The sequence below is a fragment of the Lentzea sokolovensis genome (assembly GCF_033949975.1).
Lineage (GTDB): Bacteria > Actinomycetota > Actinomycetes > Mycobacteriales > Pseudonocardiaceae > Lentzea > Lentzea sokolovensis.
Genome location: NZ_JAXAVU010000017.1, coordinates 511,865 through 557,377 on the forward strand (window position 1 = coordinate 511,865; position 45,513 = coordinate 557,377).

Genomic DNA, 45,513 nt, shown 5'->3' on the forward strand with positions numbered 1-45,513 from the left:
GTCGTGCTGCCGGTACTCCGCCGCCAACTCCCGGGCCCGCACCCGGAACGATCCGCCGTGCAGCACCTCGCGCACCGCGGCCCTGATCGCCTTCTCCGACGGCGCCGAGGTGCGCAGGTTCAGGCCGGCGCCGGACCGTTCGACGCGGGCGGCCACCTCGGGCTTGTCCTCGGTCGTGCCCGCCACGACCAGCGGGACGCCCTGGGCGAGCGCGAGTTGCACACCGCCGAACCCGCCGTTGGTGACCATCGCGGCGATTTCGGGCAGCAGCCGGTCGTAGGGCAGGAACGGCGCGGTGAAGGCGTTGGCGGGCAACGGGCCCACGTCGTGCGCGCCGGTGCTGGCGACGACGGTGACCGGCTCGTCGGCCAACGCGTGGATCGTGGGCAGCACGAGCTGCGCCAGGTCCATGTCCGCGACCGTGCCCTGGGTGACGTGCACGATCGGGCGGCCGGCGGTCATCATGCGTTCCCACCAGTCCGGCAGGTCGACGGACGGCGCCGGGTCGACCAGCGCGCCGACGAACTTCACCTGTGGCGGCATGTACGTACGCGGGTGCTCCAGGCCGGCGATGCCGTTCTGCAGGTGCAGGTGCGACGACACGGTCGCGAGCCCGCGCTCGCCCGCGGGCAGGCCGAGGCCGGCGAGGATCCGGTCGCGGTGCCGGAACACGGGCTTGAACGCCACGTTGTCCAGCAACCCTCGCACGGCCGCGTACCGCATCCGGGCGAACGCACCGGTCCGATACCGCAGGCCAGGTCCGAACGGCGGCACGTCCGGCGCGGGCAGCATCATCGGCATCACGCCGACGCTGACGGCGCGAGGCCCGCCGAGCTGTTCGACCAAGGTCGCGCCGAGGTACGCGGCGTCGTGCACGACGAGGTCGGCCGGTCGTTCGGCCAGCACCCGCCGCAGGTCGCTGACCTGCGCGGGGATCGGGTCGAGGAACACCGCGGTCATGTCGTAGCGCAGCTTCGCGATGCCCTTGAGCCTGGCGCGCTCGGGGAACAGCTCGTCGACGTTGCGGCCCTGGTGGTCGGTCGACGGGTCCATCGCGACGAACTCGGCGCCGGTCGCGGCGATCCGGGCCGCGAACACCTCACCGGTGCACCACCGCACGTGATGGCCGCGCTCGGTCAGCGCACGGGCGATGGGCAGCAACGGCGCGACGTGGCCGGGTACGGGCATGGTCGCGAACAAGAGGTTCAGGCGGGGCACGGGAGCAGTCGACCAGATCGCGCTTAACGCGCCCTAATTCGTCATCTCAATCCGGCCAGCACGAAGTCCGCGATCTCCCCCGCCAACTGGCCTGGCGTCTTCTGGCCGTCGGGCCGGAACCACATGGGCAGCTGGTTGACGACGCCCAGTGCGATCCGCACGACGGTGTCCGCGGGCACGACGGAGCTGAACTCGCCGTCCGCCTGCCCCTTCTCGATCACCGCCAGGAACGTCTCGTGGTAGCGGCGGCGTTCGGCGCGGAACTCGGTCATCGAGTCCTCGCCGAGCCGGTGCAGTTCGCGGACGAACACCGCCGTCTCGTCGACCCGTTCGGCCGTGGAGATGACGAGCGAGGCCAGAATCTCGCGCACCGTCTCGCCCGCGGGCAGGCCGAGGCCGATGATCCGGTCCATGTCGGCGGACTGGGACGTGATCAGCAGCCGGTAGATCTCGAAGAGCAGGTCGTCCTTCGCGCGGAAGTAGTGGTAGAGCGCGCCCTTCGTGACCTCGGCGGCCGTGACGATCTCCTGCACCGAGGTCGCGTCGTAGCCCTGCGACGCGAACAGCCGCACGGCCGTGTCGAGGATCTTCTGCTCGGTCGCGCTGGGCATCGCTAAGCCTTCGGTGCCAGTGCGCGTACCTGTTCGATCTGGTCGCCACCGGTCGGGAGCAGGGCGATGATCGGGGTGTCGACGCCCGCGGCCTGGTACTCGGCGACGCGCGAACGGCACTGGTCCAGCGATCCGTGCACGACCAGCGCGTCCACGACCTCGTCCGGGATCGACTTCGACGCGGCCTTGCGGTCACCCGCCGCCCAGGCCTCGTGCATCGGGCGCAGCGCCTCGCCACGACCCAGCCAGTCGTGGAACGCCGCGTAGGCGGGCACGGTCAGATAGGTGCTGATCAGCATGCGTCCCAACGCCCGCGCGGCGTCGGCGTCCTCGGTCGGGCAGACGAAGATCCGGGCCGCGAGCTCGGCCTCGCCCAGTTCGGAACGCACCTGCGGCACGTCGGTCGCGGCGAGCCAGTTGGTGATCGCGCCGTCGGCCTCGCGACCGGCCAGGCGCAGCATGTTCGGGCGCAGCGCCGCGAGCATGATCGGCACCTTCTCCGTCGGCGGGCGCTCCAGCTTGAAGCCCTTCACCGAGAACGTGTCGTAGTCGGCGCTGACCTTCTCCCCCGCCAGCGCGGCCTTCAGGAACCGCAGCGTGTCGCGGGTGCGCTTGAACGGCTCCTCGAACGGGATCGCGTTCCAGCGCTGCACGATCGCGGGCGACGACGAGCCGATGCCCAGCACGAACCGCCCACCGGTCACCTCGGCGAGCGTCGCCGCGGTCATCGCCAGCGTCGCCGGGCCGCGCGTGTACACCGGCGCGATCGCCGTGCCGAAGCGCAGCTCGGAGGACCACTGCGCGGCAAGCGCGAGCGGCGTGAACGCGTCGGTGCCCGTGGTCTCGGCCGACCACACGTCCGTGTAGCCGAGCCCGGCGAGCTCGGACACCAGCGCGCGGTGCTCCAGCACCGGCACACCGATCAGCGGCAGTGTGATTCCCCAACGAGCCATGAACGCCTCCAAAGTCAGCGACTTGGGGGCACCCTACCGACCGGTCGGTATGCTCACAACCTCACTTCTTGCGGGCCATCGTCAGGCCGTCCGCGATCGGCACCAGCACCGACTCCACGCGCGTGTCGGCGCGCACGAACTTGTTGAAGGCGTCGATCGCGGCGGCGTTGCCCTCGGGCTGCTCGTCGGCGGCCTCGCCGTAGTAGAGCGTGTTGTCGGCGAGCAGCAGGCCGCCCTGCCGCACGCGCGGCACCAGCAGGTCCCAGTAGTGGACGTACCCGACCTTGTCCGCGTCGATGAACACCAGGTCGATGACCGGCTGCTCCGGCAGTTCGGCCAGCGTCACGGCGGCCGCGCCGATCCGCAGGTCGATCCGGTCGCGCACGCCCGCCGCCTGCCACGCCTCCTCGGCGATCGCGGTCCACTCGGTCGAGAGGTCGCAGGTGATGACCTTGCCGGACGGGGGCAGTGCCTGCGCGAACGCCAGCGTGGAGTACCCCGTGTAGGTGCCGACCTCGACCACCGTCTGCGCGCCGGTGAGCTTGACCAGCAACGACAGCAGCACCGCCTGCTCGTGCGGGATCTGCATCTCCGCCGAGTCGCCGAGCTCGGCCGTGCGGGCGATCAGCTTCTCCTGCACGGCGCTCGGCTGACCGGCCTGCTCGCGCACGTAACGATAGATCTGCGGGGTCATGACCACGGTCTTGAAGTCGTTCACGCGCGGCCTTCTCTCATAGTCGGGTGGCGAACGTCCTGAGTGTCTCTCCGTACTCGGGGCTCAGCGGGTGTTTCGCGAGGTCGTGACCGATCGCGGACAAGATGGCCGTGCGGTGCGCCTGGTAGCGGCTCACGCACACGCACTCCCTGCTGACGAGGAAGAACTCGTCGAACCGGGCGCGTTCGGCGTCGGTGGTGGGCACGCTCGTACGGCCGGACTCACGCAGCAGCGACGGTCCGCCGGGCACGAGTCTGCGCATGACCTCCTTGTGTGCCACCAGGTTCGCCTTGCTCGCGGAGGAGATCGGCTCGGCCGCCACAGGCCCCAGTGCGGCACGAGCCCTGCGCAGCAGGCCGGGCAGTGGCTCGTAGTCACGTGCCCATCGCCCGCTGAACGCCGGGTCGAACGTCACCATCATCGGCCGGATGACGTCCTCGTACACCTCACGGGAACAACTGCCCGAATAGGCGAGCATCACCGAGTACGCGTCGTATCCAAGCGCAGTGAGGCGGACTAGTTGCGAATCAGGCTCGCGTGTCAACCGATCGAGTGAATCCGACAGAAACTTCCACACGAGAAATGCGCCGTGATGGCCGAGAAACCACCGGTGCACGGCCCGTTGCACCGGGTCTTGCGGCGCGTTGATGACGATCGGAATCTGAAAGCACCGGTCCGCGCACGGAATCAGTTCCGCGCCCGGCATCGGCAGCCGCAGGACGGGCAGGTCGACCCAGGTGTGCCCCCACGCGGGCAGGCAGGCGGGAGCGCTCATCATCCACCGTCCACTTCGGACACGACGGCGTCGAGGAGATCCGCGACCTCGCTCAGCGCGGTGTCGAGCGGCCGGTCCTCCACGATCGGCGGCACCACCTGCGCGATCCGGTCGAACACCTCCGCGAGCCGCGGCGCCAGCGGACGGCGCGCGCCGACGTGCACGGCCTGGCGCAACCCGATCGCGAGCCCCGCGTGCAGATATCGCAGCAGCCGGGCCTGGTCGAGCGCGGTGAACGCGGCCTGCGTGCCGAACGGGACGACGTCCTGGTTGTGCAGGTTCGTCGGCAGGCTCTGCACCGAGGCGGGCGCGGCGGCCCTGCGCATCGCGGCGACGGTGGCGGTCGTGCACAGCTGCACGCCCTGAAGCGCGTGGTGCTGACCGGGAAGCGGGCTGAGCATCGGCGGCAACCCGTTGGTGCGGTGGGGATCCACCAGCAGGTCGAGCTGACGTTCGGCCAGGTTGCCCAGCTGCACCAGCGCGACGTTGAGCTGGTCGGCCGCGAAAGCACTGGGCTGGCCGAAGAAGTTGCCGCCGTGCACGACCTCCCCGTTCTCCGGGAAGAACAACGGGTTGTCGCTCACGCCGTTGAGGTCGCGGCGCACCACCTCGTCCGCGTGCCGCACGCTCGTACCGGCCGCGCCGATCAGCTGCGGCGTGCACCGGATGCTGTAGGGCTCCTGCAGCGGACGCTCCCCGGATGGCTTACTCCCTTCGAGCCAACTTCTAATGGCCGCACCCGTTTCAGCGACGTCCGGATGCCCGAACGCCGCCAGTAGTCCAACCGACGTGAACTCGACACCGCAGCCGAGGACGTCGGTCATCAAGGCGGACAACAACTCCGCCGTTCGCCGCGCGCGAACCGACTGTGCGACAGCGAGTCCGAGAGCTGCGGCGGTCACCGAAATGCCGTTGACCAACGCGAGGGCGTCCCGGCCACCGAGCACGAGTTTCCGGAGCCCTGCCCGTGTGAGCGCTTCCTCGGCGGGCATCAGCCGCCCCTCGAAGAACGCGTTCCCGTTACCACGCAACGCATGGGCCACATAGGCCAGTGGCTGGAGGTCTCCACTCGCACCGACTGACCCCAAACGTGGTACAGCCGGTGCGAAATCGGTGTCCAGCATGGCAGTCAGCGAGTCCACGACCTGCTCGGACACTCCGGATCGCCCCTGCGCCAAAGAGAACAGTCGCGTGAGCACAGCCGCGCGGGCGACCGCCGGCGGCAGCAGTTCACCGTGGCCGACGATGTGGTGGAGGATGGTGTTGTCGCTCTGGCCGGCGCTGTCCGCGCGGCCCTCGAACTCGACGAGCGGACCGAAACCCGTTGTGACGCCGTAGATGGCGCGCCCGGACGAGCTGACTTCGAGCACGAACTCGTGGCAGCGCGCGATCCGTGCGCGCACGTCCGCCGGCAGTTCGACGTGCAACGGATCGCGGGCGAGTTCGAGCTGCGCCGGTGCGAGGTGTGCGGCCAGATTCAGGACAGCAGAAGATGTTCCGACAGGCACGATGCCTCCAGATGACTTGGGAGCCACTCGCGACGATCCCGGTTGACCTGCCTGCGAGGAAGGGCCTTATGTACGCACTAAACGAGGAAAATTTCTCAGCTGTCCTTCGGCGTGATCAAGCCGCCGGAGAGGTGATCGAACTCTCCGCGCACGATTCGGCCCAAAAGATCGGCGGACTGCTCCAGCGGAGTGAACCTGCCCGTGTCGCGCTGAGACCTCGCCCACGTCGAGATCCTTTGCTGGTGCGGATCCTGCGAGTCCATGGTGGCGCCACGGCGCATCAGGCCGATGTCGACCATGCCGGGATCGAAGCTCAGCACGGCGATGGGCCGGTGCTTCAGCTCGATCGCGAGGTTCTCGGTCAGCTTGATCACGGCCGCTTTGGACACGGAGTACGCGGTGACGTAAGGCCATCGGTGCACGCCGGCGTTGCTGACCACGTTGATGATCCGGCCGCTCGTCATCGTGCGGATCGCGGCGTTGGCGGCGAACGCGGTGCCGCGCAGGTTCACCTCTAACGTGTGCCACCAGTCATTCTCGTCGACCTGCCACGTCGGACCGACCGGTCCGCCCAGCGCACCGTTGTTGACCAGCACGTCGATCCCGCCGAGGCTCTCGATGAGCTTCGGTGTCGCGTGCGGATCGCCCAGGTCCGCGACGTGCGTCTCGACGTCGACGCCCCTGGCCGTCAGTTCGGCACGAGCGGTGTCGAGCGCCTTCTCGTCGCGTCCGGTGATGACGAGCTGATGTCCTTGCGCGCCAAGGACGTCGCTGAACGCCCTGCCGAGTTCCTTGGCGCCACCGGTGATGAGCACCCTCACTGCGAGGCGTCCTTCAGCAGGCGACGAAGGATCTTGCCTGAGACGGACTTCGGTATCTCTCGCACGAACTCAACCTGGCGGATCTTCTTGTAAGACGCCACCTCCGCAGCCACGAAGGCCATCAGTTCGTCCGCGGTGACGTCGCCTTGCGTCACCACGAAGGCTTTGGGGATCTCGCCGTTAACCCGATCGGGCGCACCGATCACGGCAGCGTCCTGAACGGCGGGATGCCGGCGCAACACCGCCTCCAACTCGGCGGGCGCGACCTGGTACCCCTTGTACTTGATCATTTCCTTGATGCGGTCCACGACGTGGAACCGGCCGTTGTGGACTCGCACGAGATCCCCGGTGCGCAGCCAGCCGTCCACGAAGGCGTCGCGGGTGGCCTGTTCGTCGCCGAGGTAGCCGTCCATCACCTGAGGGCCGCGGATGAGCATCTCGCCCTCCGCCGCGTCCGTTGTGGTGCCGGGCTCGACGACGCGCGCCTCGGTACCGGGACAGAGCACGCCGACGCTCGTGGGGTCGGATTCCACGTCACCGTCGAATGTCTGGTGCGTGCCACCGGCTTCGGTGAGGCCGTAACCCTGCCGGACGGGCGCCTGGAGCTTGCGTTCGGTTTCCCGGCGGATGGTGTCGTCGAGCGGGGCGGCGCCGCAGAGAACGAGCTTGAGACTCAGTTCCGGTACCGGCTCTGGATGATCCGCGATGGCGGCGGCGAGCGGCGGCACCAGAAACGCCCGTGTGACGCGATGTTCCGCGAGGCGCCGCAAGTACGTTCCGGCGTCGCTGCGGGGCATGGTGACGAGCGTGGCGCCACCGAGCAGGCCGGAGTTGAGGATGATCGCGAAACCGTAGACGTGGAAGAACGGCAGGTTCGCCGCGAGCACGTCGGTCTCGTCGATGCGCCAGCCCGGCCGGTGCTGTTCCAGGTTCGCGACGAGCGCGCGGTGACTCAGGCCGACGGCCTTGGTGAGACCCGTTGTGCCGCTGGAGAAGAGGACGACCGCCGTGGCGCCGGGATTTCCCGGTGGCAGCGAATCTTCTTCGCTCTCAGGGAGGTCGTCGAGGTCGAGCGTCGCGGTGACGTTCGCGAGCTCCTTGAGCCGCGCGATCTCCGGCGGCGTGAGCATCGGGTTGATCAGCGCGGCCGTCGCGCCCGCGGCCATGACCGCGTGCAGGCCGACGGCGTACCTCGGCCGGTTGAGACTGGCGATCGCGACCGTGTCACCGGGCCGGATCCCAGCCCTGACAAGGCCTTTGGCGGTTCGCTCGACCTGATCGGCGAGCTCGGCGTAGGTGAGCGACTCGCCCGTGACGGCGTCCACGAGCGCGACTTTGTCGTTGTGCCGTGCGCGTTCCAGAACGTGTTCTGGCACAGTGCGTTCAGGAACGGCCACTGCCGGCAGGGGGCTGTGGTAGATCACTGGCGCGACTCCGGTGTCCACGCCGCCGCACCTGTTGCACGGCGACGTGGCCGGACACTATCGGCACTTTTCGTGATCGTGTGAGCGAGTTGGTCAGAAGCTCACCAAGTCTGGTCAGAGACTCACACCGCGCTCGGCCAGCCAGCCGACGGGGTTGATCTTCTGCCCGCCACCGGCCCACACCTCGAAGTGCACGTGCGGCCCGGTCGACTGGCCGCGGTTGCCGATCGTCGCGATCTGCTGCCCGGCCTTGACCTTGGCGCCCTGCGGAACGTCGATGGTGTTCATGTGCCCGTAGACGGTGATGGTGCCGTCCGCGTGCTGCACGCGCACCCACAGCCCGAACCCGGACGCGGGCCCGGCCTCGATGACCGTGCCGTCCATGACGGAGACGATCGGGGTGCCGATGGCGTTCGCGATGTCGACGCCGTTGTGGCTGGTTCCCCAGCGGGCACCGAACCCGGACGTGAACGAGCCCTGAGCGGGCCGCACGCACTTCGGGCGCTTCGCCTCCTCCTCGGCCGCGATCCGCGCCTGCTCGGCCTTGGCGGCCTCCTGGCGCTTCACGTACGCGCCCTCGGCGGACTTGAGGGCTCCGGCGACGTGGTACTGCGCCTGGATCTGCTCGGCCTGCAGCAGCTTGCGCGCCTCGGAGCCGGTGTCGACGGAGTGAATCGTCTGCGGACCCTGCTGCTGCGGCGGGGCGGTCATCGCGGCGGCGAGGTTCTTGGTCGCCGCGACGGGGGTGATGAGGCGGTCGACCGGGGACACCGTGCTCGCCGCCTGGGCGAAACCGGCGCCGGCGAGGGCGCCGGCGGCGACGACCACCGCAACGGCCTTCTTGCGGTCCAGGTCCACTCTGGTGATGACGTCGACCAGCGGACCCTTCGCACGATGCCGTGCCAAAACTGCCTCCATGCACTCGGGGGAGTTCGGCAACCGCGCTTCGCCTGGCGTCGGGGGGCCTGGCTGCGGGCTTCGGGGGCCCGGTGGTGGACTGGACCGCTTCGGGGGCGTTCCGTGTCCTTGCGGTTATCGAACCGTGACATGCGGCGCAGAACGTAACCTCGCGTCACCGGCCCGAGCAAGCCAAGTGGGTGTTCAGGTGATTAGGCCCACTACCAGTCACTTTGGGTAATCGTGTCATTCAGGGCTTGGTCAACACGTTCTGAACCAATCCTCGCCAGTACGTTTGTACTGGTCAGTCGCTTTATCGAGAAAGGTTTGCGGAGCCGTCCCGCACACGACAGAGGGCCGTCGGACGCACTTGGCGTCCGACGGCCCTCTGGGACCGAACGGTTGCTTACTTGTACTTGGCCGCGGCCGGCTTGAGCTGTTCGACCGGCAGCCCTTCGTGGATGGCCTTCATGGCGTTGAACCACGTCGGCGCGGCGGACTGGCCACCGAAGATGCCGTTGCGGCTACCGGGGCACAGCCGAATCGGGTCCGCGCAGATCACCTGCGGGTTGTTGCCGTCCGCGTACGTCATCACCGCGCCCGCGTACTGCGGGGTGGCGGCGAGGAAGGCGACCGACTTGCTCTCCTCGGTGGTACCGGTCTTGCCGATGGCCGGACGGTTCCAGCCGGAGCCCTGGGCCGCGCGAGCCGCGGTGCCGCTGCCGTGGATGTCCTGCGACATGCCCTGGGCCAGCGTGTTCGCCAGGTCGGGCTCGACCGCCTGCTCGCAGGGCTTCTCCTTGAGCGGGATCTCCTTGCCGTAGCGGTCGATGACCTTCTCGACCGGGGTCGGCGGGCACCAGGTGCCGCTGGAGACGATGGTGGCGGCCACGTTGGCCAGTTCGAGGACGCTGGTGGCGCCGGGGCCGAGGGTGTAGGAGCCCGCGTTGTTCTGCTTCGTCCAGTCACCCTGCGACGGGCCGTTGGAGCCGTCCGCCTTCAGCGGCTCGGCACCGCGGTTGACCGCGCTCAGGGTGTCGCGCATGCCGAGCTTGTACGCCATGTCGACGACGTTGCTCAGGCCCGCCTGCTCCTGCAGGATCACGAAGCCCGTGTTCGGTGACTGGGCCAGGGCCTGGGTCAGCGTCATCTCCTCGGCGTAGTCGCCCGAGTTCTTGACCTGCCAGGCCGAGCCGCCGTTGGGGTAGACCTTCGACGCGTACGTCTTCGGGACCTTGATCTTGCGGTCGATGCCGGTGATGTTGCGCTGCATGGCCGCGGCGGCGGTGAAGACCTTGTTCACCGAGCCGGGGCCGAACGGCAGGACCTCGGCGGGCACGGGACGGGCGACCTGGCCGAGCTCGGCGTTGTTGCCGAAGTCGCGGGACGCGACCAGTGCGCGGACGCGGTGCTTGTCGCTGCCGGGCTGGACGACGGACATGACGTTCGAGACGCCGTTGGTGGTCTTCGGCACCTGCTTCTCGGCCGCGTCCTTCGCCGCCTTGGTGGCCTTCGGGTCCATCGTCGTCTTGATGGTGAGGCCACCGCGCTGCAGCTGCTTGTCCGTGATGCCGGCGTCGCGCAGGTAGTCGAGCAGGTACGAGCAGAAGAAGCCGTAGATCGGGCCGTCACCGGCGCCGACGCAGCCCTTGGGCAGGATCTGCAGGTCCTCGACGACGCCCAGCGGCGCGGCCTTGAACTCCTCGGCCTTCTTCTTGGCCTCGGTCTCGTCCGAGCCGAACGCACCGTTCTCGCGCATCTTGTCGATGACGATGTTGCGACGCTCCAGAGCCTTCTCCGGGGACGCGCCGGGGTTCAGCGACGACGGGCGGTTCGCGATCGCGGCGAGCAGCGCGGCCTGCGGAACCGTCAGCTTGTCGGCCGTGGTGTTGAAGTACGCCTTCGCGGCGGCACCGACGCCGTAGGTCTGGTTGCCCAGCGGCACGATGTTGAGGTAGCCGGTGAGGATCTCGTCCTTGCTCATCTGCTGCTCGAGCTGCAACGCGACCCGCGCCTCGCGCATCTTGCGGCCGACCGTCGCCTCGGTGGCCTTCTCCCAGGCCTCCTGCTCGTTGTCGGCGCCGAGCACGAACGCCATGTAGTTCTTCACGTACTGCTGGGTGAGCGTCGACGCGCCCTGCGTCGCCCCACCGTCCACACCGGCCTTGGCGGCGGCACGGGCGATGCCCTGCCAGTCGACGCCCTGGTGCTCGTAGAACCGTTTGTCCTCAATGGCCAGGATCGCGCCCTTCATGGTGTCCGCGATGTCCTTGGTCTCCAACGGGATGCGGTACTGGTCGTACAGGTAGGCGATCGCCTGGCCGTCCATGTCCTGGATGGTGGTGACGAGCGGCAGCTCACCCTTCGCGAGATCGCCCGACGTCTGGTCGACCGTGTCGGCCGCGCGGTTGGACGCGAGCCCGAGACCTCCGACGAACGGGAACACCATCGCAGCGAGGAGCACGCCCGCAGTCAGGCACAACCCCAGCAACTTGACCAAGCCTGACGCGCGTGCGGCGAACAAACCGCAACTCCTTCCGAGCAAAACCCCAGAGACTCTCTATACGTATAAGTCGCGCGGAAGGCCCATGAGGTTGCGTCCGCTGATCGACTGATTTCCAACCTACCGGAGTAGTCGGAGGCCGATCGTCGGACTTGCCCTGCGCACCTCGACGCCCGCGTGGTCGGGAAGGACGTCGTCGAGGAACCCGTAGCGCGCCAGTTCTTCGTCGGGCCGCCTGCTCACCGTCCGCCACCAGACCGCGATGTCCCCCCAGCCGGGAGCGGACAGGGAGCCGCCGAAATGTTGCACGGACAGTGCGGCACACAGGTTCGCGAACCGCACCCGGTGTTCGAGGGGCCACCCGGCCAGAGTGCCCATGACGAACCCGGCCCCAAACACGTCGCCGGCACCGGTCGCGTCGAGTTGCGCGACGTTGAGCCCCGGCACGTCCACGCACTCGCCGGTGGCGCTGTCGACGGCGACCGCTCCCCCGCCTCCGCGTGTGACGACCACCACGGGCACGTGCTCGGCCAGTTCGCGCGCGGCGGCCTCCGGGGTGTCGGTGCGCGTGTAGCCCTGCGCCTCCACGTGGTTCGGGAGGAACACGTCATATCCGTCGAGCCTGCGCAGGAGTTCCGGCGACCACGCCCCGGTGCGGTCCCAGCCGATGTCGGCGAAGAGCTTGGCGCCGTTCTCCTTCGCCGTGCGCACCCACTGCTCGTCCTCGGCCTGGATGTGCACGAAGCACGCCTTGGTCGAGGGCGGCGGCGAGAAGAGGTCGTCCGCGACAACGGGCGACTTGTGCCCGTGCGTGACCATGCTGCGGTCGCGTTCCATCGCCATGCTCACCGTCACCGGCGAGTGCCACCCGTAGAAGCGACGGCAGTAGGAGAGGTCGACGCCCTCCTGGTCGGCCAGCACGTCCCAGCAGAAGTCGCCGTACGCGTCCTCGCCGAACGCCGCCGCCAGCGCGGTCTTCAGTTCGAGCCGGCGCAACGCCACCGCGAGGTTCGCGATCCCGCCGGGGCACGACCCGAGACCCTCTGCCCACACCTCGGTCCCCGGCTCCGGTGGGCGGGGCAGGCCGGTGAAGATGATGTCGAGGAAGACCGTGCCGGTGAGGAGCACGTCGTAGTCCGGTTCCGCCATGCGTAAACCTTGCCATCCGGATTCGGCGGTCATGCGATAGAAACGTCGGCCATGGGGGTTCCACTCAGGAAGAACGTTCAATTTCAGCTGCTCTGGCTCGGCGGTGCCGTCTCGCAGCTCGGCACCACGATCACGACGCTGGCGATGCCACTGCTGGTCGTGGCGCTCACCGGCTCGTACTTGCTGCCCGGCGTGATCGCGGGCGCGCGGGCCGCGGCGCTGCTGCTCACCCTGATGCCGGCGGGCGTGTGGGTGGACCGCTGGGACCGCCGCAAGACGCTGGTCTGGAGCCAGTCCGTGCAGGCGCTGGCAGCCGCTCTGCTGGCCGCCGCGATCCTCACCGGTCACGCCTACGTCGTCGTGTTCGTCGCGCTGGCCGTCGTCGACGGCGTCTGCACCGCGTTCGCCGGCCCGGCCCGCACGTCCGCGATCCAGGCCGTCGTGCCCCAGGAGCAGCTCACCACCGCCTACGCCCAGGAGGAGGCCCGCAGCCACGCGGCACGGGTGGCAGGACCACCGCTGGGAGCCCTGCTCATGGCCGTCGGCCGCGCGGTCCCGTTCGTGGCCGACGCGATCACGTTCGCCGTGGCCGCGGTCTGCGCCTGGTTCGCCAAAATCCCGGCTCGCGGTGAGCAGAAGCCTCGCCGGCGCATGCACCACGACATGAAGGACGCGGCCCGCTGGCTCTGGCACCAGACCGGCCTGCGCAACCTCACGATCATCTTCCTCGTGCTGAACCTGCTCGGCGGCGCCTCGATGCTGCCGGTGTTCGCGCTCGTCGCCGAACGCGGCGGCACCGGACTCGACACCGGCCTGGTGCTCGCGGGCATCGGAGTCGGCGGGGTCATCGGCTCGCTGCTGTCCCCCAGGGTCACGCTCGCGCCCGGCAAGCTCATGGTCGCCGTACTGGTCGTTTTCGGCGCCTGCAACCTCGCGATGGCACTCCCGTTCGGCATCTTCTGGCCGTTCGTGCCGCTGGCGCTCACCGCGGTCGTCACGCCGCTGATCAACGTGTCGGTGTCCGCACTGCACTCGACACTGGTCCCCGAGGACATGATGGGCCGCCTGGACGCGGTCTCGACGCTGGCCGTCCGCGTGCTGACGCCACTCGCGCCGGCGCTCGGCGGGTTGCTGGCCGGTGTGTTCGGCGGCGCGGTCGCGTTGCTGACGTTCGGCGCGTTGATCCTGGTGACGGCGGTGGCGGCGGCGTTCACCGATCTCAAGACACCGGCGAACTTCCACTCAGCGGAAGCCGATGCTTCCCACTGACACAGCCGGAGCGTCCACTGAGGACATGTCCGAACGCCCCACTCTGCTACTCGTGCACGGCGCCTGGCACGGCTCCTGGTGCTGGAACCCGCTGCGCACCCTCCTCGAATCCCACGGCTGGCGGGTCGACACGGTCGACCTGCCCAGCGTGGCGCCGCAAGACGCGCCCAGACACGGCATGCACGACGACGCCCAGGCGATCAGGGACGCCGTCACCGGCCCGACGGTGGTGATCGCCCACTCCTACGGCGGCATCCCGGCGACCCAGGCGGCCACACCCGAGGTCCAGCACCTCATCTACGTAGCCGCGTTCATGCCGGACGTGGGCGACTCGCTGCTGAACATGGTCGGCGGCACCGCGCCGCCGTGGTGGTGCGCCGAGGAAGACGTCATCCACGCGCTGACGCCGGAGACCGTCTTCTTCAACGACGTCGACGCCCCGCCGACGGACAGACTCCTGCCGCAAAGCCTGAAGGCCTTCACCGACGAGCTCACGGAGGCGGCCTGGCACGGCACGCCCAGCACCTACGTCCTCTGCGAGAAGGACAACGCCATCCCGCCGTTCGCCCAGGAGGCGATGGCGGGACGAGCGACCACGATCGAACGTCTTGATGCAGGACACTCCCCGTTCCTGTCCTGCCCGCAAGAGCTCGCCGCGATCATCGAGAACGCGGTCAGCCTTCCTCGGCGACCATCTCCCGCATCCGAGTGAGCGCACGGTGCTGTGCGACTCGCACGGCACCAGGAGTCGACGACACGGCCAGCGCGACCTCCTCGGCGGACAGGCCCACGGCCACCCGCAGCACGAGGATCTCGCGCTGGCGGGCCGGCAGCTTGTGCAGCAGGCGCGTGACCTGGGCCATCATCTCGCCGTTGACGGCGTGCTGCTCCGGGCCCAGGTCCAGCGACGGGCAGTCCGGCAGTTCCGGCACGACCTCGGCACGGTTGCGCACGGCGCGGCGGCGGGCGTCGGCGACCTTGTGGGCCGCGATGCCGTAGACGAACGCGAGGAACGAGCCGGGCTCGTAGCGGTACTTCGACAGCGCGCCGAGCACCGCCACGCAGACCTCCTGCGCTATGTCCTCCGCCGAGACCAGCGTGCGCTCGCGGCCGCCGACCCGTGCGCGGCAGTAGCGCACGATCAGCGGCTGGATCCGGCCGAGCAGGTGCTCGACCGCCCGTCTGTCTCCGGCAAGTGCGGCATCGACGAGGTCGGCGAACTCGGCTTCGGCGAGCCACTGGCTGGAGACCGGTGCCTGGAGCACCCGACGGCGCATGGGCACCGTTGGCTGGTTCCAAGACTCCTCAGGAACGAGGACGTCTACACCGCCACCGGTCCGCACGGCTGTGGGTATGACCATCCCGGCGACCCTCCTCCACTACAGCGACACTAGGGGCTTCACTGAAGTAGAGACCGCAGCGAGCCGTTTGATACCGCCTGCATCCAAGAGGACCACGAAGTCCATGCGGGTGGGGCACGCAGCACCCTTATGGGGTAGAACGTGGTCCTAATGGCCCAGTCGTTCGGCCATGCCGAATTGCTGTACTCCCAGGTATCCGACGCGGAAACCTGCCTCCGAGTAGGCCAGGTAGAACTCCCACATCCGGCGGAACGTGTCGTCGAAGCCCAGCTCCCGCACCTCGTCCCAACGGGTGAGGAACGTTTCGCGCCACCGGCGAAGCGTCTCGGCGTAGTCCTCGCCGAACGACCGCGTCTCGACGATCCGCAGCCGGGTGTGGTCGCGCACCGACTCCTCGATCGACCGCACCGACGGGATGAGCCCGCCGGGGAAGATGTACTTGTGGATCCAGGTGTAGCTGGCCTTGCTCGCGATCATGCGGTCGTGCGGCATGGTGATCGCCTGCAGTCCGACGCGGCCGCCGGGAGCGAGCACGCGGTCGAGCATCGAGAAGTAGTCGGGCCAGTATTCGGCACCGACTGCCTCGATCATCTCGACGCTGACGACGGCGTCGTACCGGCCGTGCTCCTCTCGGTAGTCACGCAGCTCGACCGTCACCCGATCGTGGAGGCCCTCGGCCCTCACCCGGTCCAGTGCCAGCTTGCGCTGTTCGGCGGAAATGGTCAGCGACGTGACCGTGGCACCCCTCTGGGCGGCCCGGATCGCGAGCGCGCCCCAGCCCGTGCCGATCTCCAGCACGCGTGAGCCGGAACGCACGCCCGCGTAGTCGAGCACGCCGTCGATCTTGCGCAGCTGGGCCGTGCGCAGGTCGGCGTTCCCGCCCTCGAACAACGCCGACGAGTACGTCATCGTCTCGTCGAGGAACACCGCGAACAGCTCGTTCGACAGGTCGTAGTGCCGGTGGATGTTCTGCCGCGAGCCCGCGACGTCGTTGACCTCGGTCTGCCGCCGCTCCGCCCACCGCCGCATCAGCTGCAGGCGCGGCGGGATCAGCGTCGAGAGCTTCGCCGCGAACACCGAGAGCACGTCCGCGAGCTCGTCGGAGACCCAGTCGCCCACCATGTAGGCCTCACCGAAGCCGATCTTGGCGTCGGCGCCGAGGCGGTGGAAGAACTCGCCGGGCCGCACGATCCGCATCACCGGACCGCCCGCTCCCCAAGTCCTGCCGTCGGGGAACTGGACGGTCACGTGCAACGAGCGCACGGCTTTGCGGAACAGCGCCTCGGCGATGCGGGCCCTCATCGGCGAACGCGGCGCCGTGAACAGTCCGGGCCAGACGCCCTGACCAGGACGGGGCAGGGACAGCGTGCTCATCCATCACTCCTGGGGATGATCGGAATACGCCTCAGGTAGAGGGCAATGCCATGACGGCGGATCAGCGCGGACACGCGCTGGGGCATCAGCGGCCGTTTGAACAGCATGCGCAGTCCCGAACTGCGCTCGCCCTTCATGGTCGCGCTGAAGGTCGTCTTCCCGTTCTGCCGCAACGCGATGGTCACGGACAGCTGGTTCCCCGGTTTCGGCAGCTTCATCACGTAGTGGCCGTCGACTTCCAGGAACGGGGAGACGTAGAACTCCTTGTCCACCAACGCACGGCCATGGGCGTCGGTGCGCAGCAGATAGCAATGACGTCCGCCGTAGGTGTTGTGCACCTCCGCGACGACGCACGCGAGCTCTCCGGAAGCGTCGTGGCACCAGAACACGGACAGCGGGTTGAAGACGTAGCCGAGCACGCGGGCGTTGGCGAGCATCAGGACCTGCCCGCCGCGGAGGTCGATCCCCTGCTCGGCCAGCCACTCGTCCAGGTTCTCCCGGATCGTCTTGTCCGGCGAGCCGAGATGATCGCGGGCCTCGAACTTCGCGAACGGCCTCGCCCACCACGGTAAGCGCGGCATCTCGCCGAGATCGACCAACCACATGTAGGCGCGATGGCTGAAGGCCCGGTCGATCAACTCGCGCCGGGAGTGCGTGATCAGGACGTCGTAGATCACCAGGACACCCCGAAGTGCTGGGCGGCGCGCACTCCGGACGCGCAGCCGTCCTCGTGGAAGCCCCAGCCGTGGTAGGCACCGGCGTAGGCGGTGGTCGAGGTGTTGATGCCAGGCAGACGTCGTTGCGCCGCAACGGACTCCGGCGTGTAGATCGGGTGCTCGTAGACCATCTTCGCGAGCACGCGGTCCGGGTTCACGTCGTGCGGGTTGAGCGTGACGACGAAGTCGCGTGGTTCGTCGAGCCGCATCAGCCGGTTCATGTGGTAGCTGACGAGCACCTGGCCGTCCGCTTCCCGGCAGGCTCGCTTGTAGAGGTTCCAGGACGCCCGCGCGCCGTTCGCGCGCGGCAGGATCGAGGCGTCGGTGTGCAACCAGGTCTCGTTGCGCGAGTACTGGAACGCGCCGAGCACCTCCTTCTCCGCGCGCGTCGGGTCGGCCAGCAGTCCCAGTGCCTGGTCCGGGTGCGTGGCGATGACGACGTGGTCCGCGGTGTGCAGCACGTTGTTCTCGTCGCGGATCTCCACGCCCGCACCGTTGCGCGTGACGGCCCTGACAGGCGTGCCGACGTGCACGGCGTTGAGGCCCTTCACGGCGCGATCGACGTACGTGCGCGAGCCGCCGACGACGGTCTTCCACTGCGGGGTGCCGCCGATCGCGAGCATCCCGTGGTTGGCGAGGAACTCGAACAGGTACCAGGCGGGGTACTTCATGCTCAGCGCCGCACCGGACGACCACACCGCGCTGACCAGCGGAATGATGAAGTGGTCGACGAAGTAGCGCGAGTAGCCGCCGATCACCAGGAACGCGCCGAGCGTGACGTCGTGCGCCTCCTCGTGGGCGAGAACGCGCTGGGCGTGGCGGTAGAAGCGGGTGACCTCGGCGAGCATCCGGACGTAACGGCCGTTGACGGCGTTCTTCGGCTGCGCGAACAGCCCAGGCAGCTTCCTGGCGCCCGCGTACTCCAGGCCGCAGCCGTCGCACCGGACGCTCATGGACATCTCGGAGTCCTGAGTGGACACGTCCAGCTCGCGGAAGAGCCTGATCAGGTTCGGGTACGTCCGCTCGTTGTGGACGATGAACCCGGAGTCGACGGCGACACCGCCGATGTCGTGCGTGTGCGCGTGCCCGCCGAGCCTGTCGTCTGCCTCGAACAGCGTGACGTCGTGCTTGCGTTGCAGCACGTAGGCGGCGGTGAGCCCGGCCACCCCTGCTCCGATGACGGCGACCTCAGCCACGCGAGCCTCCCAACGGCACGTCGAGACCTCGCGGCGAGGTCTCCTCCATGGCATTCGCGATGTCGGGCGCCACCGGTTCGAGCCCGAGCTCACCGTGGACGAAAGCCACGACCAGCCGGGTCCAGTCCTTCGCCCGCTTGAGCATCGCGTGGCCGTCGCCGACGACGCTGAACCGCGCCACCCGGTCCGTCACGGTCTTGGCCTGCCGCGCGAACCTCAGCGACTGGGCCGGATCCGTCATCCGCTCCTGGTCGCCGTGCGCGATGAGCAGCGCCTTGCCCCTCAGCTGCTCGAAGGGCTCGCCAGGCACCAGCCACGGCGCGAGCGCGCACACGGCGACCACGCTCGGATGCCCGGCGACCCGCAGCGCGGTCCGGCCGCCCATGGAGTGCCCGACGAGCACGATCGGCCGGCCGGGATGCAGCTCGGTGATCTTCGCGAGCGCCCACTCGGCGTCCTTCACCGGATCGAGGCTCGGCGCGTTCCAGCCGCGCACCCGGTAGCGCAGGTTCCAGATCTCGACGCCCGGTGCCCGCAGCGCGCGGGCCAGCGGGACCATGCGCAGGTACGCCAGGTTGTGGCGCCGGACGGGTCCGGTGCCGTGTTCACGTCCGCCATGCAGCACGAGCACAACGGCGTTCGTACCGTCCGGCGGTTTCAGCACGTCAACATGCGGATGCACATTTGATGTTCGGGAAGCCACCGCCTTCGGCTCGGCCGTTGAGAGCCAGCTCACACCGGTAGTGTTCGAATGGTGATCGACCACATCAGCATCGAAACCGAGGCAGGCTCTTTCGACGCCATCGCGTCCGGCCCCGAGGACGGCCGCCCGGTGCTGCTGCTGCACGGCTTCCCCGAGGCCGCCATCGAGTGGGAGCACCAGGTCGCGGTGCTGGGTGTGAACGGCTTCCGCGCGGTCGCCCCCGACCAGCGCGGCTACTCCCCCGGCGTGCGCCCGGAGCAGGTCGGCGAGTACACGGTCACGCACCTGGTCGGCGACGTGATCGCGATGGCGGACTCGTTCGGCTGGGACACTTTCGACCTGGTCGGCCACGACTGGGGCGGCGCGGTGGCGTGGTGGACCGCGATCGAGCACCCGGACCGGCTGCGCACGCTCACCGTCTTCTCCACGCCGCACCCCGGTGCTTTGAAGACCGCGTTGCAGACCGACGAGGAGCAGGCGATGCGGTCGCAGTACATGCGCGACTGGCGTGAGCGCAGCACCGAGAAGCGCATGCTCGACAACAACGCCCAGGCCCTCAAGCAGATGTTCGAGTGGCGGATCCGGCCCTCGCACGTCGAGGAGTACGTCCAGCGGCTGCAGGAGCCGGGCGCGCTCACCGCCGCACTGAACTGGTACCGGGCGGGCAAGCCGCACGGCGCCGCGGACAAGGTCAGCGTCAAGACCATGTACGTGTGGAGCACCGAGGACGTCGCGTTCGGGTCGATGGCCGCCTTCGAGACCGAGAAGTGGTGCACCGGCCCGTACCGCTTCGAGATGGTCGAGGACGTCAGCCACTGGATCCCGGAAGAGATCCCTGAAGCGGCCTCCTCGCTGATTCTCGAGAACCTGAACTAGCCAGCCACAGCACGAGCGCCGTGTACGCGCAGAGCAGCGCGAACCCGGCCCACCCCGGCAACGGGAAGTAGCCCGCCGAGGGCGCGTAGTGGGCTGTGACCTGCGGATACTCCACCACCGTCTGTTTGACGGCGAAGCCGGCGGCCGGGGTGAGACGCAGCAACCACTCCGCGACGTCGTCGGGCAGCAACGGAACCGCGGTGGCGGTGTAGGGCACGGCGACCAGCGCCAGTCCGATCAGGATCGCCGCCCAGCCACGGCGCAGCCACACGCCGAGCCCGTACGAGAGGACCGCGCAGAGCGCGAGCGCGGCGGCGACACCGACGGTCACCTGGACCGCGGTCGGCAACGGCGCTCCGCCGGCCGGAACGACGATGCCGACGGCGAGCAGGCCGGTGACGAAGGTGGCCGATCCGATGACGGCCGCCCGGGCCGCGATCACCTGCCGGGACGACGCGTCACGAGCGCCGTAGCGGGCCGCGACGACGAGCACGATGATCAGCGCGATCACCAGGCCGGGCAACGTCTTCTCGACGCCGCGCGCACCGCCCTCGCCGATCGGCCCGATGTCGCCGGTGCCGCTGACGGTGACGACGCCGTCCTTCTCCACCACCCCTGACGCGTTGTGGAACTTCTCCCAGTCCGTGTGGTTCATCTCGCCGACCGACCCGCTGTCCCACCGGCCGGTGCCGCCCAGGACGCTGACGTTGTCGAAGACACCGACGGCCTGGGTGAACCGCACCTGCTCGATCGTGCCTCCGAGACCGGTCTCCCGGAGCGTGAGATCGCCCGGCGAGGTGGCGAAGAGGCCGACCTGGACTGTGTCCGGCAGTCCGGTGAGCTCCGCGGTTCCGACGACGTGCCACTGCTCGCCGTCCGCCGACTCGGACCCGGTGATGGTGTCGCCGGAACGGGTCAGCCGCAGCCAGCGAGGAGTCCGGCCCGCGCTTCCGGCGACGTCGTGCACGTAGTCGTGCTGGAACCGCACGCCGTGCTCTCCGGTCATCGCGAGCGCCGCGTACCGCGAGCCCTGGCGCAGGCCGTCCTTGACGATGATCCCGGTCTTCGCCCACGGCACGAGCCCGGCGACGATCTGGTCGTGGCCCGGCGGTGGGTAGGTGATCGTGCCGGTCATCGACGTCATCCTGACCGTGATGGAACCGTCGCGGCCCAGGTCCTGGTGCCGGAACCAGAACGTGTCGCTGACGCCGGACGAGGTGCCGCCGGAGAACAACAGGCCCAGTGCGATGACGGAGAAGGCGGCGACGGCCAGGGCGATCAGGCGGCCCGGCCCGCGGAACGCGGTCCACTCCCGCCGGAGGAGTTCGGTGCTCGACATGGTGGTGGGTCTACAGATCGGCGGATAACGCGGCCCGAAGCGGCCTTGTCATGCTGTTGTTAGGTCCTCGCGGGCATGCTGACGGCCATGAGCAGGCTGCGCAGCGGGACCATCGGGGTGCGGTTCACGATCCTGTACGCCGTCGTGTTCCTCGTGTCGGGCATCGGTCTGCTGGGCCTCACCTTCCTGCTGTCCGGCGGCAAGGTGACCGACGTCGCGCCCGCGAACCCGCCCGGCCTGGACTCCACGCAGCAGCACATCAGGCAACTGCAGGACCAGCTTGCCGAGGTGCACTCACAGCAGTCGCGCCAGCTGCTGGCCGGATCGTTGCTGGCGCTGGTCGTGATGGCGGTCGTCTCGCTGCTGGTCGGCCGGGTGCTGGCCCGGCGGGTGCTGCGGCCGTTGCGGACCATCACGAGCGCCACCCGGCGCATCTCCGCTGACAGCCTGGACCGGCGGCTGGCCGTCACCGGCCCGGCCGACGAGGTGAAGGGCCTCGCCGACACCATCGACGAGCTGCTCGAACGGCTTGAGGTGTCGTTCGCCGCGCAACGCCGCTTCGCCGCCAACGCCTCCCACGAGCTGCGCACACCCCTCGCGACGATGCGCGCGTCGCTGGACGTGGCGGTCGCCAAACCCGATCCGGCCGCCTCGACGGTGGCGCTCGCGGATCGTCTGCGCGTGCAGCTCGACCGGGTCGATCACCTGCTGGACGGATTCCTCGTGCTGGCCAGGGCACAACACGGCGCGCTGGCCGACTCCGCCCCGGTCGACCTCGGCGAGCTCGCCCGGGCAGCGCTGCGCGAGCTGTCCGCCGAGGTGGAGGCGAAGGGACTGAACGTCACGGTGGACGTTCCGCCGGAGATGGCGACGCGGGGAAGTCCGGCGCTGCTGGCCCGGCTGGTGGGCAACGTCGTCGACAACGCCGTGAGGCACAACGAGGCCGGCGGATGGGTCGGGATCACCGGCTCCGTGAGCGAGGAGAAGACGGTGCTGGTCGTCGAGACCGGAGGGCCCGTCTTCGACCAGCGGGAGGTCGACCGGCTGAGCCAGCCGTTCGAACGACTCGGCGGCGACCGCATCGGCTCCTCGGGCCTGGGTCTGTCCATCGTGGCCGCCGTCGCCGCCGCGCACGGCGGGCAGCTCGCCCTGCTCGCCCGGCCGGAAGGTGGTCTGCGGGTGTCGGTGACGTTGCCGGTGGCGGCATGAGAATCCTGGTGGTCGAGGACGACAGCGCCCTCGCCGAGGTCATCGCGGAAGGCCTGCGCGATCAGGGGATGCCCGTCGACCTCGCGCACGACGGACTGGTCGCCGCCGCTCAACTCGACGTCACCGCGTACGACGTGGTGGTCCTCGACCGGGACCTGCCGGGGCTGCACGGTGACGTGCTGTGCCAGATGATCACCGAGCGGGCCGACCGGCCGATGGTGCTGATGCTGACCGCGGCGAGCGAGCCAGGCGACCGGGTCAGCGGGCTGGTCCTTGGCGCGGACGACTACCTCGGCAAGCCCTTCCACTTCCCGGAACTGATCCTGCGCATCCGGGCCCTGGCCCGCCGCAGGCCGGACGCGCGGCCCCGGACGTTGCGGGCGGCCGGGATCGAACTCGACCCCGTGCGCCGCACGGCCGTGCGCGACGGACGGCAGCTCACCCTGTCGGTGAAGGAGTTCGCCGTGCTGGAGGCGCTGCTGCGGGCGTGCCCCGGCTTCCTGAGCGCCGAGGACCTGCTCGAACGGGTCTGGGACGAGAACGCCGACCCGTTCACCAACACCGTCACCGTGACGGTGGGCCGGCTGCGCCGCAAGCTCGGCGAGCCGCCGATCATCGCGACGACACCGGGAATCGGCTATCGAATCGTGTGATCCGCCGGCAGTCATTAGATTCAGCGGTATGCGCGTGGCCGGTCTACTGCTCGCCGCGGGGGCCGGTCGCCGGTTCGGTTCCCCCAAGGCTCTCGTCCCGTTGGACGGCAAGCTCTTCGTGGAGTCGGCAGCCGAGCTCCTCAGAGCCGCGGGCTGCGACCCGATCGTCGTCGTCCTCGGCGCGCAGGCGGCGGAGGTCAGGGCGAAGGCCACTTTGGACGGCGTGACCGTCGTGGACAACCCCCACTGGGACACCGGAATGGGGTCGTCGCTGCGCACCGGCCTGCATGCGATCGGCATCGCGGACGCCGTCGTGGTGCTCCCCGTGGACACTCCGGGAATCACCGTCGAGGCCCTGCACCGGCTGATGGCGCTCGCCGAGCCGGCAGTGCTGGCCCGCGCCACCTACGACGGCGAGATCGGGCACCCGGTGCTGATCGGGTCGGACCACTTCGCGGGCGTCATGGCGTCGGCGGCGGGCGACCAGGGCGCACGGGACTACCTCAAGGCGAACACCGTCCGCCACGTCGACTGCGCCGACGTGGCGGACGGTGCGGACATCGATCGACCGGAAGATCTCAGGCCGGAAATCAGGCCACGTCGCGGCGGAGCTTGATGCCCGACGACACGGTGGAGGCGCTCAGCCAGTGCAGGCCGTCGCCCGCGCAGGCCGGGTCGGACACGGCGAACTCGTTGCCACCGGCGCGGTAGCCGACGATCGTGGCGTAGTGGCCGCCGGAGCAGTTGCGGTCGTTGAGGCGGATCACGTTGATGACGACGGCGTGGCCGCGATCGGCGTTGTAGACGACGTCGGCCTTGAGCTTCTGCAGCAGCTGCGCGTCCGTCGACCACTGCTTGACCTCGTAGCAGGTCGAACCGGTGTAGTGGTCGAGGGCGTCCGCGAGGTTCTTGCCGCGCGCGGCCAGGGCGATGCGGGCGGCGGCAGCGGAGCACCAGTAGCCGGTCTTCTGCACCTGGAACTGGTGCGGCAGCACGCCTTCGCCCTGGATGCCGAGCTCGGCGGCAGCCGGCAAACGGTCACTGGAGGCGTTGCTCGGCCGCGCCCGTGCCGCTGCCCTGGAGGTCATCGCCGGCGGCCGCACCACCACGGAACTGACCCGCCGCCTCGGAATCTCGGCGGCCTCGGCCAGTGCCCACGCCTCGGTCCTGCGCGACGCTGGCCTGGCCGTCGCCCAGCGCCACCGCAACTCGGTGCTGCACACCGCGTCGGCGCTGGTCGTCGAACTGCTGGCCTGAGCCAGGCGCTTGTCCACCGTTGTCAGAACGCGCCCTAAGGCCTGGCCCGCACCGCCGCCCTGGCGCACCCGACGGCCACGACGAGCAGCGCCAGCGCCACCCACACCGGCCACAGCTCGGAGTAGGTGATCGCCAGCGCGATGTGCGTGGCCGCCGCGGCCGTGAAGACGGCCACCAGCACCACCCAGAAGTAGAAGTACCGCGTGATCCGACCCACCCCCTGTCCGCCGAGTGCCGCCACACCCTTCATCGCGCGTATCGAGGTTTGTGCTGCCCGGGTTACTGGTGAGGTCATCTGCAATCCGGTAGTACTGACCGGCATGACGACCGACACCGTGACCGGATCCGACTACGGCAATCTCGTGCGCACGCACCTCGCGCGCGTCGAGCAGCACAACGCGGCCGCGCTCGACGACGTGGCCGAGCTCGTGCTGGCCGCCGTCGAGGCCGACGGAATCATCCTCACCGCAGGCGCAGGACACTCACTGGCGGCCGTCGCCGAGACCTTCTACCGGGCAGGCGGCCTGGCCTGCGTCCGCCCGATCTACCACCCCGAACTGCTGCCGATGCACGGCGCGATCAGCAGCACCTCGGCCGAACGCCGTTCCGGTCTCGCGGGCGAGGTGCTGCGCGAGTCGGGTCTGGCCCCGCACGACGTCCTGTTCGTCTTCTCGACCTCGGGCGTGAACCACTACCCGGTCGAACTGGCCCAGGAAGCCGCGAGCAAGGGCTGCCCGGTCGTCGGTGTCACCTCGGTGGCCGCCAGCGCCCAGGCCCCCAGGCGGGCCGGAGCGACGCTGGCCGAGGTGTCCACCGTCGTCCTCGACAACCTGGTCCCGCCGGGCGACTCCACCTACCCGGAGTCCGCGCCGGTCACCGCCGCCGTCTCCACGCTGGCCACGACGTTCCTGTGGAACCTGCTGATGGTCCGGCTGCTCGACAAGGCGGCCGCGTCGGGCGTGCAGCTCCCGCTGTGGCGCAGCGCGAACGTGGAGGGCGGCGACGCGGCCAACGCGGACCTGCTGCGCCACTACCAGACCCGCGTCCCGGAACTCGGATAGGTAGAAATCCTCAGGGTTTCTCAGCTCGTCACCGTTATTCTCCCACCGGGGAAAGCACTGACCTGGGGGGTCTTCAACAGTGGAGCCGAAAACTCGTAGATGGATCCTGATCAGCGGCGCGCTCGCCACGACGGCAATCGTCGGTGTGGCGGGCGCGTTGCTCTGGTCGGGCAGCAGAACAGTGGTGGTCGCCGACGAACCGGCGAAACCCGCGGAAACACCGTCGCAGATAGCCAGCTCGTTCCTGACCAGGGCGTTCTCGGGCCCGGCAAGCGCCGCCGTCTTCACGGACGCGCCGGCGGTGGCGGCGCCCGCGCTGGAAGCGACCAAGGCCGGCATGGGCACCTCCGTCTACCAGGCCACGCTGACGACGTCAGCAACTCCGTCGGCCGACGCCACCACAGCCGAGCTCGCCGCGTCCGTCGTCTGGAGGATGCCGAACGCCAACCCGCTGGCGTACGACATCAAGATCTCGATGAAGCGCGTGGACGGCACCTGGAAGGTCCATTGGACCCCGGCGCTCATTCATCCGCAGCTCACCGAGGGCGCCTCGCTCACCTACCGCCAGACGCTGGCGGACGGCGCGCTGCTGGGCCGTGACGGCAAGCCGCTGGTCCAGGGCACGATCCCGGACGGCCTCTACAAGTCGATCGTCAGCACCGCCGGCGACGTGAAGGGCACCGACGGCTGGGAGGTGGGCATCACCGCGGGCGGCGCGTTCACCCGGCTGCACGGCAAGGACGCCGACATGGGCGAGAAGATCACCGTCACCATCGACCCGACCCGGCAGGCGGCGGCGCAGGCAGCCGTCGACGCACTTCCGCAGGGCGCGGCGATCGTCGCGATCGAGGCCTCCACCAGCGAGATCCTGGCCGTGGCGCAGAACAGGTCGTTGAACGGCACCAACCCGTTCATCGGCCGCTACGCCCCCGGCTCGACGATGAAGATCGTGACCGCCGCCGCGGCCATGAACGCGGGCCTGGTCCAGTCCGGCACCGCTGTCCCCTGCCCGGCCAAGGCCACCATCGGCACCCGCACGATCACCAACGCGGGCTTCGGCCACGACAGCGTGCCGTTCCACACGGCGTTCGCCCTGTCCTGCAACACGACCTTCGGCGACCTGGGCTCCAAGCTGGACGCGAACGCCCTCCCGGCCATGGCGAAGCGCTTCGGCCTCGGCGCCGACTGGACCATTCCCGGCGCCGACACGAACACCGGCAAGGTGCCCCCGGCCACCGGCGACCAGCAGGTGGAGAACAGCTTCGGCCAGGGCAACGTGATCGCCAGCCCGTTCGGCATGGCCCTGGTGGCCGCCACCGTCGTCTCGGGCAAGACCCCGGCGCCCACCCTGATGCGCGGCAAGCCCTCCGAGCCGAACGACGTGGCGGCACCCCCACCCGCCGCCGTCCTGCAGCCCCTGCGCGCCATGATGCGCGAGGTAGTCACCTCCGGCACCGCCAAGCAACTCGCCGGAATCCCCGGTCTGGCCGGCAAAACCGGCACGGCGGAGGCGGGCGGCGGCACCGCGCACGGCTGGTTCGTCGGCTACCAGAACAACGTGGCGTTCGCGGTCGTCGTGGAGAACGCCGGTTCGTCGGCCAGCGCCCTGGACGCGACGGCGACCTTCCTCAAGTGACGATCGCCGCTACTCGCGCGGCACGATCAGGCCGCGGTGGAACGCCCTCGGTGACGGCCGCAGCCTGGTCGCTCACCTCCAGTTCGGCGTAGACGGCGAGCGGATGTGGCTTGGCGGTGGTCTCGGAGGATGAGGAGTCCTCGGGCCGCCTCGCGGTTCGTCGCACACCGGCGGCGAACCGCGGCACCTCCAACGCACCCCATCTCATCTGCAACGCCGCCACCGCGGAGCGAGCATCGCCTCGCCCTGCAGTGGCGGCCCTGACCGCCCGCACGAACTCGTCCCGCGGAGCGTCCTTGATCAGACGGGCAGTGGCGCCCGCCTCGATCGCGGACACCACGTCGTTGCTGTCGTACGTGGTCAGCACCAGCACGCGTGCGGTGCCGGCGAGCTGTCTCGCGGCGGTCAGGCCGTCCGTTCCCGGCATGCCCAGGTCGATCAGCAGGACATCGGGCACTGCACCGGCCGACCTGTCCCCTCAACCCGCCAGCCGCCGACGCGCCCGCACCGGCGACCTGCGTTCGACGGCTCGCCCGCTGCTTGTCACCGCACGTCGGCCCCTGCCCCCTCGAAGCCGCCGACCGCGTCGTTCAACGCCCCCCGGCCCGAAGGATGGGTCGCGGCCCGCCGCGGGGTCAGTTCGTCTGCGCCGCCCCGAGACGCTCGCTGAACTTCGGCGTCGGCAGGACGCCGACGACCGGGGGCTGGGCGAACTGGGTGTTGTAGAGGTCCGCGTAGCGGCCCTCGGCGGTCATCAGTTCGGTGTGCGTGCCGCGTTCGACGATGTCGCCGTGTTCCAGCACCAGGATCTGGTCGGCCGCGCGGATCGTGGAGAGGCGGTGTGCGATCACCAGGGACGTCCGGCCCTGCAGTGCCTCGGTGAGGGCTTCCTGCACGGCTGCCTCGGACTCCGAGTCCAGGTGTGCGGTGGCCTCGTCGAGGATGACCACGCGGGGCTTGGCCAGCAGCAGGCGCGCGATCGTGAGGCGTTGGCGCTCGCCGCCGGACAGGCGGTAGCCGCGTTCGCCGACCACGGTGTCGAGCTGGTCCGGCAGCGACGTCACCAACTCCAGCAGGCGGGCCCGGCGCAGCGAGTCCCACAGGTCGTCGTCGGAGGCGCCGGGAGACGCGTACTCCAGGTTCGCCCTGATCGTGTCGTGGAACAGGTGGCCGTCCTGCGTCACGACGCCGACGGAGGAGCGCAACGCGTCGAAGGTCAGGTCGCGAACATCCACACCGGACAGACGCACGGCGCCGGAGTCGACGTCGTAGAGGCGCGGCACCAGGGAGGCGAGCGTGGACTTGCCGGCGCCCGACGAGCCGACGAGGGCCACCAACTGGCCCGCTTCGGCCTTGAAGCTGATGCCGTGCAGCACTTCCTCGCCACCGCGAGTGTCCAAAGTGGCCACGGACTCCAGCGAGGCCAGCGACACCTTCTCCGCGGACGGGTAGGCGAAGCGCACGTCGGAGAACTCGACCGACACGGGGCCGTCGGGCACCGAACGGGCGTCCGGGCGTTCCTTGATCATCGGATCCAGGTCCAGCACCTCGAAGACGCGCTCGAACGACACCAGCGCGGTCATCAGGTCGACGCGGGCGTTCGCCAGCGCGGTCAGCGGCGCGTACAGGCGGGTCAGCAGCAGGGCGAGCGACACGACGGCGCCTGCCGCCAGGTGCCCGGTCAGCGCCAGGTAGCCGCCCAGGCCGTAGACCAGCGCCTGCGCGAGAGCCGACACGAGCGTCAGGCCGGTCATGAACCAGCGGGTGGCCATCGCGGTCCGGATGCCGATGTCGCGGACCTGCGCGGCCTTCTCGCTGAACTCCCGCTCCTCGCGGTCGGGGCGGCCGAAGAGCTTCACCAGCGTCGCTCCGGGCGCCGAGAACCGCTCGGTCGACTGCGTGACCATCGAGGCGTTCAGGGTGGACGCCTCGCGCTGCATGTCCGCCATCCGGCGCCCCATCCGCTTGGCGGGCAGCACGAAGACGGGCAACAACACCAGGGCCAACGCCGTGACCTGCCACGACAGCGTGAACATGACACCCAGCGACAGCACGAGCTGGATGATGTTCGTGACGAACCCGGACAGCGTCGAGGTGAAGGCGCGTTGGGCGCCGATCACGTCGTTGTTCAGGCGCGAAACGAGCGCGCCGGTGCGCGTGCGCGTGAAGAACGCGACGGGCATCTTCTGCACATGACCGAACACGGCACGACGCAGGTCGTAGATCAGGCCTTCACCGATGCGCGTCGACTGCCAGCGCTCGACCACGCCCAGCCCGGCGTCGACCACGGCGATCAGCGCGATCGCCACGGCCAGCCACACGACCACGGACGGCGCGGAGCCGCCGACGATCGCGTCGACCACCCGGCCGGCCAGCAGCGGCGTCGACACCGCGAGCACCGACGAGATCACCGTCAGCAGCAGGAACACCACCAGCTTCGCCCGGTGAGGCCGGGCGAAGGCCAGTACGCGCCGGAACGTCCCCCGGCGCACCTTGGAGGGGGCGTCCGAGGTCGCCCCCATCATGAATCGCCAAGAGCTGTATCCGTCCACGCTGACTAGAACAGCACAGCGGTCCGACAATTCCGTCGCGCGCGACTAGGAGCGCGGAAAGTTTCAGCTTTGAGCGGACAGGGCCGCGAAGGACTGCAGCCGGCGCAACTGAGCGGCGCGCTCGACCGCGAGCTGCGTCTCCGCGTCCACGCCAGAGGCCGCCGACGCGATCAGCGCCAACGTCTCCGTCACCGCACCGGCGAGAGGCTTCAGAACGGCGGCCACCAGCTCATCGACGGCGCCGTCCAGCCCGTCCGCGGGCACGACGGAGTTCGCGAGGCCGATCCGCAGCGACTCCTCCGCCTTGACCCGGCGGGAGGTCACGCACATCTCGGCCGCGCGCGAGTACCCCACGAGTCGCACCAACGGCAGCGTGCCGCCGAGATCGGGCACCAGACCCAGCCCGGTTTCGGCCATGCAGAACTGCGCGTCCTCGGCGAGCACGCGGAAGTCGCACGCCAGCGCCAACTGGAAACCCGCGCCGATGGCATGCCCTTGCACCGCGGCGATCGTCACGCGTGCGGGATCGCGCAGCCAGGCGAACCCGGCCTGGTACGACGCGATGCGGGCGTCCGCCTCCTCGGGAGACAGCGCCAGGATCGCGCCAAGACCACCGGGCTCGCCGTCGACGGGCTCACCGGTGAACATGCGCCGGTCCAGCCCTGCCGAGAAGGCACGGCCGGAGCCCCGGACGACCACGACTCGGACGTCCGGGTCCAGCTGTTCGCCGATGTGCCGCAACGCCTGCCAGGTAGCCGGCGTCTGCGCGTTGAGCACGTCGGGACGATCGAGCGTGATGGTCGCGCGCGGCCCGGAGATCGCGAGCCGCACACCACCGCGCTCGAGCAAGCCAGCGTCGATAGCAGGCACTGGCATGTCGTTACCTCCGGCGAACTAGAAGCTAGTTACCGGAGAGTAGCAGTCTGAGTCGGGGCTACTTCTTCTTCGTCCGGGTGGCGCCACCGCGACCGCGCAGCGTGACCCCGGATTCCGACAGAACCCGGTGCACGAAGCCGTAGGAACGTCCGGTGCTCTCGGCCAAAGCCCGGATGCTCGCGCCCTTTTCGTACTTCTTCTTCAGGTCAGCGGCCAGCTTGTCCCGTGTGGCGCCGGTGATCCGGGCACCCTTCTTCAGGTCAGCCACCTTGTCCCGCCTTCCGTACGAGCAGGTGGGCCGTTCTACGGCCCCTGTCGTCGCAATGATCGAACAGGAACCGGCAGAACGCCAGGTGATCAAGCAAAGAGATCGCCGAACGGTCGATTCGATCACACTGAGTTGATCACAGAACGCGCTCGGTAGTCCTTTGATGCGTGGAGATCACGCCAGCTGAACGAGGTCCAGGTAGTCCTCGGACCAGTGATCCTCGGTGCCGTCGGGCAGCAGGATGACCCTTTCCGGCTCCAGTGCCTCGACCGCGCCGGGGTCGTGCGTCACCAGAACGACCGCGCCCTCGTAGCGCCGCAACGCGTCGAGAACCTGCTCGCGCGAGGCCGGGTCGAGGTTGTTCGTCGGCTCGTCGAGCAGCAGCACGTTCGCGGCGGACGACACCAGACCGGCCAGCGCCAGTCGCGTCTTCTCGCCACCGGACAACGTGCCGGCGGGCTGCTCCAGCTGCTCGCCGCTGAACAGGAACGTGCCGAGCAACGACCGCAGCCGCTGCTCCTGCTCGTCCGGCGCCATGTGGCGGATGTTCTCCCACACCGACGCGTTGTGGTCGAGCGTCTCGTGTTCCTGCGCGAAGTAGCCGATCTTCAGGCCGTGACCGGGGACGACGCCACCCGCGTCCGCCTTCTCGCTGCCGCCCAGCAACCGCAGCAGCGTCGTCTTGCCGGCACCGTTGAAGCCCAGCACCACGACGCGGGAACCCCGGTCGATCGCGAGGTCCACGCCGGTGAAGATCTCCAGCGAGCCGTAGGACTTGCTCAGACCCTCTGCCATCAACGGGGTCTTGCCGCACGGGGCCGGCGACGGGAAGGTGATCTTCGCGACCTTGTCGCTCTGTCGCACGTCGTCGAGACCGTCGAGCAGCTTCTGCGCACGCTTCGCCATGTTCTGCGCCGCAACGGCCTTCGTGGCCTTCGCGCCCATCTTGGCGGCCTGCGTCATCAGCGCGCCGGCCTTCTTCTCGGCGTTGGCGCGCTCACGGCGGCGGCGCTTCTCGTCCGTCGCACGGGCTTCGAGGTACTTCTTCCAGCCCAGGTTGTAGATGTCGACCTCGCCGCGCATCGCGTCGAGGAACCACACCTTGTTCACGACGTCGTCGAGCAGCTCGACGTCGTGCGAGATCACGACGAGACCGCCGTCGTGCGACTTGAGGAAACCGCGCAGCCACGTGATCGAGTCGGCGTCGAGGTGGTTCGTGGGCTCGTCGATCAGCAGGACGGTGCTCGACTTGGCGCCGATGCCCGCCTCGGACGCGGCGAACAGGATGCGGGCCAGCTCGACGCGGCGGCGCTGACCGCCGGACAGCGTGCGCAGCGGCTGCTCCAGAACCCGGTCCGGCAGACCGAGGTTCGAGCAGATGCGGGCGGCCTCGGACTCGGCGGCGTACCCGCCGAGCGCGGCGAAGCGCTCTTCGAGCTTGCCGTACTTGGTGACCGCGGCGTCGAGCTCACGCGCGTCGGCCAGCTCGGCCATCTTCGTCTGGGCCTTCTCCATGTCGCGGAGGAGCTGGTCGAGGCCGCGCGCGGACAGCACGCGGTCCTTGGCGATGACCGACAGATCGCCCTCGCGCGGGTCCTGCGGCAGGTAGCCGAGTTCGCCCTTGCGGGTGATGGCGCCGCCGTAGGGCTGGCCCTCACCGGCGAGAACGCGCAGGGAGGTGGTCTTGCCGGCGCCGTTGCGGCCCACGAGGCCGATGCGGTCGCCGGGCTGAACGCGCAGGTTGGCGCCACTCACGAGAATGCGTGAGCCCGCGCGCAACTCCATGTCAGTTGCGGTGATCAAGAGAAACTCCGAGTAGTAACAACAACTCCGGGCATGACAAGGGATGGCACGTCCGGTTCGGCCTACTCGAGGAGGATCACGCAACTCATTCTACGGGATCACGACCATCGAATTTCCCACCTGTGGCCAGGCGCATAGATTGCGGCCATGAGCGAAGACTTCTCGGGCAAGGTCGCGCTGGTCACCGGCGCGTCCCGCGGCATCGGTTACGGCATCGCACGCGAGCTCCTCTCTCGCGGCGCCTCCGTCACGATCACGGGCCGCAAGGCCGACCAGCTGGCCGAGGCGGCGAAGCAGCTGGAGGCCGACACCGGCGGCAAGGTCCTCACGATCCAGGGCAACGCCGGCGACGACGCGTCCCGCGAAGAGGTCGTCACGCGCACGGTCGAGGAGTTCGGCAGCCTCGACGTGCTCGTCAACAACACCGGCATCAACCCGCAGTACGGATTTCTGATGGACGCCGACCTGAACGCCGTCCGGAAGATCTTCGACGTCAACGTGGTGGCCACGCTCGGTTTCATCCAGCTCGCGTGGAAGGCGTGGATGAGCGAGCACGGCGGCGCGGTCGTGAACGTCGCGTCGATCGGCGGCATCCGGTCCACGGGCGTGATCGGCGCGTACGGCGCGTCGAAGGCGGCACTGATCCGCCTGACCGAGGAACTCGCGTGGCAGCTCGGCCCGAAGGTGCGCGTGAACGCCGTCGCGCCCGCCGTGGTCAAGACGAAGTTCGCGGAGGCCCTCTACGTCGGACGCGAGGAGGAAGCCTCGCAGCAGTACCCGATGAAGCGTCTCGGAACGCCGGAGGACGTTGCCTCTCTCGTGGCGTTCCTCTGCTCCGACAAGGCTTCCTGGATCACCGGTGAGACCGTGCGCGTGGACGGCGGTCTGCTGTCGACCGGCACCGCGGGTTAATCGGGCTCGACTCCCAGCACGTCGAGGAACGCGGCCGTGGCCGGTGTCAGCCCGGCCGCGCTCCAGACGAGGTGCTCGACGCGCGACGGCCCGCCCACGATCGGCACCGTCGCGACGCCGCTGAGCTGGGGCGTGTACCGCGACGGCAGCACGGCGACCGCGAGCCCCTCCCGGATCAGCCCGGCCATCAACTCGGCGGTGGTCACCTCGAACGCGACCTCGCGATGCAGTCCCGCGATCGAGAAGGCCTGATCGGACTGCATGCGTCCCGGTGATCCCGCCGGAAAGTCCGCGAACAGCTCCTCGGCGAGCGCCCGCAGGTCCGTCGACTCCTGCCGCGCGAGCGGATGCTCAGGCGCGACCACGGCCACGTGCTCGTCCCGCGCCAGCTCGCGCCCCCGCACGCCGTCCGGCCGCACGCCGAGCGGCAGTCCGAGGAACGCCAGATCCAGCGTTCCCTGCCGCACCTGCTCGACCATGTCGAGGCTCGACAGCATCCGCAACGCGACCCGCACCTGCGGATACCGCTCGCGGAACACCTTCAGCGCGGCCGGCAGGTCCACGGCCGCGACCGTCGGGATCACGCCGACCACGACCCGTCCGCGCACCTCCCCCACCGCCGCGGCGACCTCGGCCACCGCCCGTTCGGCGAAGTCGAGGCACTGCCGCGCGGACGGCAGGAACGCCGCACCGGCCGGGGTCAGCCGGACGCTGCGACTGGTCCGCTCGAACAGCCGCGCACCCAGTGAGCGTTCAAGACGCGCGATCTGGTGGCTCAACGCCGACTGCACGACGTGGCACCGCCGGGCCGCCTGCGTGAAGCTGCCCGTCTCGGCGACCGCCACCACGTACCGCATCTGCTGAAGCTCCACCGATCCATCTTGAATCACGATGGATCGAATGAAAAGCATGTGTTGGACTCATCGATCGCACCGGCCAACACTGGAGGACGTGAAGAACAGCGACCTCTCCCGCACCGCGCTGGCGGCGTTCGCGCCGGTGGTCTGGGGCTCGACCTACGTGGTCACGACCGAACTGCTGCCAGTGGGACACCCGCTGTTCGCCGGCCTGCTCCGCGCGCTTCCCGCCGGCCTGATCGCGCTGGCGCTGACCAGGACGCTGCCGCGCGGTTCGTGGTGGGCCAAGGCGGCCGCTCTGGGCGTGCTCAACATCGGCCTGTTCTTCCCGTTCCTGTTCATCGCGGCCGAACGCCTGCCCGGTGGCGTGGCGGCGACCCTGGGCGCCGCACAGCCGCTCGTGGTGGCGTTGCTGGCGATCGGCGTGCTCAAGGAGAACGCGTCCGCGTGGCGGCTCGCCTGGGGCGTGATCGGCATGCTGGGCGTCGGGCTCGTGGTGCTCGGACCGGCCGCGGGCTTCGACCTGGTCGGCGTGCTGGCCGGGCTGGGCGGCGCCGCGACGATGGCGCTCGGCGTGACGCTGACGAAGAAGTGGGGCAGGCCCGCGGGGGCGACCCCGACGGCGTTCGCGGGCTGGCAGCTCACGGCGGGCGGGCTGTTCCTGGTGCCGGTGACGTTCCTGTTCGAGGGACCGCCGCCCGCGATCGGCCTGCCCGCCCTGCTCGGCTACCTGTGGCTCGGTGGTGTCGGCGGCCTGCTCGCCTACGTCCTGTGGTTCCGCGCGATCGGCACGCTGCCGGTCACGTCCGTCTCGATGCTCGGCCTGCTGTCCCCGATGGTCGCCGCGCTGCTCGGCGTCGTCGTGCTCGGCCAGACGCTCGACCCGGTGCAGCTCACCGGTTTCGCCCTCGCTCTTGCCGCGATCGTGGCCGGCCAGCGACCGGCTCCCGTTCTCGTCAAAGGAGTTCTCCAGTGAAGATCGCGGTCGTCGGCGCGTCCGGCATGGTCGGATCACGGGTCGTCGCCGAGGCGGTGCGGCGCGGGCACGACGTGACGCCGGTGTCCCGCAACACCGGCGAGGTGCGCGGTGACGCCACCGACCGGGAACTGATGGACAGCGTTCTGTCCGGAGTGGACGGTGCGGTGGTGGCCACCGCGGGCGTCACCTCGACAGTGCTGCTCGACGCGGCACTCGCGACAGGCACACGGGTCATCGTCGTCGGTGGCGCCGCACCGCTGCGAACACCGGACGGCACCGGCCTCGTGCTCGACGACGACCGGTACGTGCCACCGCACATCCGTCCCGTCGCCGAGGCGAGCATGCGTCAGCTGGCGGAGTGCGAGGCCCATCGCGCCGACTGGGCCTACCTGAGCCCTCCGGCGCTGCTCGAACCGGGCGAGCGCACCGGCACCTATCGGCGTGGCACGGACGTGCTGCTCACCGGCCCGTCCTCGATCTCGGCCGAGGACCTGGCCGTCGCGGTGCTGGACGAACTGGAGAGCCCTGGCGAGGACCGCCGGTTCACGGTCGCGAGCCGAGGTCCAGCAGCAGGATGAGCTCGCCTTCGTCATCGACCTCGCCGGTGGGCTCGAATCCGAACGCGCGGTAGAACGGCTCCGGCGACCCCTCCCCCGGCACGCAGCTCGTGTACAGCTCGGTGGCACCCGCCTCGCGCAGCAGCGCCACGATCTCGGTGAGGATCGCGGTGCCGTGGCCACGGCCCTGGTGCCCGGCGTCCACGAGCAGCCGCCACAGGAAGTACGGCCCGCGCAGACCGGGCCTGGGCACGAGGTTCCAGCTCAGCATGACGAACCCGACAGGTGTGTCGCCGTCGTAGACCGCGCGGAACCACGGTTTGGCCTCGGGGTTCTCCCGCGCGTGCTGGAAGGACTTCTCGACGGACGCGACGAAACGTTCCTGGGCGGGATGCACGCGCACGGCGATGACGGCGTCACGGTTGGCGTCGGTGACCTCGACCAGGCGGATCTGAGCGCTCATGCCCGGAGTGTGCCGCTCAGCGGGAAGTCTGCGGCACCGAATAAGCGGTGGAGGACGACGGCGGCTCCACGGACGACGGCGGCACGCCCGGCTTGGTCACCGAGCCGGTCGGCGTCGTGGAGCCGGGCGGCGTCGTCGACCGGACCGGCGGTGTCTGCGGCGCGTGCGAACTGGGCGGGCTCAACGTCGTCGGCGTCGGCTCCACCGAGGGCGACGACGGCGACGTGGTCGGCGGAACCCGCGACGTCGTCGACGACGGGCCCGGTGTCGCCGGTTCCGGGGGTGTCGCGGCCGGCAACACGGCGAGCGCCACCGCCACCACTCCCACGGTCGCAAGTCCACTGCCGACCACCGCGATGGTGCGGCGCCGGGACCGCACGGTCTCGCCCCGCTGGATCAGATCGGCCGCTGTGACGGCGCGCGGCGGCGCCCCTTCCTGGTGCAGAGCGGAGAAAGTCGCCCGCAGGTCGTCCTCGCGAACCATCACACCTCCAGCCTCAAGTGGTCGAACTCCGGGCCCAGCTTGCGCCGAAGCGTCTCCAGGCCCTTGCTGCTCTGCGACTTCACCGTGCCCGTCGAGCACTTCAGCGCCGCCGCCGTGTCCTCGACGCTCAGATCGTGCCAAAAGCGCAGCACGAGGACAGCGCGTTGCCGTGCGGGCACGGCGGTGAGCGCCTGCCACACCACGAGCCTGTCTTCCGCCGACACGGCGGAAGACAGGCCCTCTGGGGGAGCGTCAGTCAGCTTCTCCCTGCGCCAGCGCACCTTGCGGCGTTCGGCGAGGAACGTCCGCACGACGATCTGACGCAGGTACGGCTCCAGCCCCGACCGGTCCGCGAGCTTGGGACCGGCCAGGTACAGCTTCAAGAACGCCGACTGCATGACGTCTTCCGCCTCGTGCCAGTTGCCGCACAGCAGGAACGCCGTGAAGCGCATCGAGTCGGCGCACCGGTCGAAGCAGTCGGTGAACTCGGCCTCCCAGTTCAGAGGTTGCTCCCTACCTGGCCGAGGTCGACGGGACCGGCGTCGTGGCGGGCGGGGTCCACGTCGTGGGGCTGTTGCTGACCGGCGGCGTCGGCAGGACCGACGGGGACGCGGTCGTCGACGGGTACGCCGGCTGCGACGACGGCGGCAGCACGGTCGTGGGCGGATGCCCCGGCTTCGACGAGGACGGCGGCCGCACGGTGGTCGGAGTGACCTCGGGCGCGGTCGACGACGGCGGCAGCACCGAAGGGCTGGTCGAGACCGGGGACGACGTGGGCGGCTGCGGAGCCGAGGTCGTGGGCTGAGGCGCGTTGCCGCCGCCGCTCAGCGCGAGGGCGGGCACCGCGATGCCGACGGCACCCAGCGCGACCGCTCCGGCCACGATCACCATTCGTTTGCGCACTTGCAGCTCCAGCAGGTCAGTGGCGCCAGGATCAGGCACCCTCACCCGTATCCATGCGGTCGGGCTTCGACCCGGTTGCCCGTGTGTCCTGGATCACGATCTCGACGCAACGGGCTCGTTGCGCGGCCTCGTCCAGCACCGCGCGCCGGGGTTCCGGCACGTCCAGGACGCGCGCCTCGGCCTTGCGGAAGACGTCCGAGAGCCTGCGGTCGTTGCGCAGGACGTCGAGCGCCTGCCAGTCGCCGCCGAGCACCACGCTGTCGAGTTCGGGCAGGCGCGGGACGAGCACCCTGGCGACGTCGTCCGCGGCGGCCTGGAGCGCGACCCTGGCCTGACCCTCGCGGCGCCGGGCGAACCGCTGCTGCGACCACCCGCCCGCCCTGATGCGGCCGTGGACCTGCTTGCGGTCGGTGGTCGACACCTCGACCCTGCCGCCGAACGCCACGCCGATGCTGTGGCCACCGAGCCGGACGAGGACGAGGCCGATCCTGCGGGGCTCCGCCAGCTTCTCGATCACCTCCAGTACAGAGGTACCGCCGCGCGTCGGGAACGTGGCCGTCGCGCCGTCGGTCGCTGTGATCTCGACCTCGGCCTCGGTCACGCGGATCTCGGCGGCGCCGTGCCGGTCGGCGAACCTGGCGATCCAGCCCTCGATCCGCTCCGGCTCGACCTCGACGGCCCGCCCGCCTGGAACCGGCCGCACCCGGCTCATGTGTCCCATCCCTTGGTCACACGCGAGTCGGTCACCGTGCACACACTAGAGCCGACCCGACACAGCCCGTGCACGGCACGAAGATGTTACTGATGGGTTCGCAACGCTTGACAGATGAGTCTCGAAAGCGTGAACTCATCAACCGTATGGATTAACCATTGACTCCATCCGGCTCCGACCAGCGATGTTCACGGGCGGGTAGGGTCACTGGGGCGTGATCTTATGACAGCGGGGAGTCACCATGACGACTGCTGCCGGTCGACCAACACTGACCGTTGAAGAAACGGACTCAACGGGCCACGGCAGCCTTACGCAGCTCTTGACGACGGGACCGTTCCCGGAAGCGTTGAGGGCCGCGATCAAGGCGAGCCGGCTCAGCCTCGACCGCATCCAGCACCGGTTGGCACTGCGCGGCGTCACCATCAGCGTCGCGACGCTCAGCTACTGGCAGTCAGGACGACGACGGCCTGAACGCCCTGAATCACTGGAGGCGCTGCGGCACCTCGAGTCGGTCCTGGGAGTACCTCAGTCGGGTCTTTCGGCGCTGCTCGGCCCACCTCGTCCGCGAGGCCGCCGTTGCCGCCCGACGACGATGATGCCGATCGACGCCCTCTGGGCGCGTCGTGAGCGGGTCGCGAACCTGCTCTCGAAGGTCGACACGTCCTCTGACCTGAAGCTCGGCCGGATCAGCCAGCACGACCGCATCGAGATCTCTGCCGACGGCGGGCAGAAATCAGTGTGGGTGCGGCAGATCCTCCGTGCGGAGCAGGACGGCCCAGACCGTTGGGCGCTCGTGTTCGAGACCGAGGAGAGCGATGTTCTCCCCGAGATCACGAACGTGCGCAACTGCCACCTCGGCCGCATCGCCCGTGACCACGAGGCCAACATCATGGTCGCGGAGATGATGTTCGAACGGCCGCTCACCCGCGGCGAGACCCTCATCATGGAATACCAGCTGGTGTTCCCCGAGGGCCACGCCCCCAAGGGCAACAACACGTTCGCGCGCAAGTTCCGGCTGCCGGTGCGCGAGTACGTGATCGAGGTCCGGTTCGACGAGACGAACTTGCCGTCGCGCGTGCAGCAGTACAGCGTGCCCGCGGGCGACGAGACGCCGTCGCGGCGCCGCAACCTCACCCTGGACTCGGGTGGCGGCGTGCACGCCGTGGCGCTCGGGTTCGGGCCCGGTGTGTTCGGCATCCGGTGGGAGTGGCCGAACCGCTAGCTCGGCTCTGACAGACGCGTGAGGGGCGCTTCCCAGCCTGGGAAGCGCCCCTTTCGCTGTGTTCGTCTCCTGGGGACACGAGAAGGCCCCCGACTCCGTGAGCCGGGGGCCTTCCGTCGCATCAGCTCAGATCATCACACCCAGCCGGCGACGCTGAGGGTCACCGAGCGGATCGAACCGCGGTCGGAGCCCACCACGTCGGCGACCTTGAACACCCACGTGCCGTCGGCGGGGTCGGCGGTCAGCGAGGACAGCGGCGCCCCCGCCTTCCACGAGCCCGTGAACGGCGCGTTGGCGCTCGTCACGCCCGAGAACGGCAGCGTGGCGTCGTCGGTGAACACGGCCTGGCAGATGTTGTTGCCAGTGCCACCAGCCCGCGAGAACAGCGTCACGGACTTGCCGGACGGCGAGGTGAGCGTGCCCACCAGGTCGCCGACGAAGGTGTGGTCGATGCCGACCGTCGTCGCACCGTCGGCGGCCGAGCACGTCGCGCCGTCCACGGAGAACTTCAGGTTCGACGCCGCGCCGACACCCGTCACCGGCAGCGAGACCGAGACGCCGGTCTGGTCGTTGTCGGGGATGGCCAGCGGCTCGCCGGCGTACGCGAACGTCTTGAACGTGCGTGACGGCTCACCCACGCGGAGCGTGAACGAGGCGGTCGTCGGCGACGTCGCACCCGAGTAGGTCACCCGAGCGTCGAGCTTGACCGCCGAACCGAGCACGGCGGAGGCCGGCACGGTCACCTTGTAGGTGTTGCTGACGGTCTGTCCCGGGTCGATGTTGCCGTAGTACTTGGACCGCGGCGCGATGGTCACGCCGGCGGACGTCGTCGACAGCACGACCGAGGTCGACGCGGCCGAGCCGTCACCGTTGTTGGCCACCGGCACCGTCACCGTGGCGGAGGTGCCCGGCTTCAGGAAAGCGCTTCCGTCGGCGTCGTTGACGATCGTCGGCTTCTGCGCGCGAGCCAGTGCCTGCGGCGACGCACCCGTGTACTGCAGGGCGCGGTCGGCCATCACGAGACCGGCGCCGGTGCGATTGTCCACACCGGACTCGACGATGTCGATCGCCGTGGCGACAAGGGCTTCCTTGACCTCGGCGGGCGTCAGCGTCGGGTTGCCGGACAGGATGAGGCCGGCGATCGCGGCGGCGTTCGGGGCCGAGGCGGACGTGCCGAAGAACGGCGCGAAGCCCGGCACCGACGTGGTCACGCCGTCGGCCGCGGTGATGTCCGGCTTCTGCCGGGTCTCGGCGAGCGGCGAGCCGTCCGGCGCGAAGAACGTCTTGCGCGGACCGTCAGAAGTGAAGCGTTCCGGCTTCTGCGTGCCGTCGAAGGCGTTGGGGTACGGGCCCTTCGGGTTGGCCGGGTCACCGGGCTCCAGGTCGAACGGCAGCGCGGCGGCGGCAGGTGCGGCCGCGACCGAGATCGCGCCCTTGGCCGCCGAGTGGCCGCGGGTCGTGCCCGGCGTGACGTACTTCTTGAGGCCGTCGTTGGTGTCGGCGAACCGGCCACCGAACAGCGACAGCGCGAAGTACTTGTCGTCACCGCGGTACTTCACGACCGCGAGGCGCGTGCCCGTCGAGCTGCTCGGGGTGTTGATGCGCTCGTACGGGTCCTGTGCGCCGTCCTGGTTGTTCTGGCTGAAGGTGACAACGTTGCCCTGGGCGTTGACCAGGTACAGGTCGTAGTCGTTGGCCGACTGGCCGAGCGGGTCGGCCCAGTGCAGCACCACCGGGGTGTCGCCGGAGAAGTTCGACAGCGGGTCGAACAGCTGCTTGGCGTTGGGGTCCGGGTTGAAGTCGTGCGCGCTGCCGGCGAACTTGCCGACGCCCACACCGGAGTCGACGAACTGGCCCTCGTAGTGGCCGGAGGTGCCGTCCACGACGTTGCCCTGGTTGCCGGCGCTGGAGAAGAACATCGCGCCGTCCGCGACGACCGCGTCCACGGCGCGCGCGATGATGCCGTCCTGGAACGGCGACTCGTTGAAGTAGATGACGTCGTCGACGATGACGTCGCAGCCGAGGTCGAAGCGCAGCTTCTTGATGTTGTCGGCGAAGCTCGCGTCACCGTTGAACGCCGTGGCGAAGCCGAGTTCGGCGTTGGGCGCGAGGTCGTGCAGGATCTCGAGCATCGCGGTGCCCTCGTCACCGGAACCCGCCTGTCCCGGAACGATGTCGACGGCCGGCAGTTCGCCGGAAGCCTGCGACACGGCCAGCGAACCCACGCCGTCCGACAGCGCGCAGAGCTTCACGCCGACACCGGTCACGCGGAACGTTCCGCGCGCCGCCTCGGCGTTGTGCGCCTTGTCGCTCTCCGCGACCTTGGCGGCCTGGACGGACAGCTGCTTCTCCGACAGCCGGCGCTCGACCTCGCGCGACTTGTCCTCTTTGGACGGAGTCTTGCCGGACTTGGTGTCCTTCTTGTTCTTCACGTCCTGCGTCATCGCGTCGCTGCCCGGCTCGACACGGGCGACGTCGGAACGCCCGGCGATCTCGGCGATCTTCGCGACCGGGACCTCCGCGCGCACGGTGCGGTGCTCGGGGGACACTGCCCGGATCTGTCCGCCCGCCGCGCGGACAGCGTTGACAAGGTCCTCGGAGTACTGCTTGGCACGGATGTCGACGAGAGTGGTGGCCTTCGGCGTCACGGCAACGCCGGTCTGCACCTGCGGAAGGGCGCTCGTGGTACCAACTGAGACGCGCTTGCGCGCCTCCACGACCAGCGCGCTGTCCACCTTGGACTCGGCAGGGGTGAGCGACTTCTTGATGCTCTGCAGCGCGGAGATCTGCGCTGACGTGCGGTCGCTGATGGTCTTGGACGCCTTGCCCGGGTCAGCGGACGCCGGCGTGACTGCGGTGAGTGCGGCCAGAAGAACTGCGGTACCTGCGGTGACTAAGGTCGTGCCTCTTCGAGATCGGCGCACAGGAGTTTCTCCCCCGAACGTTGGCGTGCCCCCGAGCACGCGGCCTGCGACCGGAGATTCCCGGTCGAGGCGTCAACGTATGGTGCTTGCGTGATCACAGTCAGCATCCGATTGGGCTAGTTCCCACTTAGCAGACGCAATCACACTTCACAGAACATCGTCAGAGGACGAAAGCGTCAGTCCACAACTGACCGGTTCGCCCGGAAAGGGCTTCCAGCAGTGCCGCGGCCTGGTTGTCGGTGAGCGACGCGACGAAGTCCACGACGGCCCGCCCCCGCGCCAATCCCCTGACGACATCAGGACCGACCGGAAGCTCCCCGGTCGTACCGACCAATGTGGACGGCTCCGTCCGGGCGAGTGCCGCGTACTCCGTTTCGGCCAGCTCCACCAGGTCGTGCAGCCTGCGCGGCAACCGATCCGCCTCTGCCCGATCGGTCACCCACTGCTCCAAAGCGTCCACCAGCGAACCGAGCAGACGCGCCTGTCCACGTTGGTGCAAAGCCAGATCCGGCCGCAGCAACACGAACCGCCGGTGCACGAACTTCAACACCTGAACCTCGTGCCACTGCTGAACAGCCAGCACCACATGCCCGGACCGCGGCGTCGGCTCCTCGATCACGCCAACGGCGTCGACCAGCCTCCGCGTCCACCGCGCACTGAACCCGGCAACTGCCTGCTCGGCCTCGACCGACCCGTCGAAGGGCACCGACAGCAACCCGTCGACGAGCTCCTTGCTCACCTTCCGCACCGCGAGCGCGAACGCCTCGTCGCTCATCACCCAGGAGTCCTTGAGGTGCATGCGCCTGCGGAGCGTCTCCAGCGACCGCCCGGGCATCCGAATCTCGGCATACAGCTCAGCGTCACTCAGCCCGGCGAGGTCCAACGCCTGCGCCTGCCAGGTCCCGAGCTCGGCGGCGACCGTCGCGTGCTGCAACACCCCGACCCGATGGAAGTCCTCCAGGTCGTGGATCGCGTAGGCGATGTCGTCCGCGGTGTCCATGACGCTCGCCTCGACCGTCTGCTGCCACGACTCGATCCGCCCGTCGAACGGCTCGCGCGCCTGCCGCAGGTCGCTGATCTCCGTGACGTACGCGGAGAACTTCGAACTGCCCGTGCCCGGCATGTCGTCAGGCTCGCCGGCACCACGGGGCGCCACCGCCAGACCGAGTTCCTGGTGACGCGTCCACGGGTACTTCAACATCGCCGCCCGCACCGCCACCGTCAGGTCGAGCCCCAGCGCCTTGGGCCCGCGCACGTCCGTGGTCGTGACGATCCGGAACGACTGCGCGTTCCCCTCGAACCCGTCCGGCAACCCGAACCGGTGCCGGGCCAGCCTGTCGAGCACCTGCTCGCCGAGGTGCCCGAACGGCGGGTGCCCGAGATCGTGCGCGAGCGCGGCCGCCTCGACCACGTCGGGGTCGCACCCGCCCAGCTTCTCCAGCACCGCGGTCAGCTCAGGGCGATTGGTGAGCCGTTCGGCGATGGCGCGCGCCGCCTGGGCGACCTTGAGGCTGTGGGTGAGGCGGTTGTGCACGAGCAGACCGGAGCCGGTGGAGCTGACGACCTGGGTGACTCCGCCGAGCCTCGCGAAGAACGGGGAGCTCGCGACGCGGTCCCGGTCGACCCGGAACGGGTTCGTGGCGAGGTCGGCCGTCCTGCCCACGCCGGCTGACCGCCGGGCGGTGCGCTGCTCGTTGTGCATGGGAGAACGGTAGACGGTCTAGTCGGTCGCGGCGTTGGCCGTACTGGGCTTGGCCTCGGCGACGAGCTTCTTCGAGTCGCTGTCCAGGATCCTGGTCCCGACCTGCTGCGAGTACCCCAGCGCGATTGCCGCCATGATGAGCGCTACCTGGTCGTCGAGCTTCTGCCCTGCGATCCGCTCGCGTCTTCAGTGCGAGCACGCCGATGACAGCGATGCCCGCGCCGAGCAGGGGCTTCGTGATGAACAGCGGTATGCCGAACGCGTAGGGGGCCAAGCTCAGCTTGAGTTTCATCCCGGTGACGGTCGCAGCGTTCCCCGTGCCGAGCACGCCCCATCCGGCCACCCACCAGAAGTGCCACCGCTGTCGGAGCTACTACCCCCGCCGGCGTTGGGCCTTGCGCGCGCAGCGGGTGCAATCCGGCCGCCACGAGGTGAGTGTGTCTATCGCGATCACCAGGACCAACAGCACGAGCGCCGCGCAGAGCCGCCGATTCCGGTACCTGCGCGAGGTGCTCCGACTGTCATCGGCGATCTTGAACGGGCGGCGGTCAGAGCTGTCTCGACCACAACGCTGTGCTCGGCCGTCATGGCGGCTGCGGTCGTGACGTCGATCCTGGCGAGCGCTCGGTATCGCTCGACCTTGCTGGTCAGGTGGCACCTGCTCTCGCTCGCACGTCCGGCGACCTGTCGGCGAGAGCGGTGGCTGGCGTCCGGCACTGCTTTGCTCGTTGTGCAGGGGGAGGAAGGTGCCGGACAGCCAGGTGCCAGACAGCCAGAAGCCCTCGGCGCCCCACGCGTCTTCCTCATTGCGCGGCGAAGATGACCATGGTTTTGTGACACCCCCTCGGGATATATGCCTACTAGAGGGAGCAAGAGCCGAATCAGGCCACTGTTCACCCGATTGAGTTAGACAGGCTTACAAGAGGATCCTTCATGGCGCGCCTGACGAGCTTGTGGCGCCCGTCTGACTTGGCGCGGGGTGCCTGGCCGGCCTGGGGAGAGAGTGCGTCGGGAAAGCAGAAAGCCCCCGAGAGGAGCGCTTGTGGCGCTCGACCCTCAGGGGCTTTCTGTACGT

At 69.4% G+C, this 45,513-nt stretch carries 45 protein-coding genes (1 of these 45 running past the window's edge); 13 read left to right on the top strand and 32 right to left on the bottom strand.

The features are described 5' to 3' along the window. From SK854_RS45390 to SK854_RS45440, 11 genes are all read right to left on the bottom strand, one after another. Window positions 1–1,218 carry the 5' portion of a glycosyltransferase gene (locus SK854_RS45390; protein ID WP_319981392.1) on the bottom strand. 66 nt of this gene lie to the left of the window's left edge, so the window shows 1,218 of its 1,284 coding nt (coding positions 1–1,218); it begins with the start codon at window positions 1,216–1,218; its stop codon lies off the left edge, out of view. Window positions 1,219–1,259: 41 nt separating this feature from the next. After that, entirely contained in the window at window positions 1,260–1,829 is a 570-nt protein-coding gene (locus tag SK854_RS45395) for a TetR/AcrR family transcriptional regulator (RefSeq protein WP_319981393.1), read from the bottom strand. 2 nt (window positions 1,830–1,831) lie between these two features. Further along, window positions 1,832–2,782 carry an LLM class F420-dependent oxidoreductase gene (locus tag SK854_RS45400; protein ID WP_319981394.1) on the bottom strand — a complete coding sequence of 317 codons (951 nt, stop codon included), beginning with the start codon at window positions 2,780–2,782 and terminating at the stop codon, window positions 1,832–1,834. A gap of 61 nt (window positions 2,783–2,843) precedes the next feature. Then, window positions 2,844–3,500: an O-methyltransferase gene (locus SK854_RS45405; protein WP_319981395.1), complete on the bottom strand. Its 657-nt coding sequence runs from the start codon at window positions 3,498–3,500 to the stop codon at window positions 2,844–2,846. A gap of 13 nt (window positions 3,501–3,513) precedes the next feature. After that, entirely contained in the window at window positions 3,514–4,272 is a 759-nt protein-coding gene (locus tag SK854_RS45410; RefSeq protein ID WP_319981396.1) for a hypothetical protein, read from the bottom strand. Then, window positions 4,272–5,780: an HAL/PAL/TAL family ammonia-lyase gene (locus SK854_RS45415; RefSeq protein WP_319981397.1), complete on the bottom strand. Its 1,509-nt coding sequence runs from the start codon at window positions 5,778–5,780 to the stop codon at window positions 4,272–4,274. The genes SK854_RS45410 and SK854_RS45415 overlap by 1 nt, the downstream gene beginning before the upstream one ends. Window positions 5,781–5,875: 95 nt before the next feature. Then, on the bottom strand, window positions 5,876–6,601 hold the full coding sequence (locus SK854_RS45420; RefSeq protein WP_319981398.1) for an SDR family NAD(P)-dependent oxidoreductase: 726 nt from the start codon (window positions 6,599–6,601) through the stop codon (window positions 5,876–5,878). Then, the gene (locus tag SK854_RS45425; RefSeq protein WP_319981399.1) at window positions 6,598–8,046 is read right to left on the bottom strand and encodes an AMP-binding protein; all 1,449 of its coding nucleotides are present in this window, start codon (window positions 8,044–8,046) and stop codon (window positions 6,598–6,600) included. Before SK854_RS45425 ends, SK854_RS45420 begins: the two co-directional genes overlap by 4 nt. A 93-nt stretch (window positions 8,047–8,139) precedes the next feature. Beyond that, on the bottom strand, window positions 8,140–8,931 hold the full coding sequence (locus SK854_RS45430; protein WP_319981400.1) for a M23 family metallopeptidase: 792 nt from the start codon (window positions 8,929–8,931) through the stop codon (window positions 8,140–8,142). Window positions 8,932–9,328: 397 nt separating this feature from the next. Next, window positions 9,329–11,386 carry a transglycosylase domain-containing protein gene (locus tag SK854_RS45435; protein ID WP_319981401.1) on the bottom strand — a complete coding sequence of 686 codons (2,058 nt, stop codon included), beginning with the start codon at window positions 11,384–11,386 and terminating at the stop codon, window positions 9,329–9,331. 159 nt (window positions 11,387–11,545) lie between these two features. After that, on the bottom strand, window positions 11,546–12,574 hold the full coding sequence (locus tag SK854_RS45440) for a carbohydrate kinase family protein (RefSeq protein WP_319981402.1): 1,029 nt from the start codon (window positions 12,572–12,574) through the stop codon (window positions 11,546–11,548). Between the two features lie 51 nt (window positions 12,575–12,625). On the opposite strand from SK854_RS45440, the gene SK854_RS45445 reads away from it, so the two are divergent. After that, window positions 12,626–13,843, top strand: coding sequence for an MFS transporter (locus SK854_RS45445; protein WP_319981403.1), 1,218 nt, complete (start codon window positions 12,626–12,628; stop codon window positions 13,841–13,843). A gap of 25 nt (window positions 13,844–13,868) precedes the next feature. Beyond that, window positions 13,869–14,555, top strand: coding sequence for an alpha/beta hydrolase (locus SK854_RS45450; protein ID WP_319981404.1), 687 nt, complete (start codon window positions 13,869–13,871; stop codon window positions 14,553–14,555). On the opposite strand, the gene shbA is transcribed toward SK854_RS45450, so the two are convergent. The 5 genes from shbA to SK854_RS45475 all read right to left on the bottom strand — a co-directional run bounded on the left by shbA (window position 14,518) and on the right by SK854_RS45475 (window position 19,154). Continuing rightward, complete coding sequence (gene shbA, locus SK854_RS45455) at window positions 14,518–15,120, bottom strand: RNA polymerase sigma factor ShbA (protein WP_319981405.1); 603 nt, start codon at window positions 15,118–15,120, stop codon at window positions 14,518–14,520. The two genes, SK854_RS45450 and shbA, sit on opposite strands and share 38 nt — an antisense overlap. A 231-nt stretch (window positions 15,121–15,351) precedes the next feature. Further along, the gene (locus SK854_RS45460) at window positions 15,352–16,578 is read right to left on the bottom strand and encodes a cyclopropane-fatty-acyl-phospholipid synthase family protein (RefSeq protein WP_319981406.1); all 1,227 of its coding nucleotides are present in this window, start codon (window positions 16,576–16,578) and stop codon (window positions 15,352–15,354) included. Further along, complete coding sequence (locus SK854_RS45465) at window positions 16,575–17,255, bottom strand: DUF1365 domain-containing protein (RefSeq protein ID WP_319981407.1); 681 nt, start codon at window positions 17,253–17,255, stop codon at window positions 16,575–16,577. The genes SK854_RS45460 and SK854_RS45465 overlap by 4 nt, the downstream gene beginning before the upstream one ends. Then, window positions 17,252–18,490 (bottom strand): NAD(P)/FAD-dependent oxidoreductase, encoded by a 1,239-nt coding sequence (locus SK854_RS45470; protein WP_319981408.1) that lies wholly within the window; start codon window positions 18,488–18,490, stop codon window positions 17,252–17,254. Before SK854_RS45470 ends, SK854_RS45465 begins: the two co-directional genes overlap by 4 nt. Next, window positions 18,483–19,154 (bottom strand): alpha/beta hydrolase, encoded by a 672-nt coding sequence (locus SK854_RS45475; protein WP_319981409.1) that lies wholly within the window; start codon window positions 19,152–19,154, stop codon window positions 18,483–18,485. Before SK854_RS45475 ends, SK854_RS45470 begins: the two co-directional genes overlap by 8 nt. 90 nt (window positions 19,155–19,244) lie before the next feature. On the opposite strand from SK854_RS45475, the gene SK854_RS45480 reads away from it, so the two are divergent. Continuing rightward, window positions 19,245–20,069: an alpha/beta fold hydrolase gene (locus SK854_RS45480; protein ID WP_319981410.1), complete on the top strand. Its 825-nt coding sequence runs from the start codon at window positions 19,245–19,247 to the stop codon at window positions 20,067–20,069. Here the strand turns inward: SK854_RS45480 and SK854_RS45485 are convergent. Beyond that, window positions 20,002–21,408 (bottom strand): DUF1349 domain-containing protein, encoded by a 1,407-nt coding sequence (locus tag SK854_RS45485; RefSeq protein WP_319981411.1) that lies wholly within the window; start codon window positions 21,406–21,408, stop codon window positions 20,002–20,004. The genes SK854_RS45480 and SK854_RS45485 overlap by 68 nt on opposite strands. 87 nt (window positions 21,409–21,495) lie before the next feature. On the opposite strand from SK854_RS45485, the gene SK854_RS45490 reads away from it, so the two are divergent. From SK854_RS45490 to SK854_RS45500, 3 genes are read left to right on the top strand one after another with little or no spacing between them, the layout of a single operon-like run. After that, complete coding sequence (locus SK854_RS45490) at window positions 21,496–22,617, top strand: sensor histidine kinase (RefSeq protein ID WP_319981412.1); 1,122 nt, start codon at window positions 21,496–21,498, stop codon at window positions 22,615–22,617. Next, window positions 22,614–23,270, top strand: a complete 657-nt coding sequence (locus tag SK854_RS45495; protein ID WP_319981413.1) for a response regulator transcription factor — start codon at window positions 22,614–22,616, stop codon at window positions 23,268–23,270. Before SK854_RS45490 ends, SK854_RS45495 begins: the two co-directional genes overlap by 4 nt. 28 nt (window positions 23,271–23,298) lie before the next feature. Beyond that, window positions 23,299–23,886, top strand: coding sequence for a nucleotidyltransferase family protein (locus SK854_RS45500; protein WP_319981414.1), 588 nt, complete (start codon window positions 23,299–23,301; stop codon window positions 23,884–23,886). On the opposite strand, the gene SK854_RS45505 is transcribed toward SK854_RS45500, so the two are convergent. Further along, window positions 23,861–24,304 (bottom strand): C39 family peptidase, encoded by a 444-nt coding sequence (locus SK854_RS45505; protein WP_319981415.1) that lies wholly within the window; start codon window positions 24,302–24,304, stop codon window positions 23,861–23,863. The two genes, SK854_RS45500 and SK854_RS45505, sit on opposite strands and share 26 nt — an antisense overlap. Between SK854_RS45505 and SK854_RS45510 the strand changes: the two genes are divergently transcribed. After that, window positions 24,279–24,527, top strand: a complete 249-nt coding sequence (locus tag SK854_RS45510; protein WP_319981416.1) for a helix-turn-helix domain-containing protein — start codon at window positions 24,279–24,281, stop codon at window positions 24,525–24,527. The genes SK854_RS45505 and SK854_RS45510 overlap by 26 nt on opposite strands. Window positions 24,528–24,561: 34 nt before the next feature. Here the strand turns inward: SK854_RS45510 and SK854_RS45515 are convergent, their stop codons facing one another. Continuing rightward, complete coding sequence (locus tag SK854_RS45515) at window positions 24,562–24,777, bottom strand: hypothetical protein (RefSeq protein WP_319981417.1); 216 nt, start codon at window positions 24,775–24,777, stop codon at window positions 24,562–24,564. Window positions 24,778–24,847: 70 nt separating this feature from the next. On the opposite strand from SK854_RS45515, the gene SK854_RS45520 reads away from it, so the two are divergent. Together SK854_RS45520 and SK854_RS45525 are read left to right on the top strand one after the other, a co-directional pair. Continuing rightward, window positions 24,848–25,588 (top strand): SIS domain-containing protein, encoded by a 741-nt coding sequence (locus tag SK854_RS45520; protein ID WP_319981418.1) that lies wholly within the window; start codon window positions 24,848–24,850, stop codon window positions 25,586–25,588. Window positions 25,589–25,667: 79 nt separating this feature from the next. After that, window positions 25,668–27,224 carry a penicillin-binding transpeptidase domain-containing protein gene (locus SK854_RS45525; RefSeq protein ID WP_319981419.1) on the top strand — a complete coding sequence of 519 codons (1,557 nt, stop codon included), beginning with the start codon at window positions 25,668–25,670 and terminating at the stop codon, window positions 27,222–27,224. Here SK854_RS45525 and SK854_RS45530 read toward each other — a convergent pair. From SK854_RS45530 to SK854_RS45550, 5 genes are all read right to left on the bottom strand, one after another. After that, window positions 27,217–27,681, bottom strand: a complete 465-nt coding sequence (locus SK854_RS45530) for a response regulator (protein ID WP_319981420.1) — start codon at window positions 27,679–27,681, stop codon at window positions 27,217–27,219. The two genes, SK854_RS45525 and SK854_RS45530, sit on opposite strands and share 8 nt — an antisense overlap. A 178-nt stretch (window positions 27,682–27,859) precedes the next feature. Further along, window positions 27,860–29,746 (bottom strand): ABC transporter ATP-binding protein, encoded by a 1,887-nt coding sequence (locus SK854_RS45535; protein ID WP_319981421.1) that lies wholly within the window; start codon window positions 29,744–29,746, stop codon window positions 27,860–27,862. A gap of 93 nt (window positions 29,747–29,839) precedes the next feature. Beyond that, complete coding sequence (locus SK854_RS45540) at window positions 29,840–30,652, bottom strand: enoyl-CoA hydratase/isomerase family protein (RefSeq protein ID WP_319981422.1); 813 nt, start codon at window positions 30,650–30,652, stop codon at window positions 29,840–29,842. A 58-nt stretch (window positions 30,653–30,710) separates the two neighbouring features. Further along, entirely contained in the window at window positions 30,711–30,920 is a 210-nt protein-coding gene (locus SK854_RS45545) for a helix-turn-helix domain-containing protein (protein ID WP_030473247.1), read from the bottom strand. A 174-nt stretch (window positions 30,921–31,094) separates the two neighbouring features. Then, complete coding sequence (locus SK854_RS45550) at window positions 31,095–32,723, bottom strand: ABC-F family ATP-binding cassette domain-containing protein (RefSeq protein WP_319981423.1); 1,629 nt, start codon at window positions 32,721–32,723, stop codon at window positions 31,095–31,097. Window positions 32,724–32,870: 147 nt separating this feature from the next. On the opposite strand from SK854_RS45550, the gene SK854_RS45555 reads away from it, so the two are divergent. Next, a complete protein-coding gene (locus SK854_RS45555) occupies window positions 32,871–33,635 on the top strand; it encodes an SDR family oxidoreductase (protein ID WP_319981424.1) in 765 nt (254 codons plus the stop codon). On the opposite strand, the gene SK854_RS45560 is transcribed toward SK854_RS45555, so the two are convergent. Further along, entirely contained in the window at window positions 33,632–34,507 is an 876-nt protein-coding gene (locus SK854_RS45560; RefSeq protein ID WP_319981425.1) for a LysR family transcriptional regulator, read from the bottom strand. The two genes, SK854_RS45555 and SK854_RS45560, sit on opposite strands and share 4 nt — an antisense overlap. A 79-nt stretch (window positions 34,508–34,586) precedes the next feature. Between SK854_RS45560 and SK854_RS45565 the strand changes: the two genes are divergently transcribed. Both SK854_RS45565 and SK854_RS45570 read left to right on the top strand, forming a co-directional pair. Then, window positions 34,587–35,468 (top strand): EamA family transporter, encoded by an 882-nt coding sequence (locus SK854_RS45565; protein WP_319981426.1) that lies wholly within the window; start codon window positions 34,587–34,589, stop codon window positions 35,466–35,468. After that, a complete protein-coding gene (locus SK854_RS45570; protein WP_319981427.1) occupies window positions 35,465–36,049 on the top strand; it encodes an NAD(P)-dependent oxidoreductase in 585 nt (194 codons plus the stop codon). The genes SK854_RS45565 and SK854_RS45570 overlap by 4 nt, the downstream gene beginning before the upstream one ends. Here the strand turns inward: SK854_RS45570 and SK854_RS45575 are convergent. Genes SK854_RS45575 through SK854_RS45595 form a run of 5 tightly spaced genes read right to left on the bottom strand, consistent with a single transcriptional unit; the run spans window position 36,015 to window position 38,590 of the window. Beyond that, window positions 36,015–36,491 carry a GNAT family N-acetyltransferase gene (locus tag SK854_RS45575; RefSeq protein ID WP_319981428.1) on the bottom strand — a complete coding sequence of 159 codons (477 nt, stop codon included), beginning with the start codon at window positions 36,489–36,491 and terminating at the stop codon, window positions 36,015–36,017. The genes SK854_RS45570 and SK854_RS45575 overlap by 35 nt on opposite strands. Window positions 36,492–36,507: 16 nt before the next feature. After that, complete coding sequence (locus tag SK854_RS45580; protein ID WP_319981429.1) at window positions 36,508–36,975, bottom strand: hypothetical protein; 468 nt, start codon at window positions 36,973–36,975, stop codon at window positions 36,508–36,510. Next, entirely contained in the window at window positions 36,975–37,478 is a 504-nt protein-coding gene (locus SK854_RS45585) for a SigE family RNA polymerase sigma factor (protein ID WP_319981447.1), read from the bottom strand. The genes SK854_RS45580 and SK854_RS45585 overlap by 1 nt, the downstream gene beginning before the upstream one ends. Window positions 37,479–37,488: 10 nt before the next feature. Continuing rightward, window positions 37,489–37,878, bottom strand: coding sequence for a hypothetical protein (locus tag SK854_RS45590; RefSeq protein ID WP_319981430.1), 390 nt, complete (start codon window positions 37,876–37,878; stop codon window positions 37,489–37,491). A gap of 31 nt (window positions 37,879–37,909) precedes the next feature. Further along, window positions 37,910–38,590, bottom strand: coding sequence for an acVLRF1 family peptidyl-tRNA hydrolase (locus SK854_RS45595; protein ID WP_319981431.1), 681 nt, complete (start codon window positions 38,588–38,590; stop codon window positions 37,910–37,912). A 319-nt stretch (window positions 38,591–38,909) separates the two neighbouring features. Here SK854_RS45595 and SK854_RS45600 point away from each other — a divergent pair, with 319 nt between their 5' ends. Further along, window positions 38,910–39,812, top strand: a complete 903-nt coding sequence (locus tag SK854_RS45600; RefSeq protein ID WP_245822512.1) for a helix-turn-helix domain-containing protein — start codon at window positions 38,910–38,912, stop codon at window positions 39,810–39,812. Window positions 39,813–39,946: 134 nt separating this feature from the next. Here SK854_RS45600 and SK854_RS45605 read toward each other — a convergent pair whose 3' ends face one another. Together SK854_RS45605 and SK854_RS45610 are read right to left on the bottom strand one after the other, a co-directional pair. Continuing rightward, on the bottom strand, window positions 39,947–42,736 hold the full coding sequence (locus SK854_RS45605; protein ID WP_319981432.1) for a S8 family serine peptidase: 2,790 nt from the start codon (window positions 42,734–42,736) through the stop codon (window positions 39,947–39,949). Window positions 42,737–42,896: 160 nt separating this feature from the next. Next, entirely contained in the window at window positions 42,897–44,438 is a 1,542-nt protein-coding gene (locus SK854_RS45610) for a deoxyguanosinetriphosphate triphosphohydrolase family protein (protein WP_319981433.1), read from the bottom strand. Window positions 44,439–45,513: the final 1,075 nt, after the last annotated feature.

Bases quoted from the DNA above. Each gene is read 5' to 3' on its own strand.
- SK854_RS45515 (WP_319981417.1), bottom strand. From the start codon at position 24,777: ATGAAGGGTGTGGCGGCACTCGGCGGACAGGGGGTGGGTCGGATCACG.
- SK854_RS45440 (WP_319981402.1), bottom strand. From the start codon at position 12,574: ATGGCGGAACCGGACTACGACGTGCTCCTCACCGGCACGGTCTTCCTC.
- SK854_RS45410 (WP_319981396.1), bottom strand. From the start codon at position 4,272: ATGAGCGCTCCCGCCTGCCTGCCCGCGTGGGGGCACACCTGGGTCGAC.
- SK854_RS45540 (WP_319981422.1), bottom strand. From the start codon at position 30,652: ATGCCAGTGCCTGCTATCGACGCTGGCTTGCTCGAGCGCGGTGGTGTG.
- SK854_RS45490 (WP_319981412.1), top strand. From the start codon at position 21,496: ATGAGCAGGCTGCGCAGCGGGACCATCGGGGTGCGGTTCACGATCCTG.
- SK854_RS45450 (WP_319981404.1), top strand. From the start codon at position 13,869: ATGTCCGAACGCCCCACTCTGCTACTCGTGCACGGCGCCTGGCACGGC.
- shbA (WP_319981405.1), bottom strand. From the start codon at position 15,120: ATGCGCCGTCGGGTGCTCCAGGCACCGGTCTCCAGCCAGTGGCTCGCC.
- SK854_RS45395 (WP_319981393.1), bottom strand. From the start codon at position 1,829: ATGCCCAGCGCGACCGAGCAGAAGATCCTCGACACGGCCGTGCGGCTG.
- SK854_RS45400 (WP_319981394.1), bottom strand. From the start codon at position 2,782: ATGGCTCGTTGGGGAATCACACTGCCGCTGATCGGTGTGCCGGTGCTG.
- SK854_RS45555 (WP_319981424.1), top strand. From the start codon at position 32,871: ATGAGCGAAGACTTCTCGGGCAAGGTCGCGCTGGTCACCGGCGCGTCC.
- SK854_RS45445 (WP_319981403.1), top strand. From the start codon at position 12,626: ATGGGGGTTCCACTCAGGAAGAACGTTCAATTTCAGCTGCTCTGGCTC.
- SK854_RS45495 (WP_319981413.1), top strand. From the start codon at position 22,614: ATGAGAATCCTGGTGGTCGAGGACGACAGCGCCCTCGCCGAGGTCATC.
- SK854_RS45485 (WP_319981411.1), bottom strand. From the start codon at position 21,408: ATGTCGAGCACCGAACTCCTCCGGCGGGAGTGGACCGCGTTCCGCGGG.
- SK854_RS45535 (WP_319981421.1), bottom strand. From the start codon at position 29,746: ATGGGGGCGACCTCGGACGCCCCCTCCAAGGTGCGCCGGGGGACGTTC.
- SK854_RS45595 (WP_319981431.1), bottom strand. From the start codon at position 38,590: ATGAGCCGGGTGCGGCCGGTTCCAGGCGGGCGGGCCGTCGAGGTCGAG.
- SK854_RS45510 (WP_319981416.1), top strand. From the start codon at position 24,279: ATGCCGAGCTCGGCGGCAGCCGGCAAACGGTCACTGGAGGCGTTGCTC.
- SK854_RS45610 (WP_319981433.1), bottom strand. From the start codon at position 44,438: ATGCACAACGAGCAGCGCACCGCCCGGCGGTCAGCCGGCGTGGGCAGG.
- SK854_RS45520 (WP_319981418.1), top strand. From the start codon at position 24,848: ATGACGACCGACACCGTGACCGGATCCGACTACGGCAATCTCGTGCGC.
- SK854_RS45575 (WP_319981428.1), bottom strand. From the start codon at position 36,491: ATGAGCGCTCAGATCCGCCTGGTCGAGGTCACCGACGCCAACCGTGAC.
- SK854_RS45500 (WP_319981414.1), top strand. From the start codon at position 23,299: ATGCGCGTGGCCGGTCTACTGCTCGCCGCGGGGGCCGGTCGCCGGTTC.
- SK854_RS45580 (WP_319981429.1), bottom strand. From the start codon at position 36,975: ATGGTTCGCGAGGACGACCTGCGGGCGACTTTCTCCGCTCTGCACCAG.
- SK854_RS45460 (WP_319981406.1), bottom strand. From the start codon at position 16,578: ATGAGCACGCTGTCCCTGCCCCGTCCTGGTCAGGGCGTCTGGCCCGGA.